We start from the raw sequence: 57,671 nt of genomic DNA, 5'->3' as shown, positions 1-57,671 counted from the left end.
CGCTCGTTGACTAATCTAAACGAGACATTTACTGACCAATTGGAAAGATAAACGAGCTTTTTTATTGCGATAATGTCTTGATCAGCTATTTTACTAGTTAAATAGCTTATAAAACTTTTTGTTCAAATGCTTTGATTGAATCAGACAGCGTATGAATGATCGTCTCAATGTCTTGCTTGTTCACGATGAGAGGCGGAGCAATGGCTACTACGTTCAATCCTCCAAAAATGAGCGGGCGCAAGATGAGATTTCGTTTGGCACACTCTTCTACCACCGCTGGCGCTGCAAATACAGACGGATCAAACGCTGTGTCGCTGTCTGGATCAGCAAGAAGCTCAATTCCTCCCATTAAGCCAAGAGCTCGGGGCTTAGCTGCAATTTTATGAGTGTCCTGCAGATAATGTAATCCGTTAAGCAATTCTTTTTCCATTTGTTTAGCATTGTCAACAAGGCCTTCATTTTCAATAATCTCAATATTTTTTAAAGCGACAGCACAGGCAGTCGGGTGGCCGCTGTAAGTAAAACCATGGAAGAAAACGTTATCAGACAGTTCAGCTAATTCATCTCGCAGCTGTTCGGTCATCATCACAGCCCCGAGCTGGATATAGCCGCTTGTAATTCCTTTAGCAACCGACATTAAATCAGGGACGACATCCCAGTGTTCGACGCCAAACATTTTACCGGTTCTGCCAAAGCCTGTAATGACTTCATCTGTCATCATTAAAATGCCATACTCGTCACATAGCCGGCGCACAGCTTTCAAATAGCCTTCAGGCGGGATTTGTATACCGCCGACACCTTGGACAGGTTCGAGGATAACTCCTGCAATTGTTTCAGGTCCTTCTTTTTCAATCAATCCTCTAATACTGCGTTCATAGCCTGGGGCTGATTTATCACCGCGTTCGCATTCCGTTTGATAAGGCAGTGCATGCAGAAAGTCCGGCGCGATGGCGGTAATCATATTTTTAAATTCTGGCACACCCGTTGCACTTGTTGCTCCCATCGTGACCCCGTGATAACTTCTTTCCAGTGCGATAATTTTCTTGCGCTCCGGCTGTCCTTTCATCTTCCAATAATGTCGGACAATTTTGATGGCGCTTTCATTTGATTCCGAACCGCCTGAGGTAAAAAAGCTGACATTCAAGTTTCCAGATGCCAAACTTGCTAGTTTTTTAGACAAACGGATAACGACATCATGAGAATTATTGAAGAATGACGATCCATAGGCGAGAGTCATCATTTGCTCACTGGCTGCATCAGCAAGTTCCTTGCGCCCATAGCCAATGTTTACGTTCCATAATGATGAAACCCCATCAATAAATTGATTGCCGTGAACATCGGTTACATGAATGCCATGGCCTTTTGTAAAAATGTGCGCAGGTCCATTCGCTTGTTGATCTTTTAGTGGAGTGGTTGGATGGAAGTAATGTTTTTTATCCCATTCAACTAAATTTTCAGCAATTGTTTTGGCTTTTTCTGTTTGAATTGACATCTTCATTTCCTCCTGTAAAGTAGATTGTAAATATAAAAAAAATACTATAGACTGAATATTAAAATATCTTTCTTACTACGTTCTTACAAATAAACTCCTCTTTCTTACAATGATAAAAATTAAAACGGTTACAATTCTGTCTTAAAGGAGAGATAGTAGAATGAAATGGATAGAGACAAAATTAAGAATGCCTGTATACTCTCCGATTGTTCAGCGCGGCCGCTTATTCTCCGAGCTGGAGTGCCTGAAACCAGCATCTCTGATTTCAATTATTGGAGATAGTGGGTATGGGAAGACCACACTTGTAGCTAGTTACATCCATGAAAAAAAGATTCCTGCTGTCTGGTATAACCTTACAGGCTCTGACCGTTATAAGCATGTATTTATAAGCTATTTAAAGGCAGGAATTATGGAAAAGCTGCATAAAAAGAGACCGACAGCCAACACTTCTCCCGAAAGTACAGAAGCCGAGTTTGAAGAGTTGCTTTTACTTTTAACCGCCCAGAAAGAGCCGCTATGCATTGTTTTTGATGATTACCAATCGGTCAATCAGAGTCCGGAAATTAAGGCGGTTATGAAAGAGTTGTTAGCGCACTGTTCTCCCTTTATTCGATTTATTATCATTAGTCGAGTTCGTCCTAATTTGTCTATCTCCAGGTTGAAAACTGAAGGCAAATATAAAGAGTTAACAACCGATGATATTGCGTTTACTCTTGCTGAAACGGAGGAATTCTTTCATTCGGCCCATCAATTAAAGTTAGAGCCCCATGAATTAGAATTGATATACAAGAAAACAGAAGGTTGGATTGCAAGCTATCAGCTCATATTAGGTATTATCAGTAAAATGGCTGCCAAAGAACGAGCTCAATTCTGGACACAATTTCCGCACGTTCAAGACATTTATGACTACCTTTCCTCAGAGGTGTTTGAAGCTCAGTCTGAAGAAATAAAAGAATTCTTATGTGAGACGAGCTTGTTGCCTGAACTCAACCCAGAAATAATTGATGAGCTGTTAGGGAGAAAAGATTCTAAGCATATTTTGCAGCAATTGCAGCGTGAGCATCTATTCATTGCCAGTGAGGGCGAGGGAACGACTAGATATCATGGGCTGTTTCGCGAATTTCTCTATCAAAAATATAAAGAACGTGCTTCTTCCATCACCCTTCAGGAACAGCAGCTGAAGCTGGCAGCTATTTATGAATCAAGATACCAATTTGTTTATGCTTTCGTTTATTCGGTAATCGGCAAAGATTATCCAGCGGCTGCCCGGCTGATGGAATTAATTAGCCATCGCTATAATCCGATTGAATCAATGGTTTTTCTTGACGGCTGGCTGGAGGAAATGACACTAGAGAAAAACATTGCCAACAATACGCTGTTTCTCATTCGCTGTGTACCACTGTCCATCATTCAACAACTGATTGCTCAATTTGAAAAGAACATGGCGCTCTTAAAAGAGAAAAACAATAAATTATGGTTATGCAGTCTTCAGCATCGGCTGGCGACTATTTTTCTTATGCACGGTGACCTGATGAAAGCGAAACAGCTGTTTTTAGAATCCTTGCAGGAATCCGAGCGTTTTCAAGATAGGCCAATGACAGCTTTGAATTTAAATCTGCTCGCTGAAATTCAACGATATTTTGGCGAGTATAAAGAGGCATTGCAAAATGTGAGAAGATCCCTTTTTATTTCAGAAAAATATGGTCATAAACATACCCAGCTTCATGCGCTCGATACGATCGCTACTATTTGTCTGGATGAGGGAAAATTGGATGAAGCAGACCTCCACATTCATCAAGCGTTAACAATTGCTAAGAAGTACGATCGCTCGTCATTATTTTTTATTTATACAACGATGGGGCGGATGCTTCGCATGAGAGGAGACCTCAATGGGGCGATTAAATGGGGAAAGAAAGCAGTGGACATCTCCGAAGAATACAATATTAATTTTGATATTGGCTGGTCCAATAGAGAGTTGGGTCTTAGCTACATAGAGGGGAAGCAATGGCAACAGGCTGAGAATTGTTTGATGGAGGCTTATCGTGCATTTGAATTGTTCGCCTATTATCGTTGTACAGTCATCAAATCACAGATTGAATTGTATCGTCAAAAGAATGACAGGGTGCGAGAAAAACAAAAGACCACAGAGTTTGTACAACTATGCAAAGAGCATAACTTTTATTGGGAAGAAGCTGGGATAAAAGCAGTTGAGGGAGTAATCGTTAAAGAGAAACAGAAGGTTCCGCTTGAAATTCAAACACTTGGTTCACTGAAGATCTTTTATAAAGGACAGCCGGTTATCATTAAGAGAAAATCCAGCCTCCGTTTGCTTCAATTCCTTGTTACCTACCGAAATAAGAAAATAGAAAAAGATATTCTGCTTGATGCTCTTTTTCCGAATGGATCATTAGAGTCTGTTCAAAACCAATTGCATGTAACTGTATCAACTTTAAGAAAGGCGCTTGAGCCCCCGCTAAAAAAAGGAGGCCATTCCCGATTTATTAGTCGTTCGGATAATCATTATCTATTCCATACGACAGAAATAGATTTGGATATTGAACGTTTTTGTCAATTAGCTTCTGCAGGAAGGGAAGCGAATTCTCCAGTGAATATAAAGAAATTGCTTGCAGCAGAAGCATTGTATAGAGGAGACTATCTTGAAGAGTATCCGTATGAGCATTATGTAGAAGCGGAACGAGAGAATATGCGGTCTCTATTTATGAAAATATGCCGCACGCTTGCTCAGTATTATGAACAGCAAGAAGAATACGAGAAGTGTTTTACCTATTTTGAAAAGCTCATTAAAAAAGATCCTTATCAGGAAGAGGTCTATTTTGACTATATAAAATTGCTCCTAAGACAGAATATGACCACGGAAGCAAATCGCCTTGCTCGCCAGCTAGTCATTCATGTAGAGGAAGAAATGGGAATCGATATACGAGGTCGTGTGCATCGATTATTTTCGACATTTAACCGAGTTCCGGTTTTTTAGGCGTGTAAGGCAATCCGATGAATAATGGGCCATTTTAAAGTATGGAAATGAAAGGACTTGTTTTGTCGCTTATCGACAAAAGCTACCTGGTATTGTTTTTATTTTTTGTTCACTTATAACAAAATAACAGTTGATAATTGGAAAATCTGTTTGAAAATTGTAACTGATGGACTTATCATATAATTAATCACTCCTGCTAAAGTAGCCTTAGGAATCGTCTGTTTTTTCTTTATTGAGATATGTAGGCTAAATGGCTGATAGGGAAAGGGAAAGCAATGAAACTTAAAACAAAGCTCTATATCGGATTTGGTTTTCTTTTTGGGCTATTCATCCTTTCGTATTTTATTCTTATGTTTATGATGAATCAACTTAGCCTAAATGCAAATGTCGCTGTTAAAAATTATGAGATGCTTGATTTGGCTAATACGATTCAAGATGAATTAAATGTGTTCAGCAGGGAGTCAAGAGGGCTTATATCCAATCCACCGGAAGAATTAGTAAAAGAACTAGAAAAAAACAGAGATCAAGCGATGGTGAATGTGCATGCAGCGATTACTTCTCTCGAAAAATTGGATAAACGAGAACAGTCCCAACACTTAATCCAAGACTTAAACAGACTGGGCAAACAATATAGTGCTTTAGAGAAAAAAACAGACGCGTCAACAAACATTGGAGAGGATAAAGAGCTTCTAAAAATATTTTGGTATGACAGCCGAAAAATTAGAGAAGAGATGAGTAACATTGCTGAAAAACTGCAAAACATTCAGAAGAAAACAATCGATGCAGAACTGAAAAAGTCTGTGGAAACGTACAAACGGACAAACCAAATCATTTTCATCTATGTGGTGGCTGTTTTCCTTGTCGGCTTAACTATCATGACTTGGATTTTACGAAGCATAACGGGAAGTCTGCAAAAGGTGACTTCTGTTATGACTGAAGTAGCTTTTAATCGTTCAGATCAACTTCCGCGTATAGAAGTAACGACAAAAGATGAAATCGGGGAAATTGCTCTTGCCTTTAACGAAATGGCCCAATCTCTTGAAATTCATGCTCGGCAGGAAAAACAATTAAAAAACGAAGCAGAGGAAAGAAGCTGGTTAAGCACAAAAATTGCCGAAGTTGCCCATATGTATCCTGGAATAGATAATTTGGAAACATTAGCTCAATGGTTCATCAATAAGGTTGCCGCCATTTCGGGAGCTAATTATGGTGTTTTTTACATAAAGGAGTATGAGGGAGGCCTAGAAAAATTACGGAAGATTGCTGCTTATGCAGATCCTCATTCCGTAATAGAAGGAGAATGCTTTTACTTGGGCGAAGGTATTATTGGGCAGTGTGCCGCAGAAAATCGCACAATCTCCCTTGATCAGGTACCTGAAAATTATATAAAAATTAAATCGGGCCTTGGTTCGGCAGCCCCGGCTCATGTGATAGCTATGCCGGCTGAATTTAAGGGTGAAGTATTGGCTGTCATTGAACTTGCTTCTTTCAACACATTCAGCCGGCTTGAACAGCTGTTTCTCCAGGAAGTGATCGGAAATGTGGGCATGAACATCAACAGAACGTTAAATCATACGAAAGTAGAAAAGCTGCTTGAAGAATTTCAAGCATTAAATGAGGAATTGCAAAGCCAATCAGAAGAACTTCAGCTGCAACAGGAAGAGCTGCGGACGGTGAATGAACAGCTTGAAGAGCAATATGAACAATCTGAACAAAAAACGAGGGAGCTAGAAAAAATAAGAAAAAAACTAGAGGAAAAAGCCCAGCAGTTGACTATTAGCTCTCAATATAAATCAGAGTTTCTTGCCAATATGTCCCACGAGCTTCGCACACCTCTAAACAGCCTGCTTATTTTAGCTCAGATGCTAGCTGATAACGCCGAAAATAATCTGACAACTGAACAAATAGAGTATGCAAAGACTATTTTTTCTTCAGGAAAGGACCTGTTGAATTTAATTAATGACATATTGGACATAGCAAAAGTTGAAGCAGGAAAAATGGAAATTATTTTCGAAAATGTAAAGCTAAGCGACATTAAAGATTTTGTAAATGCGCAATTTACACCTGTGGCCCGCAAGAAGAATATTCAATTTTATGTTGAACTCGCTGCTGGTCTTCCCGAGATTATTCGTACGGATAAGCAGCGGTTACAACAGATTTTAAAAAATCTGCTATCGAATGCCTTCAAATTCACTAAGCAAGGAACCGTGTCCCTAACGATTCAAAGCATGAAGGATAACCATTCTAATATGGAGATATGTTTTGCGGTTAAGGATACTGGCATTGGAATCTCAGAGGAAAATTTAGAGTTTATTTTTGAGGCATTTAAACAAGCGGATGGCACAATTAGCCGCAAATATGGAGGAACGGGCTTAGGTCTTTCCATCAGTAGAGAAATTGCCCATTTGTTAGGCGGCTTTATTGAGGTAGAAAGCATAGAACATAAGGGAAGCGTATTTACATTATATTTACCCAATTATCAGGAAGCAAAACATTTAGAGACCTCTATTTATGCAATGGAGGCGGCGGCTGGGAAGAGTGAGAAGGAAGAAAGTGTATTTCCCTCTGAGCCTGCTTTTTCAGTGCCCGTGAGTGAAGGGGAGAGAAAAGAAGATCTTGAAAGACAGGTGCTGCTCAAAGGCAAAAAGATACTTATCGTAGATGACGACATGAGAAATATCTTTGCGTTAACAGCAGCTCTCGAAAACTATCAAGTGGAAGTAATGTTTGCAGAAAACGGTAGAGAAGGGATTGGGATTTTACAAGAAAATCCAGCTGTTGATTTAATCTTTATGGACATTATGATGCCTGAAATGAATGGTTTTGAGGCAATCCAGTCGATAAGAAGAATACCAGAGTTTAAGCATCTGCCGATCATCGCTCTTACAGCAAAAGCGATGAAAGATGATCGAAAGCAATGTATTGATGCAGGGGCCTCAGATTACATCAGCAAGCCAATCGATCTAGAACAGCTCTTTTCTATTATTCAAGTATGGTTATACAGATAGGCGGGGGAATACGGGTGAACAAAGCAATAGAACAAGAAGAGCAAAACGATAGTCTGCCGCATAAAGAACTGGAAAGTATAGAGGTAGATTTATTGCTTGAAGGGATTTACCGCTATTACGGATTCGATTTTAGAAACTATGCGCTTCCCTTTTTAAAACGCAGAATCTGGAATAGGATGCGAACAGAAAAAGTAACAAGTATTTCGGGGTTGCAGGAAAGAGTATTGCATGACTCTTCGGTGATGGAGAAGTTATGTGAAGACTTTTCAATTAATGTCACGGAAATGTTTCGTGATCCAAGCTTTTTTTTATCGTTTCGAACAAAAGTCATTCCGTTTTTAAGAGATTGCTCTTCAATCAAGATTTGGCATGCAGGCTGTTCAACCGGAGAGGAAGTATATTCTATGGCTATTCTTTTGTATGAAGAAGGCCTATATGAGAAAACAAGAATTTATGCGACGGATATGAACAGAACTGTACTAACCTATGCTCAAAATGGAGAATTTCCGTTGCAGAAAATGCAATTATATACAAAAAATTATTTAGCAGCGGGAGGAACGAGTGCTTTTTCAGAGTACTATACGGCTAAACAAAAAAAAGCAGCTTTTCATCCATTTTTAGCAAAAAACATTATTTTTGCCGAGCACAATTTGGCGGCCGATCGTTCATTTAATGAATTTCATATTATTATTTGCCGCAATGTCATGATCTATTTTAATAAATTGCTTCAAAATCGTGTTTATAATCTTTTTCATGAAAGTTTAGTCCAATCAGGCATTCTCGGACTTGGCAGTAAAGAAGGAATTAAATTTACGAGCATTACAAATTTTTATGAGGAAGTGGATCCGTTTGAAAAAATATACAGAAAGATCCAATAGTTCTTTATCTACCCAGGTAATGCCGGCAAGCAGTGAGGAAAAAGAGTGGACAATTGAAGAAGAAGCCCACCAACAAAAGGTGAATATTCTCATGGTTGATGATCATCCTGAAAATTTACTCGTGCTAAAAGCTGTCCTCGCTTCGCCGGACTACCATCTTGTATGTGCAAATTCAGGTGAAGAAGCTTTAAAGTATGTACTCAAACAGGACTTTGCTGTTATTTTGCTCGATGTGCAAATGCCGGGATTAAATGGATTTGAAACGGCTAATCTTATTAAAGCAAGAGAACGATCTAAGTATATTCCCATTATTTTTATTACGGCGATCAATCAAACGATGGAAAATGTGCTTCAAGGATACGGACTCGGTGCAGTAGATTATATATTCAAGCCATTTCATCCAGAAACTTTAAAGCTAAAGGTCGAACAGTTTGTTAAAATCTATCAAAATCATAAAAAACTGAAGCACGAAAGTGAATTGCGGCGTCAAAATGAGCTGAAAAAAGTAAATGAAAAATTAAAACGCACGACATTTGATTTGCGCAAAAATGAAGAATTGGCGAGAGTCATTGGTGAAACATTGCTTGATACGATTATTACGTTTGATGAACAAGGGTGTATTTTATCGGTTAACCCGGCTATTACACGCATGTTTGGCTATTCAATGGATGATCTTCCTGGAAAGCATATGGTTAATCTTTTGCCCGGCTTTTCTCCTCAGCTGATGGATTATGTCAGAGAAATGACTGGCCAGCTGCTTGAGGCTGTTGTCAAAAATAAAGAGGGGAAAGACATACCAGTCGAAATCCAAATTGGCGAGGCTCAGATAGGAGATGAATATCTTTTTGTCTGCTCCATTCGTAATATTGCAGAAAGAAAGAAGATGGAAAAAGAACGAAAACGGCAATATGCCCTTTTAGAAAAGCTAGTGAAGGAAAGAACACAGGAATTATCACAGGCAAATGAACAACTGCGAAAAGAAATCGAAGAACGTAAAAAAATGGCCGAAGCTTTGCGACTATCCAAAGAACATTTTTATAAAATTTTTCAATCAAGTCCTTGTTTAATCGAGCTTCGTACGTTAAGGGACGGAAAGTATATTGATGTAAATGCGAGCTGGTTGAACCATACTGGTTATTCATATGAAGAAATACTTAATCAAACCGTTCCTGTTTTAAATCTCACAGGAAGAGATGACTTGAAAAATGGTGAATGTGTTCGCAATGCAGAAATTCAATATCAAACAAAAGCAGGGATGATCAGGCATGGGCTGTTGTCGACAGAGATCCTTGAGATCCAGGGAGAACAATGTGTGTTAAGTGCTATTACCGATATTACGGAGCGCGTGCGGTTGGAAAGCGAGGTAGCGCGGTTGGACCGCCTATATTTAGTGGGGGAAATGGCCGCTGGCATTGCCCACGAAATTAGAAACCCAATGACAACCGTCAGAGGATTTTTAGAGCTGTCAAAGAGTGATCCAGAGCATTTAATGGTGAAGTATGTTGATTTAATGCTCGGAGAATTAGATAGGGCTAATTCAATCATCACTGAGTTTCTTAATTTAGCCAAGAATAAGGTGAGCGACAAGAAGCTACAGCCTCTTAATCCGGTGATTGAAGGATTACACCCATTAATACAAGCAGAAGCATTAATGAACGACAAGTTCGTTTCTCTTCAGCTAAGCGACTGTCCCGAACTTTATTTGGATGAAAAGGAAATTAGTCAATTAATTTTAAATTTGTCTTTAAACGGACTAGAGGCGATGGACCCTGGAGGGAAACTTACGCTGAAAACATATACAGAAAAGAATACGGTCGTTTTAGAGGTAAAGGACGAAGGCGGCGGCATCAAGCCGGAGTTTCTTGAAACGATTGGCACTCCTTTCTTTACAACGAAAGATACAGGTACAGGACTAGGGCTCGCTATTTGCTATAGTGTAGCTGAACGGCATCATGCGGTTATTGATCTAAAAACGAGTGAGCAAGGAACCACTTTTTTTATCCGGTTTGCCATCACCGGAGGAAACCAAAGCGAGGCAACTCCATAAGTGATAGACACTTTGGGATTGCCTCGCTTTGGTGGCCTGCTATTGAGCGGAAGGGGGCTGGTAAGATGTCCGTAAACGGCGTTTTCTCTTTAAGCTCTGTGCCCATTTCATACAAATGATAAGCGTGATTATAATGATCACTGCTCCAAATATATAAGGAAGAGCCATATTGATATCAAATAAAGCGCCGGCAAGCGCGGGACCCACCATATTGCCGATACTCATATAGGCGTTATTCATTCCGGCCGCAAAGCCTTGTTCACTTCCTGCCATTTTGGAAACCGTTGTATTGATAGCTGGGCGAAGCAAGGAAGCGGCAGTAAAGAAGAAGGCAGATACTGTAAGAACAGAAGCGAATCCAGTAGCAAACAACAAGCCAATCATAGAAGCAGCTGCGACTACAAGCATGATGTTCATAATACGGACTTCTCCAAATACTCGCAGCACTCTATCTAAGACAAAGGCTTGCACAATGACACCAATCAAGCCGCCAACGACCATAAGCATAGAAATATCGGAAGGGCTAAAACCGAATTTGACATTTGTGTATAAGCTAATCGTTGCTTGATAATTGGCAAGACCGAATGATAGGGTAAACATCATCATTAAAAGAATAAAGTAGGGCTTTTTTGCAGAAAGAGCGAGCTGTTTAAATAAAGGATCACGTTTTTTAGATGTCATTGGCATCGCCGCACGTTCAGGCTCTTTTAAAAATAAGATAGAGAGAATAACAGCTAAAGCGGCGGCAGCCCCTGCGATAAAAAACGGAGCCCGCAAGCCTAGTGTGGAAAGAAAGCCACCGATCCCGGGCCCGACAACAAAGCCAAGTGACATGGAGGCTCCGAGCCGTCCCATTCCTTTTGCCCGTGTTTCTACTGTCGTAATATCAGCAACAAAAGCCATCATAGAAGGAATCATAAAAGCCGCTCCGATGCCCCCAAAGATACGCGAAGCGTAAAGCAATATTAGCTGCTGGGAAAAAGCGAACAAAAATTGAGAAAAAGAAAAAAGAATAAGACCGAACACAATCGCTTTTTTGCGACCGAGCCGGTCAGACAAATCTCCTGCGATCGGAGAGAAGATAAACTGTGCAAAGGCAAACGTAGCAATTAACAGGCCAAAGGTTTTCCCCCCTGCTCCAAAATCATGTATGATAGTGGGCATAATTGGAATCACAAGCCCAATGCCTGTCATAACAATGAACATGTTGGCCATTAAAATGAGGAGCGGGAATTGTTGTACATTTTTTTGTGACATAGGATCAACCTGCTTTCTTTTTACTCTCTTTACTTACTAAATCGGTGTTACGATGGATATAAACGAATCATTCTCTCAAGTTCCCCGGCCAATGGGGCCAGTTCTTCATTTTCTTTCAAGTTACGAATCATCCCTGTCAAAAGCGCTGGTCTTGGCTTTAATTCTCTCAATTCCTTTTCCATTATTTCTATAGATTCTGCTATGATTGCTTCTTCTTGAGCTGCAGCCGTTTCTTTTAATTTTCGTAAGATATAGAGCGGATGTACCGTTTCTTCCTTCTGTCTGTCTGTGAGCTCCTGTAAGAGAGGGGTTACGAAAAATGGCTCCGGCCGTTTTTCGATCAGTGCCTGAGCTGCTGCTTCAAGCTGAAAAAATAAAAAATGAGCGAGCTTATGGAAGTCACAAGCGTTCCCCTCTTCCATCACCCCACGCATATATGAAGTGAACATTCCTTTTAAGGTAGCTGTTAAATCAGCTGCATACGGAACGATCTCCTCACCGAATACAGAAACGATTCCTTTTTCTGTTCTGCGCAAAATTTTGGCATTTTCCTGGCGAACATATTGATTCAGCGACTTATCTTCCAATCCACTTAACTCATTCATTTGCATAAGGAAAAACTCCTGGAACTTCCAATAATGTTGGATGCGAATTGCAATTTCATGAATGAAAACTTCCCGCGGCGTGTCACCATCTTTCGAAGAGGCGGCAAGCTGATCGCTTAGAAGCTGGTAATAATAAGAAAAAATGTCTAATAGGAGCTCTTCTTTTGATTTGAAATAAGTATACAGGCTGCCCTTGGATATCCCGCATATATCAGCTACTTGCTGCATCGATGTTTGATGAAAGCTTTTTTGAGAGAAAAGCTTCATGGCAGTAATGAGTATTTTCCGTTTCTTTTCGTTCATCTTCTTTTCCCAACCATTCGGTTTCCAATTTGACCATTTGGTCATGATTGATCAATTTTAACACATCTTCATTTTATTTACACGAAAAAATTTCGATTAGCGAAGCTTTTTTAGGAGAGAGCCCTTTTCCTTTCACGCTGCCTCATGAAAGGAACTTGTTACAAAGAAAGGATGCCAGCAAATCTTAGTTTGCTGGCATCCTTTCTTAGCTGTTGTCTATTCATACTTCTCAACGTTTTAAATGTCGAATGATCCGGTCAAACACATGGTCTGTATCGTCAGTTTTAAAATATACAATGTCATTAGGTTGTAAGAAGGTGTCCAAAAAGCTTTTCATTTCTTCTTCCTCAGAAAAGTGATAAATATTGTCTTTTTTCATTCCTGCGCGAATGGCTGACTTGGCAATATCTTTTGCAAAAAAACCTTTTGTAATGAGCACATCTATTCCTATCTCTTTCAGTAGCTGACCGATTTTTTTATATTCTTCATCCGCATAGATTCCAAGTTCAGCCATTCTTCCTAAAACAGCAATGGTTCTTTGTGAAGAACGAGCCATATCTACTAAAGATAGTAAACCACTTTTTAAGGAAGCGGGATTCGATTTCCATGTATCATCGATAAGAACGGTTTTGTTTCGACCTTCAATAATCTCAAAATGAGAACTCAAATGCTCAAAGGATGCTAATCTTTTTATAGCGGAGGTAACCTTCATTCCCATTTCTCTGGCTGTTGCAATAGAAGCGACAGCATTGTAAACGTTATGTTCTCCTAATCCAGGAACGGATCCCGTATACGATTTCCCCCTATAATTGACCTTGAAATAGGTCTTGTTTTTATGAGAATACATGTCTTTTATCCGCCAATCAGCCTGTTTATCTTTTCCAAAAGTTATTAATTTGCCTCGATATTTAGAGAAATCCATGGATAGAATGTGAGGATCATCGGCATTAATAATAAGCGTTCCTTTATTATTGAGCCCCCTTATCAATTTTTCTTTTTCTCTTACATACTCTCTAAATGAGCGGAAGTGATCTGTATGATCAACATCAATCATGGTCATGACACCCATTGTTGGAAAGAAATATTTACAGGTTTCCATCATATGACCGGGTTCGGCGACGGCTGCTTCTATAATAGCGGCATCCGTTTCTTCATCGATACCCATCAAATAAGGAAGGTTGTAACAGCCGGCGTTTTTATTGGAAACGGTTGCTTGGACCTTGCAGTCTTTTTGTAAAATATGTTTAAGCATTTCTTTCGTTGTTGTTTTTCCACAAGTGCCGGTGATAGCTACAACAGGAATATCAAATAAATGACGGTAGTAAGAAGTGAATGTAAAGAAGGCCTTCATTACATCGTCCACCATTATAATTTGTTCGGGTCTTAATTTGTCCATGTTGGAGAAAGATGAATCGGTTACTATATAAAAACTTGTAAACTTCTTAAACTTTTCCCCATCCAGAAATATCCTTCCGCTTCTCCGAAAATATAACGTGTGGTTTCCTGGATAAAACTTGTTATGGGTAACGTTGGAGATAGACACGCCTTGATGGGCCTTGTCCGGCTTGATTCCCATTGAAGTTAATATCGCCTCTAAGGCTAGAGGTTTCAAACGGGTTACTCCTTTCTTTAATTTTTAGTGATCGTACATTATATAGTATGACTATTCGAGCTGATTGCTTGGACATCTGTGCGTAACTTTGTCTATCTGTATATGAAAAATATTCCTTTTTAATTATCGATGAGCAATAATCTCTATTTATAGTATTTATGACTATTCATTTTAAAAGTAAATTGAATAAGATGCATCATAGACAAGTGTACAATATACGTATTTATTCGGACTTTACATGGAGGCACGTTGGAAAAATGAAAGCGATTATTTTTTTAGATACGAATCAGTCAGGATCGAGCCGAGAGGGGATCAAAGCAGCAAAAGAGATGGGGTTTTTTACCCATCTGTTAACGAATCGGGCGAGCATTCTTGAGAAAAACAAGGAATTTACGGAAGTGGATGAAATGCATGCTGTGAACTTAAAACAGAAGGAAAGCATTGAAGAAGCGATAATGAACATTCGATCTACCTACCAGGTGGTTGGCATTATAAGCTTTATTGATCCTTATGTTCACGTTGCAGCAGAGCTTTCAAATCATCTCTGTCATACAAATTTATCTGTAGAAAGCATAAAAATAATGGAAAACAAAGCACGAATGAGAGCCTGTTTAAAAGAAAAAAAGTATTCCCCCTATTATTTAATTGTTCAAGAAAATGAATCGATTCATCCAGTTACTTGCCTTCTTAAAGGAAGATACCCTCTTGTGGTCAAGATGCCTAACTCCGCTGGATCAAAGGATGTTTTTTTTATTGAAAATGAGTATGAGCTGAGAAATCGCATCAAATATTTGCGTAAGAGGTATCCGGGGGAAGAGATTCTTATTGAGGAGTATCTTGAAGGACCGCAGTTCATTGTTGAAGCGATTGTTTTTGAGGGCACTATTCACATTGCGGCTGTAGTCGAACAGGAGATTACAAGGAGAAAAAGATTTATTGTGACAGGATATAGCGTGGTCTTGAATCGTAATAAAGAAATGTATAACCGCTTGATTGAAACCTCACGGGAAATTATTAGTGAGTTGGATGTAGAAAATGGAAATTGTCATTTAGAATTGAGGTGGGTAGAGGGGGAGTGGAAGCTAATTGAGATCAATCCACGTATTTCCGGAGGAATAATGAATAAGCTCGTGGAAGAAGCATACGGGTTTAGCTACGTGGAACAAATATTGAAAATTTATTTAGGGAATGAGCCCTTATTAGTGCGGAAGCATAAAAATCATGTATATGCCCATTACATGACGGTTCATCTAGTCGGCACACTTTTAAAAGTAACCGGAAGAAATGAGGCTAGGAAAGAACCGGGTGTCATTGAAATTTATATAAAACCTAAAAATGGCCAAACATTAACCCCTCCTTTGTCGATGGGGCATCGGTATGGTTATGTGTTAGCGAAGGGCAGGACGGAGAGCGAGGCAAAGGAAATTGCGTTAAAGGCTGCCAGCCATATTCACTTTCATCTTAAACCTATATAATGGCAAACATTATGGAAAGGAGGAAAAACGTTGAGTAACTACAATTCTTCTGTCTCAAAAAGTTGTATATATGAATTAATGGCAACCTTATTAAAAGAGGAAGAATGGCTTGAAGATGAGAGCTCTTTCTTTACCTTGGATAAAGAAAAAAGTAGCCTTCCTTTTTTATTATATATGAACCGGGGAAACCTGTTTGTAGGAAAGGGCATGGAGGAGGGAGAGGGCGATTGGCTGCTTTCTTCCTTCTTTACCTTAAAGACTTTACATGCCGACGGCGCTTGTGCAACTTTATCTGTTTTGGAACCGATAGGTATCGATGGATGCAGAGTGGCGTCATTTTCAGAAGTATTTTCGTTACTGGAGACTAATTTTTGCTTAACCGTGGACTTGACCTGTTTCTGTGCGATTCAATTCCTGCCTTCTCAATTAATAGAGCGTCCTTTGCCAGACATCGAGCCAAAATGCAAATAGACGCTCTCCGAAAGATTATCTATAAATCAAGAGAAACACCGCCATTTTGGTTATTCGTATGGCGGTGTTCTTATTCTACTACACATTCTTTGCCAAATAAGCGGCATAATGGATAGCGTTTCGGGCTACATCCAATTCTAAATTAAAAATGACTGGGGGACCGGGACGCCAATTCACTTCAAACAGCCACAATTTTCTTTTTTCATCAATGCCGACATCAATCCCTAATTCATCAAAAGAACTGTGGTCATATAAAGAATCGAAGTGGACAGGGAAATTTACGGCGAACCATTCCAGCTCCCGCTTAATATCATACCAGGAATCATTAAACTCGGCCTTTAGAAAATCATCTAAAAAAGCGGTATAGCCGCCACTGCCCATATTTGACGTAATGGTTCCCAATTTGCCTATCCGTGGATAGATAGAGGTAATCACCCATTTTCCTTCTCCATTCTTTTGTACATGCAATCTGAAATCGTATACATGGCCGGTCTTTATTTGGCAAGAAATAAATGGCTGGATGATATAGACTTGCTCCTGTATTTTCGAGTGGACAAGCTTCATCAGTTCTTCTTTAGTATTCATGACAATATGACCTTGGTTATTCACTCTATAACGGTCTTTTCCATGAACTTCAATAAAGATAATTCCGTTGCCCTGATGGCCAGACACTGGTTTAATAATGATCTTTGAATATTGCTCAATCATGTCCATCCATCTAATATCAGTCGTTAAATGATAAGTAGGAATAAGAAAAGAGGCAAAGTCTTTTCCTCGCTCAAGTCGCTTATGCACAGACCATTTATTTCCAATGGAGAGGCTTGTAAATGGAATAGTGTAAGATAACTCATCAACTACCCTCGCAGCTTTATCGTTCATAGGAGAGCTCGAATTAATCACTACATCCGGATAAGGAAATTCCTTATCAACCCAATGGCCATTCTTATAGACTTTTCCTTGTATTCTCTTTCTCTCTACATCTACTTTTCCGGGAGTAAAGTAAAAAAAATCAATGCCTTCCGCTTTAGCCACAACGGCATAAGCATAGGCTCTCCTGACCTTTTCAGGATCTTTCCGATGATGAAGCATTCCGACTAAGACCATTTTTCATTTCATCCCCCCTCCTATCAACTCACCAAAAAATTGCCTATTTTGTCAGTGATGCAGAACCAATTTTCCTATTTTTTATATCCTGTTTATATAAGCACAAAAATGAAGCCTTAATGAAAACCTATGATAGCAGGAAGAGGAATATAACAAATGAGAACTCTTATTTTTATTGGAAGCAATAAGTCCGGATCAAGCAGAGAAGCCATTAAAGCTGCAGAAAGATTGGGATTTTTTAATGTATTATTAACGGACAGGGAACAGTTTTTGCAGCAAAGGCTTGAATTTCCAGATGTTCATCGGATGATCTTAACAAAGTTGGACGATCACGATCAATTAGTAGAGAACATTAAAGAAATACAAAATCAAGGAAAACAAATAGTAGCTATTTTAAGCTTTATCGACCCTTTTGTTCAGGTGGCAGCGGCTTTGACAGAAGAGTTTTGCACGAGCGTTGTTTCTTCTGAACCAATTCGAATGATGGAAGATAAAGTCCTAACCCGGGAACTTCTTAAAGACCATCCCGTATCCCCGTATTTTGCGCGGTATACAACCGATCAATACTTAAGTGACTTTCTCAATGAACAACAGAAACCGTTCCCCCTTATTGTGAAATCACCTACATCCACAGGGTCAAAAGACGTTTTATTGGCAAGGAATAAGAAACAATTAAGAGAGTCTATTAAAAAATTAATAAAAAAAGGCAACGAGGAAATTTTAGTAGAAGAATATTTAGAGGGTCCTCAATATTTAATTGAAGCTCTAGTGCATGATGGAAAATTGCATATTGTGGCTGTGATTGAACAAGAGATTACTTATTTTAAACGGTTTATTGTTACTGGCTACTGCGTGTTAGCTGACATGGAAGAGTCATTTTACAATCATGTGTTTAGAACAGTAAGCTCCGTTTTGGACAGTCTTGGGATGAAGAATGGGGCCTGTCATCTAGAAATGAGGTTAGTCAAAAACGAATGGAAATTAATTGAGATTAACCCTCGAATATCAGGCGGGGCCATGAACCGGATGATTGAGGTAGCTTACGGAATTAACCTGGTTGAAGAAACGATTAAATTATTTGTAGGACAGGAACCGGATTTGGAGAGAAAACATGCCCAATTTGTTTATACTCATTATCTAACTGTTGATTCTAAAGGAGAATTGTTAAAAGTAACGGGAAAGAAGCGTTGCTTGCGAGTTCCGGGGGTAGAAGAAGTGTTTATCAAGCCTAAAAAAGGGAAGATGCTGCAGCCTCCTTTATCAATGGGAGACCGTTATGGGTATGTGATCACCTCTTCAGATACAAAAGAGGAAGCCATAAGAATAGCCGAGGAGGCTGCCAAGGAAATAAGGTTCCATCTTAAATAAATCGATCTCTTTTTGAGGAGGCACCGGTCATTTTATTTTATAGAGAGAGAAATCAGCTGTGCCGTTTGAAAATCAAACGAATGGCACGGCTTTTTTGCTGACATTTATATCCCTTTCTGTGAGCAGCGGCTGGATGATGGAGAGCTTGAAAGGAGATTTGTCAGCTATCGCCCGTAAAAAATATATATGTAAACCTTATTAATTTTAGGTTGACTTTTATTTTTCTATCTAATAAACTGACAGTGTTTTTAGTTTACTAGATAAGGAGAATAAGGAGGAATTTACATGAAGACCCGAGAAATAACCTATGTAGCCTTATTTGTAGCCGTAATGGCGGTACTTGGAATGGTTCCGCCCATTATGCTATCGTTTACTCCCGTACCAATCGTATTGCAAACATTAGGCGTTATTCTCGCTGGGGAGTATTAGGCGCTCGACTTGGGTTTATGAGTCAGGTTACTTTCCTATTGCTTGTAGCTGCCGGCTTGCCGCTTTTATCCGGTGGACGCGGGGCATTGGAGTATTCATCGGGCCAAGCGCCGGTTACTTATTCAGCTATCCAATTGTAGCAGCTTTGCTTGGTTTTTTACTTTCTCGCTTTCAAGCATGGACGTTACGAAAGATTTTGCTCATCAATTTAACTATCGGTGTGTTTACCCTTTATTTATTTGGTATACCTGTTCAAGCTTTCGTTATGGATTTGTCGCTTATTCACACGATTAAAATTAGTCTCGTTTATATCCCGGGAGATTTAATCAAAGCTACAGCCGCTTCTTATTTAGTCTATAAGCTAAGAAAGTCGACAGCAGTTGCCAAACAGTTTGTTAAAGCAGGATAAGCCGCTTTTTGATTTAGAAAGGAAGAATCATTATGGCATCTATTACTTCTATTTATTCCGAGCATGTTCATCGCCATCCTGATCAACTGGCGGTGAAAACACCGGATCGGGAGGTGAGCTGGAGGGAATGGCATCAGCTCGTTCTTCAAACAGCCGGCTGGCTCCATTCAAAAGAGCAGGAAAACAAGACGGTGGGCATTTTTATGAGTAACGGACTGCCGTTTTTACAATTATTTGCCGGATCGGCGGCAGCAGGATGGACAGCTGTCCCGTTAGATCCGAAATGGAGCAGAGATGAACTGGACAAGCGGCTTCGTGTTTGTTCTCCGTCTTTGATTGTGACAACAGAGAGTTTATCTAAAAAGATTGATTTTATTGATACCGCCATTTTCAGTTGGGAGAGCATTTCAAATGAAATTGAACAAATACAGGAACGATCTCAGAGAGAGATAGCTGGTCATACTCCTTTTTATATGGGGTTTACTTCCGGTTCTACAGGAGCACCAAAAGCGTTTGTTCGTTCGCAGCAATCCTGGCTTGCCAGTTTTAAATGCAACAGGCACGATTTTGGATTGAAAGAAAATGAATACACGCTCGTGCCAGGTGCCCTGATCCATTCCCATTTTCTTTACGGAGCGATCAGTACGTTATTTCTAGGCGGCACCGTTTATTTATTAGAAAAGTTTTCGCCGTCTGCTACCTTGCAGGTCATTCAAAATTATCGGATTACGGCTGTTTATCTTGTACCTACAATGATCGAGGCCCTGTTAAGACAGGACCAGATTGTGAGGCAGCCGCTGACTTTTATTTCGTCTGGTGCTAAATGGGAAAAAGATTCTAAAAGCAAAATACGGAGGATGTTTCCGCAACTGAAGATGTTCGAATTTTACGGGGCTGGCGAGTTAAGCTTTGTGACCGTCTTATCCAATGAGGAAAATAGCGAGAGGCCTGATTCGGTTGGCAAGCCCTGTTATAGCGTGGCTATTCAAATTCGCAAAGAAAGCGGGGAAGTAGCTGCTCCTTATGAAACCGGGAAGATATACGTGAAAAGCGAGCTGGTTTGCGACGGGTATGTAACTACAACCGGAGTGCAGCGATTGCAGGACTCACAAGGCTGGAGCACCGTCGATGATATGGGCTACTGTGATGAGGAAGGGTTTCTTTACATAAAAGGACGGGAGAAAAACATGATACTCTATGGAGGCATTAATGTGTTTCCCGAGGAGATTGAAGCGGTGTTATCTTTGCATCCGGAAGTTGAACTGGCAGCTGTTGTCGGGCTGAAGGATCCTTATTGGGGAGAAGTCGTTGCTGCCGTGATTAAAGGCCGTGCGACTAAGCAGCCATTAAAAAGACTTTGCAAGGAACAGTTAGCTTCTTATAAGATCCCGCGAAAATGGTTTTTTATGGAGGATATACCAATGACAGCAGGCGGAAAAATTGCCCGGGCAAAGTTAAAGGAAGAATTGGAAAAAGGAGTGTCTTCCCATTTATAAAGCAGTGATCGTAAATGCTAAACGCACACCGGTTGGAAAAAAGAATGGAATATTTCAATCATGGCAGCCTCATGAACTGGCCGCACCTCTGCTTCAATATCTTGGAAGAGGAATAGAAGCTGAGGTAAACGATGTGATTTTAGGAAACATCGTGGGGCCGGGTGGAAATATTGCCCGTTTGGCTGGTCTGCAGGCTGGTCTGCCGCTTTCTGTGCCGGGCCTGACGATTGACCGTCAATGCAGTGCCGGGCTTGAAGCTATCCGGATGGCCGCCTATTTCATCCAAGGTGGAGCAGGAAAGATCTATTTAGCCGGTGGAACAGAAAGTACAAGCACCACTCCGTTTCCATCCCGTGCCCGTTTTGCACCTGACCATATAGGCGATCCTGACATGGGAGTAGCTGCTGAATATGTAGCTCAGGATTATGTTATTTCTCGAGAAGAACAAGATGAGTGGACAAAAATTAGCTATGAGCGAAGCTGGACAGCTTTTGAACAGGGGATTTACACAGAGGAGATGATCCCAGCTAGTTCCTTGAAAGCTGATGAGGAATTTTGCAAAAAGCGGGATATTGCGAAGCTTGCCAAAAGAGCAAAGGCAGTCTTTCAAAGAGAAGACGGCACAGTGACGGCTGTAAATAGCTGTGGCATCCACGATGGAGCCAGCGTGGTGCTCATTATGGAAGAGCAAGAGGCACTTGTCCGGCAATTCCGGCCGGTGCTGCGGTTTGTTGACAGCGAGGTAGCCGCTGTTCATCCTCATCATCCTGGCATCGCGCCCGTACCAGCTATTCGGCAATTGCTTGCTCGTAATCATTTAAGGATGGATGATATCGATTTAGTTGAAATTAATGAGGCCTTTGCTGTTAAAATAGCAGCCTGTGCTCGAGAACTCGATATCCCTGCCGACAAATTGAATGTCCGAGGAGGAGCTCTTGCTCTAGGACACCCGTATGCAGCTTCCGGCGCTATTTTAGTCACGCGGCTGTTTTATGAAATGCAAAGAAGACCTGAAGCGCGTTATGCACTCGCCGCTTTAGGGAGCGGCGGCGGTGTGGGAACCGCTGTTTTGTTTGAAAAAGTGGAGTGTTAGGCTAGTCAATAGAAGAATCTGGAGAATAACATTCAGAATGGGCTAATAAAATATAGTGGCGGATAAAAGAGCGCACCAATTGACCCGATGAAAAACTAATTGACAATGATTATCATTTTCTTTAAAATGAAAGTATCATTTTGAAGAACGGAGCGAATAAACAAATGATGAACATGCTGCATGGACTAAAAGACATTCATACAGTGATTTCGAACAAGCGTAAAATTGGCGGAGTGGCAGAAGCGAGTATGATTCAGTTGGTGTCGGGGGAAGTGTACGTTCATCCAGTATTCACGAATGTTGATCTTTCAAAAGGGCAGTACGTTTCCCTCTGTTTTATCGATGAAGATGGCATGAACATTATGACGCATGTTGATCAAATAGCGGTGATCAAAGGGTTGCAGCATAAGTTGATTTGTCAGATGGAAAATAGCTACGTAAAGCAAATGCTGCTGCAGGATACGGTACAATATTTACGCAAGCTATGTGAAATTAACGAGGGATTTGTCACGCATACATTTAAAAAAGAAGCATTGCAGCTTGTTCGCGATATTAGCGTCAAAGAACTGAAAAAACACGATGTCTGCTTGCCATTTTCTGTGGAAGACAAACTTGTCCATTTAAATGACAGACTACATGCTTAATAACAAGAAGCTGTCCCGGCCATAGGCGCGGGACAGCTTTTTTAATAGATGACTGCTTGGCAGGCTAACCGATATCCTTCTGTTAAAGACTGTTTTAGCTTCTTTTGTTCCTGTTCATTTGGCAGTGACAGCAAGGAGGCCCCCTCTATCACTTTCACTGTGCAGACGCCGCACGTACCTTTTCGGCATTTAAATTGAAGAGCCTGATTTTGCTTCAATGCTGCTTCTAACAAATTGCCTTTGAAACGCTTCACATGAAAGGTTTGTCCATTTTGCAGCAGACGAATGCTGGTTTTTAATTGCTTTTTCGGAGGCTGCTGCGTTTGCCATGCGACCGTGACCGGTTCGGCAGTCTGCTGATTTGGAATAAGGGAGCCGACAGTAAATTTACGGTTATTCATCGTTACGCAGCCCTTTATTCTTTCGGATCGATTAGAGTGCAAATTGCAGCCGGCCGTTTAATGCGCAGTACGACGGTTTCATATACGCGGAATGGATGATTCATTCCTTCTTCTCCTAAATAAGCCGTTTCAAAGTCTTCGGATACAGCCAAATCCAAATTGTTGCGGCCTGTATTAACAAGAACGCCTGTTTTGCCTTTTAACACAGGGGATTGGAATACACCGTCCGTAATCAGTTCGCGAACATGTTCAATCTCCAGCACATTCGTGTCTTTATGTACACGGTGCAAAAGAGAATATAATTCAGGTGATAACACGAGTGCGTACGGACCATTATGATTCATTTCCAAAAGCTTATTTCGAGCGTCGACGATATCTTGGAAGGCACTCCCGGACTCATACCAGTTCCCCATTAAATGTGTCAGCCGGCCTTTTACATTCATTAAGCCGGGGATATCAAATTCTTTGGAACCATGAAAAATCATTTGGTCTTCTAAGATAGCAACATCGCGGGCAGCATTAGCAGCAGCTGAAAAGTCAATCGGAATGTCTAAAACTTTTGCTTGTTCTAAATCACGCCAGTACAAGACAAAATCTTTATATAGCATTGGAATCGTATAGTTGACGCGCTTACTAGACTCAATATCCGTATCGAAAGAGCCCTGAAAGTCCATTTTAGCTTCATGATTCTCAACAAAAATATCATTAAAGACGCTTTGAATGCCTCTTCCCAGCGGTCCATACAGTTCAATAAAGCGGCGGCCGACAAGCTGTCTGCGTGCAGCTTCAATGACCGTTTGATCGAGCTGGGCAAAGTCTTGATCTGTTAACGGAGAATCCGGGTATAGTTGCGATTTATTCATGTTTTTTCCTCCTCTTTTTAGCGGGGCCTATTGGATTAAGCTGCCAACAGTAAAACCTTTTCGTTTTTGGGCTTGTGGTTTTTGAGTCGAAGCATCAGGAACAACAGCTAAGTGATCATGCTTCTCGTCATGATGAGCATGCGGGTCTTCATAATCATGGTCAAAACGCTTGTTAATTTCGGCTAATTTTTCTTTCACGTATTGATACCCTTCGTAAGCATCCACTCTGAGCTGCTTTAATAAGGTCTGTCGTTCTTCATCTGTGAAGGCAAAGAGGGCAAGATCGACGTGCTCAATAAAATTGTGTAAGCCGAATTTTTCAAGATTTAACTCCTGCAGCAAGCGATTAAATGTGTTGTTACTAGGAGAAAAAGCATTATCATTTTGTTCAGTTTGAAATCTGCTGATGAGTGGAATCAGTACATCAAGCCGGGACAGCCGCTGCTCTTCCTCTTCGTAAATATGGTGATAATACAAACGTTCATGGTCATCCTTAGCATGTTCAATGACTGGATCAAGCATATCCATAAAGCGCTCGATGGCTTCTTTCGTCGTCGTGAAAATTTGGTAAAACGAGGCTAATTCTTCCTTCACGATTGGCACCTCCGATTATAGAATAATTTACAGAATAGACAGGTTATTTTTGGTTTACTACGGAGCTTCTAGCTGTTTGAAAGAGCTGGCCGTTTCATATATCGCTTGCCCTATGATCCAATAAAAGTAGCCGTTCTTGTGAAACTCAATTCTGTGTTCATTATAGCGTATTTTCAGACAAAGAGAATAGCGAAAATCACCAGTATTCGACTGTTTATCCATATTATTCCCCAAAAGTAACTAATTTTATGGAATGAGTTTCTATGCGTGGAGTTGTTTTTCTTTTATTTGTTGATAAGAAGACAGATTAATGAAATAATTTTGAAATAGATGCCGTTTCAAGCAGAGTGCTGTGAGGGATGGAATATTATGGGGGGATGCAAGTGAAACCGATTTTGCTGGATTTTCCAAGTGAGCTTTACTCCAAACGGCTCTTCATTAGAATGCCAAAGCCGGGAGATGGAAAAGTGGTGCATGAAGCAATAAACGCTTCGAGGGAGGAGCTGCAAGCCTGGCTGCCGTTTGCTAAGCACAAACAAAGCTTAGATGAAACGGAGGCTAATGTAAGAGAGGCTCATGCTGAATTTTTAACACGTAAGGATTTGCGCTTTCACATTTTTAATAAAGAAACGGGAGAATTTATCGGCTCAACAGGCTTGCATCGCATGAACTGGAGCGTGCCAAAATTTGAAATCGGTTATTGGATTGATACACGTCAAAGCGGTAACGGCTATATCACGGAAGCGGTTGACGCGCTCACGGATTTTGCCTTTGACGTGTTACAGGCACGCCGGGTGGAGATTCGCTGCGATGAAAAAAATAGCAAGAGCCGGGCGATCCCTGAAAAGCTTGGCTTTCATTTAGAAGGCACTTTGCGTCATGACGACGTATCGGTCGACGGGAAAGAACTGAGGAACACGTGTATTTATTCAAAAATCAAATGAGCAGCGGGACTGCATAATGCTCAGGCAGGCGGGCAAAATAAAGAGCAGCATAAACGAAAGGAGCCCGTGAAAATGAGTGTATACGAACGTTTTCCTGTTGCGGACCTGAACGAAAACCATTTGCAAAAAGTGCAGTCGCTGGAAAAGGAATTAAGGCAGGAAATTGGAGAGAATATTGTATTGATTGCTTATGACGAGGAAGAGGGACAGGAAAATAAATAACAGAAAAAATATTCTTCTTTTTGACAGTTCAATTTCCTTTAAAGGATAAAATGGTTTCGAAACTTGTGAATAAAGAAAGAAACAGCCGTTAGATAAACTAAACGGCTGTTTTTATTTTGTGTTTGATTTGAGCAGAGTGAATAGTCTTCCCTAGATGCTAAAGAAAGAGTAAATAGATTTTATGGTGTTGGCAATCCGCCGCCACCGCCACCGCCTAGAAGACCTCCGCCGGGAGGGGTTGGAAATTGAATTGTTGTAGGAGTAGTTGTTGTTTCACAGCGATGCGGATTTACATCTTGCAAGCAGTCAAAGTTATGATGATTTGATTTTGCGATAAGCGGGCGAGTAACAGTGAGTGTTGTACGCAGAATGATCTTGAATAAAATACCTTCTACAAGAGTTACACCAGTAATTCCAACGACTGGTACGCCTGGTTGAACGAAAATGCCTTCTACTTCAAGTGGAGTTTCTGTCAATGTATCTCCAGGACAAGCACCAGGACAATCTGTATGCTCTTGGAATGGGAGAGAAGTTGTAAGAGTAACAGGGGCAGCAACTCCTGCAATCGTTACCGTAATAGTTGCAGGGATAACCCCAATGTTAACAACTTTGTCTCTAATGACGCTCGCGTTCATTGTCACGCCAGCTAGATTAGGCACAACATCTACAGCAACAAGATCTTCAAGAGCACCTAAACCAGCAAACACAGTAATAGGAAGTACGACTTCAGCTACTTTTTGTACAGTCTTCGTGCACACCACTGAGTTAACCAATACACAGTCGCTGTTTAAGTGGACGGGTTTATTAATCGACTTGAAATGACAGTTGCAATGCGAATGCTTATGTCCACAGGAATCGCAGGAAGAACCTGAGTCATTCCAGTCATCGTGCTTACGATCACATCCCCTCCAATCGTCTTGTTTAACAACAGGCTTACAACGTTTACCAGAAGAGCCCCATTGGTTACCAAATGCCATACGAATACAATCCTTTCCTATAATTTTATTTTTGTAGGCAAATTCAGATGAGATCAATAAAGCATTTAAGACCGTGGAAGGTGTATTGTGAATCTGCTTACATGATATCCTATGAGAAGAGGGAAATAATGGTTTGGACAATTGCACATCTTCATAAAAGATAGGTGAACCATTTTTTCTTACTCAATTTTCAATAAGAGTTCCCGGAAACTTTTTTCTAAGATGAAAAAGCAGCGGGCGACAGGAATCTTCTGCCGGTAAGAAATAATAATCATATAGATGCTTGAATGAGGATGGCAATCAATATCTATTTGAGAAGGCGCAGCTTTTGCGGTGGGATGGGTATGATAAATGGCAATGGGCTTTTCACCATTGCCATTTATTTCATCTAATACAGCAGATACCGTTTGGGCACTAACAAAATAGCTGTTCCTCGCTCTTTTTTCATTTTGAAGCTTCCATAAGGTGCTGACCTGTTTTTCCCGGCCGGATAGAATTCCACACGCTTCATAAGGGAGTTCTTCAAGCCCATGCTGCACCATCTCGTTATAGACAGAGAGAGGGATATTTAATGCATCGTTTTTCATGTGATTTTATCCCATACAAGTTGAAATAGAGATTTTCTTCTTGTCTTACTCGGGTCTTCCTGTTTGTGTCTCACAGTTGACGGACCGGCCTCTGCCTGTTCCGCTTTCATTATTTGCTTATTCGTTTTACTGGCTTCCGTTTGCTCCGCTTTGACCATCTGTTTATTTGCTTTGCTGGCCTCTGTTTGCGCCACTTTGACCATCTGTTTATTCGCTTTGCTGGCGTCTGTTTGTTCTGCTTTGGCCGTTGGCTTACTCGCTTTAGTGGCGTCTGTTTGTTCTGCTTTGGCCGTTGGCTTACTCGCTTTAGTGGCGTCTGTTTGTTCTGCTTTGGCCGTTGGTTTACTCACTTTAGTGGCTTCCATTTGTTCCGCTTTGATCGTTGGTTTATTCGCTTTAGTGGCTTCTTCCTGTTTCAGTTTGATCATTTGTTTGGTTGCTTCATTGTTTTCTGTCTGTTGCGGTTTGCTTGTTTGCTTGCTTATCTCTTGGTTTTCTGTTGCCTTCCCAGCGATTGGATCCAAAGCGGGTTCCTTATCCAGTGTAGGGGCTTTTCTTTCATAGGTTGAAACGATTCGATAGGTTCTGGAAGGCCGCTCTGAATCTAAATGCTCTAAAGCAGCTGAGCTGGCTTCATTATATTTGGCATCTACGGGCTGTGTTTCTTTCTTGTTTTGTTCAGAGCTCTCAAGCTTTTTCTTAGCTGTTGTCTCTTTTCCGGCGGAAAAGTCAGCCTGAAGCTCTAAATGAGAACTACTTTTAGATGGGCCTAATGGTTCGCTTTTAACGGTAGCGAAGTTAGGTGTGTCGGCTGTAGGAACTGGGGAAGGATTTGGTTTTTGGATGGTTCGCTTGTTATTAGTAGGTGTTCTCTCATTTGATGGCGCAGGCGTGCTGATGTCATCAGAATCACTTTCAGATTTCTCGCTGCTTTTGACTTTTGGCAAAGGAGCGGATGAGTTTGCTTGAATAGGAGGGAGGTTAATAACATAAGGTCCCTTGCCGCTCCAATGGTTGGTTTCCTTGTTGTATAATTGATTTTCATGAGTGCTTCCACTCTTTTTAGAATCTAGCCCTAGTTTGTTAACATTCATTAGATTTCTTTGAAATTGTTCCACCTCGCCGCGGTATTTATTTGCTTTATTTCCTATGACAGGTTGCATAACGGAGGCTCCTTGTAAATCTCGGAAGGTGACGGATTTAGATGACGGATTGTTAGAATGATCTTCCTCCAGGAAACCATCTTTTTGTTTTTCTGGTATACTCGTTTTCAACTCTTTTATTTGTTCTTGTAAATTCAATATTAATTCTTTTTGTTCCAATAAAACTTGGATGAAACTTTCTTGGGTAACATCCTGGGCCTGGGCGGGTTTTTCGCTTGTTTGCTGTGCATAGGATGAAATCGTTGGCTGCTCAATGTTCCCGCTTTGTTTAAGCATCTCTATATTTTGATTTACTTCATTCATGTGTACTATTGGTTCCTCCTTTTTTGGTGAATCTTTCTCATGCATAGCTGCTTCTCTCAAAATTTGCTCCTGCATGAGGGTGTTTTCTAATAAGTGTTTGTTGAAGAATAAATAATCTTTAAGATAAGTTTTAAAGAGAAAAGCGTACGGATTGCCTCCGAGATCGATGTGTCCCTTCGATTTCTGCTTTGTCAGCAGGGAAGGGTCTGACTGATCATTCTCCTTTTTATCTGTATTCTCGCTGTTTATCAGCTCCTGTTTTTCTTTGGCTTCAGGGTTGCCGAGGGCTTCTTCATACTCCTTTTCGAGTTTGAGAAAGGATTCTTTAAGTTCGGAACGTTCTTTTTCTAATTTTTCTTTTGTTTTTTCTATCTCGTCTTTCATCCGCTTGATTTCTGCGTGCTCTTCTCGCAAGAAAGCATGCTGAGCTTTTTCTTTAGTTAATTTAGAAGAAAGGTCCTCCAGTTCATTTTTCAAAGCTTCAGCTTTCCTGTTTTGCTTAGATAGCTGGCTGGCCATTTGCTCGTTATCTGTCAGCAAATTCATTTTTTCCAACTTTACCTTGTTAAGGGTGTTTAAAGTTTTTTCTAATTTTTCATAAGGAATATAATTTTCCCGTATATGCTGTAATTCTATCTCCAGCTGTTCTTTTTCATTTAGAATTTCTTCATATAGTTTTTCCTTCTCGGTAAAATCGCTCTGCCATTTTTGAATTTGTTCGCTTAATAAATTGGCTTTATGAGATGTATTGTGTAATTGAAGGGAAAGCTGTTCATTTTGCTGTCTTTCCTCTGCTAGTAACTTCTTTTCTCTCGCTTCTTGCGTTTTCAGCTGGGAAGAAATCATCTCCAACTGCTCTTTATAGGTTTTTGCCTCTATACTTTGTGCGGCCAGCTGATTGGTGATCCGTTGATTCTCAGTTAACAGTTTTTCTTTTTCTTGATTGGCTTTATCAAGAGCGTTTGAAATATCCTCCAGCTCTTCGTAGGGGATGTATTTCTCACGCATATATTCTAGTTCTAATTCCAGATTCTCTTTCTCTTTACGTATTTCATCATATAGTTCTTCTTTTTCTTCTTGTGCCTTCAGCTTGAAAGAAAGCCTCTCCATCTGCTCTTTGTATGTTTTGGTTTCCTTGTCTTGTTCAGCTAGCTGATGAGTCATCCGCTTATTTTCAGCTAACAGGGCTTCTTTCTCTTGCTTTGTCTGATCAAGAGAGTTTAGGGTGTCTGTCAGTTTTTCATAAGGAACATATTCTTCGCGTATATGCTGCAGCTCGACCGCGAGCCGTTCTTTCTCTTTGCATATGTCCCTATATTGTTCCTCTTTTTGAGCGAAATCGGTCTGCCATTTTTGAATCTGCTCATTTAACAAACTTGCTTCATTATATGCGCTGCTTAATTGAAGAGAAAGCTGTTCTCTTCTTTCTGTCTCTTGTGCCAGCAGTTCTTCCTTCTCGACGTTTCTTTCCTCTAACTTTTGGTATTTATCCATTAAATCAATGTATTCCTGCTCTAAATCATTCTCTTTGTAGCTTTGAATCATTTTTTATACGTATTAATTTGATGATGTAAGTGCTGGATATAATCTTCATATACATTATCAGACATACAGCGTCCACCTCCTGCAAGCATAAATATAGGTTATCTTATGAAAGGGCGGATGTACTTGTGCCTGTATAGCAATAGCTGTAACAACAGCTCGTTTTTATAGGCAAGAGCCTCATTGAAAGTAAACGATAAGATTAACCAGTAGCATAGTTAGACTTTTTACATATCTTATTATTGTGTTAGAAAATCCATAAAAAGGAGTAGATGAAATGCAAAGCCAAAATTTACAGGGGGCTCAAGAGCTTTTATGTATTAACGCAGAAAAAGTATATGATTGGGTCATACTTCAGAATACAGTAAATCAAACTGTAGCTGCCGGAGCTCTTGGTTTGCCGCCAGGATTTAATCCATGTGATCCTACGGTGACTAACTTGACTACAAGATGCTTTTTAGTGGATGAGAATGGCGATCCTCTTCCGGTAAATGCAGAGGTCCCAGTGGAGGAAATTGGTGAAAGAGAAGACAGAACTTTCGTAATCGATGGGGCACTTGTTACACTGCAAAGAGTAACATTTGTAAAGCCGTTATGCATAAGAGTGGAGATTAGCGGTGTGGCAGGGACATCTCCTTTTGTAGGACTCTCTGATCCTATTTCAATTGATGTACCAGAATCCATCTTCTTATGTGCACCTGAAGGAACACGGCTCGTTGTCCGTCTCACAGATGTAGAGTGCAACGTGAGAGTCAACTGCACAGGCACTGAATTTGATAGCATCGATATTGCATTAAGCCTTTGCCAAAGCATTCAAACAGTTGCGGATGTGACTTTAGAGATAGAAGCAGACTTCTGTGAACCGCGCGATATCCTCGTTGAACAATGCCCTGCGCCGGTTATTCCGCCTCAATGCCCGGTTTTATTTCCAGGTCTTGCAGGCGAATAGAATGAATGCTGCCGCATAGTATTAAAGAGAGGATACAATTCCTCTCTTTAATACTTTAAGCGGGTGATATCAATGACAAATAAATTGCTAGCAGAGCTGGCTCAGTCGATCAGCCAACTGGAGTCAGAAGCGAAGGAATTTTTGGAAGAAATAAATACAAGTATAACTTCGGAGAAAAGCAAACTGCCGGATAAGGTAAGTTGCTTTTTTACTCATTCTTTTCTTCTGAATAAAGATCTCAAGGATAACCAAATAATGATAGGCAGCTTTTCAGTGAAAAATAACAGTCGTCATGTGATCACGTCTCCTATTGTTTTAATTAAGGTGAAAAGTGACCAGGCAATCGATTTTTCAGGGAAATTTACGCGTGCTAAGCAGATAGAGAAGCATCAGAAGTTTGGCTGGGAACGGATAGAAAGGGAGGAGGAAGAGGACGGAGAAACAAGCTATTGGTTAAAACCGATCTATACAGACAAAATTCTTCCTGGAGAAGTGCTTGCTTTTAAAAACTTTCAAATCGGCTTTTCTCTTTTAAAACCCAATAATATCTTAATAGAAGGCTTCGTTTATTGTGCAGAACAAACATCTGGTGTGTCATCTTTAAATACTATTAATATTAATTGCTGAAGGAGATACCAAATGATTTCATCTAAAAATAAGGATATAAACGAGTTGATTGAGAAGCTTGTGACAAAAAAGTTGGAAGAGCATCTGAAAAAAAGAGAAGAGGATTCAACAGACAATAAAGCTGATACAATTGTAAATGTAGATAACAGCAGTTTGCTATTTGTTATCTTATATATGATTCTGTCAAAAGACAATGATAGCTATAGTGTAGCAGACACTGAGGTGGAAAAATTAATCAAACAAGTGGAAAACATAAGGAAGCACAATAACAAAATTTACGAGAAAATACTGGACACTTTAAATAATAATTTAATTAATTGACAAAAGCCAACTATTTAACATAGCTAGTTACAGCAATGCACTGCATTTTATTCTGCGATGAAAAGCAGAAAAATAATTTTTTATATCTTTGAATAGAAATAGGTAATACTTGAAGCAAGAGTTTATTCCTCCTTGTCATCATCTATAGTAGACTTTCGACCTACCATACTCTAACAGAAAACGGATTTTTAGTACTAGGATAATTGTTTAATGTTTTTCTCCTCTCTCTCATAGCTTAATAAAGAAAGGGGAGAGGAATGTGCCAAAAGATCATGACAAAGAAAATAAGAATCAAGAAGAAAAGGAACAAAAACACGATCGGCAGCATGACAGAAATGGAGATCAAGACCGAGGTAGAGACCGAGACCGAGGAAGAAACAGACTGGAGGATTTAGAAGATGCTATTAGGGACCTCCAGAGGCAGGTAGAGCGTTTACAAAGAGAAATTGAGCAGTTAGAAAGAGAAAATGCTCGCCAGCAAAGACAAATTGACCGGCTTGAAAATGAGGTGGACCGCCTTAGCAACAAGTGCAAGTAACAATTGTTTAACGAAGTGCATTCATTTAGGATGGTGAATCAATAGTAAGCAGCGGGGGAATTCCCCCAGCTGCTTTTTTGCCATTTTATTTAGCAATGACTTTGTGCATTTATAACATAGAGACAAACACATAATTTAAAAAGCTGGTTCACTGCCTAGCTCGTATTTTATAGAACGGAATATAGATAAAAGTAAGAGAAAAAGGAGGGGCTTTGTAGGCGAATTTATTTTAATGAAAAGGAAGAATTAATGATGAGTTTGGAAATAGCAATTCCGGTATTTGTCTTTTTCATAACGATGTTAGTTATATTTTGGAGGCCTGGAGGGATGAATGAAGCATGGCCAGCTTCCATTGGTGCGGTGATCATTTTACTGACGGGGACGGTGTCCCGGGAAGATGTCACAGACATCATTCATAAGATTGGCGGCGCCTCTATCGCCATCATTGCTACAATTGTTATGGCTGTAATATTAGAAAGCTTCGGCTTCTTTCACTGGGCAGCTGCAAAACTTGCAAGTTTAGCTAAAGGCTCAGGTTATCGGTTATACTGGTATATTCAGCTTCTATGTTTTTTAATGACCCTTTTATTTAACAACGATGGAAGTATTTTGATTACCACTCCAATTTTAATATTGCTCTTAAAAAATCTTCGTTTAAAACCTCATCAGCAGATTCCTTATCTATTGAGCGGAGCGCTTATTGCCACAGCTTCAAGTGCACCGATCGGCGTAAGCAATATTGTGAATTTAATAGCTTTGAAAATCGTAGATATGTCACTTTATATGCATACAGCTATGATGTTTGTTCCAGCTACTCTAGGATTATTGTTTATGTCTTGGCTGATGTTTATATTGCTCAGGAAAAAGCTCCCAAAAAAATTACCGAATTCTTTGTATGATATAGAAGAAGTCTTTTTTGAAAAAAATTTTCACCCTTTAAAAACCACCCTTTCATTTGAGACCAAACATAAACGTACAAAATTTATGATGAAACTGTTGTTGTTTGTCTTTGTCATTCGCTGTCTCTTATTCGCTGCCTCTTATTTTTCTATTCCGATTGAAATAGTCGCCGTACTCGGTTCAGTCATCCTGTTGTTGTGGAGATGGTATCACTTGCGTACGACACCGTTCGATATCTTGAAGAAAACTCCATGGCACATTCTGATATTTGCTTTCTCGATGTATGTAATTATATATGGATTGCACAACGCTGGTTTAACAGCAATGCTTGTGAAAATCTGTGAGCCTGTTGTCAATGAAGGACTGTTTTATTCGACTTTCATTATGGGAGGGATCGTATCCATTTTATCTAACCTCTTTAATAACCATCCTGCTTTGATGATCGGAACCATTACTTTAACAGAAATGGGGCTCGACCCAATTACTTTAAAAACCATTTATCTCGCTAACATAATTGGAAGTGACATAGGATCATTATTATTGCCTATCGGAACTCTCGCTTCTCTTATTTGGATGCATCTCTTAAAAGAAAATAAAATTAAAATTCAATGGAAGGATTATCTGAGTGTCTCACTAATCGTTATCCCGTTAACAACGATCGTCACCTTGTTTTTATTATTTTACTGGGTGCATATAGTCTTCTTTTAGTAGCCCTTCATTCTTTAGTTTGTTTATATGACAATCGGCTTTGAAGGGGTGTGATTCATCGTTTCTAAGACCAAGAGAAAAAAGCAGAAAGCTCAATCTCTTTCCACCTTTAATCGAAAGCAGCGAAATCCCTTATGTGCAGGTTATTGTTTTAATATGATGGATATTTACGTGAATCTGTTTTTCTTTTACTGTTAGCAAACTGATAAAGTGATCTTCCTTATGAAGGAGTTTGCCGCTGATGCTTTTTTTGTCTCCAATATTGCAAGTAGCAAATGTACCTATCATATCTTCTAGCTGGTTATCAAAGGTTGTGGCAAAAGGTTTAGCAGTAGAAGCCAGCGGAGATACGGAGCTGTTAAACCCGTAAGGACGAGAGGCCGCTGGATAAGGAGTAAGTCGTTTGATGTGTTGAAATGGAATGAGCATGGTTTGATAAATGGGAGAGGAAAATACGATATAGTCATCCAGTATATTGGTAATATGGCCATGAAGCGGCTGAGCCGCTGTTACATCTATTTCAACAAACGTCCCTTTTGCTGCTAACAATATTTTTTCTAATGACAGCATTTCAGTAACTGCAAGTGTTGGTATTGCATCAGGCTGTGCCAATGTACTTGCTTCTTTGTTTGACAAGAGCTCTATTTCACGAATGTGAAAAAAAGGAATATAAAAAAACTCATCTTGTTTAAAGAGAACAAGCATATCAGCGCCCCAATCAACAAGCGTGCCTGACAATTCTGTTTTCCCAAGAAGCTCCAAAGTAATTGGCTCTCCGACATAGTGTTTGATGAATTTCTCCATACAAAGCCCTCCTCAAGTGCTTAAAAGCTATACAGTCCTAAAGGTATAAAGAGTCAGCCAATAAATCTCTTTTCCAGGAAAATTTTCATTTTATCTTAGGTTTTCTCGTGCTAACCGTTTCTTTTTCAAATTCATATAATTTTTTTCTGCCTGCTTCATGAGTGAGTAATATTGAGATTCGAGTACCTTGTCTCTTTCTTCTGGGGTTAGGATAGGCTTTATATGAACGCGGCTCTCCTTTCCAGCAGGCAATAATGTTGTTTGCTTGCCTATTTGTTGTTCTTCTGTAGGTGATGATTTCATTTCTCTTCTATTTATTTTTAACTTTTTCTTGCTTCCTTTTTTCTGAAGAAACGCTTCTTTGAATGAGAAGATATCGTTGAATCGTTGTTAAGTATTTTATTATTTTCAGTCCGCTCATTTTTCTCTTCGTATTCATGAGAGGCAGATAAAGATCCGCTGCCAGTGGATGGACGTGATTGGCGTTTCTGATCAAAAAGATTGTAGTCTATCGGTTCGGCTGTCTTTTCAACGATTGGATGATCATCTTGTTGTGTTTTTTCTAAAGAATTATTTTCATTATAAGTCATCTGTTTTTCAACAGGTCTTTCTTTATTTTTTGCTTGTTGTATATCTTGCCGGCTTGTTAATAGAAACTCCGCATCTTCGTGAAGTTGTAGTTGTGTGTCACTCTCGCTAGGCAACGAGAGATTAGAATGTGTCTCGGAATCCGCCAGTTGATTTTCAATTGTTTTTTCTTCATGAAATTGTGACTGCATTTCACTTTCATTAGGCAGGGAAGGACTAGAATGTGTCTCGGAATCCGCCAGTTGATTTTCAAGTATTTTTTCTTCATGGAATTGTGGCTGTGTTCCACTTTCATTAGGCAGGGAAGGACTAGAATGTGTCTCGGGATTCGTCAGTTGATTTTCATATGGTTTCTCTTCGTGAAATTCCTGCTGAATATTATTTACATACTCGGTTTGGTTTGGGGAGGCTGCTTCCTTCTCATTTAAATCATTAGCGGCGGTTGAATCGGAATCTTCGTAGAAGCCCGGAAAAATATTGGAAATGTAAGAAGTTTGCATAATAATCTTTTCTTCAGAGCTAATCAAAATGATGTGATCTTCAAAGACTTTACTTAAGTATCCTCTGACAAGTTGATCGTTATGGCAATTAATGGTGATCCATTTATACTTACAATGCTCTAAAATTTCTTGTAGCTTTTCCGCGTTTAAATAATCGTCCTGTATCGGTTTTTTATCCAAGTGTTTTGTGTTTTTTGAAATAGATTTAATCTGATTAAGATGGTAATAAAAATATTCTCCTTTTTTGTTTTGTAGCACAAGGTAATCTTTTTTTACATTCACCAAGCTTCCTTTAACTAACGTCCCGTCACTAGAAAAAATCCCTATAGAATAGCCTATAAGTGATTTAAGTGTATCGGAAAAATAAGGGCTCGACATTTCTAACCCTCCTCGCAGGTTATTAACTTTTTTCAATAGCAAGGACCACTTTGAATGAATGGAAGCTTGTAAAAAATCCATGTCCACCTACACTTATTCAAAAGTGGTTCCTTTGCAGTTAGGCTTGAAAATCATTAAGGAGGACTACTCGCTTTGCTCCTGTGATTGTTTATCCTTATTTTGATCTTCATTTTTATTTTTATCTTCGTTTTTGTTTTTATCTTTATTTTCTTTTTCTTTTTCTTTTTCTTTTTCTTTTTCTTTATTTTCTTTGCCCGGTTCTTCTATTCTTAGATCATAACTAATATTGCGGATATGAAACATAGCTACACGAATAACTTCTTCATGAAAGACGACAGTGATGTAATCGTCATTAATATCATCCAATACCCCTTGATATTTCTCATGTCCTCCACGATTAATCGTTACCCAGTGATATTTTAAGCCTTGCAATATATCTTTAAAATTTTTGCCTTGTATATAAGAAAAATCTTCAGGAATAACAAAATCTACATCTATGCCTTTTCTAGTGTTGTCCGTCAAACTCTTCACATGATGGCCTTTATAATAAAGAACGCCGTCTTCTTTTGTAAGTAATACAAAGTAATCTTCTTCCACTGCCATCAGCATGCCAATTCTGGAATCATGGCCGCCGCGGTTTACTTTCACAGCTTTCCCCACTAAAGAACTTAATATTTCTCTGTTCATTTCTGCTCTTCTCCTCCTATTTGAAAAGTTCTCTTTATATATATGTTTTGCAAGAATAGAAGGTGCGGCAGCATTTACCTTTTACAGCAGTTCTTCTTAGAAACTAAAAGAACATGCACAAAATATCTTACGACAAAAATAAACAATCATTGCTTTTCCGTTCGTTTGAGATGACCCGTTTCTCTCTTCGTTTAGCTTGGTATTTAAGTTTCTAAAGCGATAAAGATGGCAGACTCCGGTCCGATGCTTTCTAATAATTGAACATTAGTATTTAAGCAGGTGAAAAGTTGCTGAAAGGACCGTTTAAAAGTGTGCAGGCTCTGTTGTGATTTTGAAAAAGATGAAAACCTGTGTAACTGCAAGGCGGAAAGCGCAATGAAATATAAATGCTGAGTGGATAGTAGAGGGTGGGGAAAATATAACAAGATAACGAATCGAGAGATACGTAAACGATGAAAGCGAAAGTATAGAGCAAATTTATTTAAATTTCATTGGTATTCATCCAATCCGGCTTACACAAAGAAACATATATATAAGATACCTTCTATTGAAAGAGGTGAGGATTATGTCATATGGAAACTTTCATGGATCTGCCCGAAAGGCTAAAAAATCAGGCTGTGGCTGCGGTTGGAATAATTATTCACCCAAAAATGCCACATCTAAAAATCAAAAAGGAAAGAAAGTAATAAAAGCTTATCCGAAAAAATAATTATGAATGAGTGTAACAGCTATATAATCTTCTCTTAAGCTAGCCAGACTTTTATGGGGATTAATTAGAGCATTCTGCATTATCTTATTATTCATTTTGTTCAGTGTGCTCATGATCCCCAAAATCTAACTTTTTATACATACATAGCATTCATGAGTGTATGGTCTCTATGCTCATATGTACGACCCGGACGGCAAGCGGCAATAAACATTTAAAACGGTTCCTGGTAGGGAGGAAGAAGGCTGCCGAGGGTTTCCCGGCAGTCTAGATGCCCGATTGCTGCCGGGTTAATACATAGTTCAAACCAGCGTGTGCTGTATTGAAAATGGGGATATGAATATGCAGCTCACCAATGGACATAGCTAACTCAGGGGTAATGCCAACGATAATACACTGCGTTCCAATTAAGTTTAGACAATCGTTTAATTTTTGTATGTGTTCCCTGATTTCCTCTCCGTGACTATACAAACCACTTAAATCAATTAAAGCAAATTGGATATCGTGAGCGGCGCATTCCTTTAGGACAGAATTGAGAAGCCAGTCTGCCCGGACAGCATCAATTTCCCCGATAAGAGGGAGAGCAATGGTTTTTTCCCATATTTTTAAAATGGGAACAGATAGTGCCTGGATCAGCTTTTCGTTTCTTTCTTCTTCTTCCGCCTTCGTTGTTACATCCATAAGGATAACCACATATCCGGTTATTTCGTCAGTATCATTTTTAATAGCAGTAATGATAATGTCCGCAACATAGCGGTCGCGAATGGTAATACGGGCTCTATGGCTTTCTGTCATCTTTTCCATCATCTCCCGTTGAGTTTCTGGACGGGTGTGAAATACATCCATTTTTTTTCCGATCATCTTTTCCGCATCTGATAAACCATACAAAGGCGCTATGGTGGATAGCAGACTAGCTGCTTTCTTATTCATCCAGCATATTGTGTAATCGGTGTCAGCGATGATGAGGTTTTCTCCCAAACTATCCAAAGCGTGAAGAAGGGAAATATTGATTGGTATTTGACCAATTGCATTCATAAGTATCCACCTTTCCTGCAAGTTGTTGCCTTATTATAGCATATCCCATTTATTTCAAGAGTGTATGAGCAGATGACCCTATTTTTAAAAAGGACGGACACATCTCACGGATGGGCAGCATAAGGTAAAGGGCAGAAGCAAATAAAGGGGGCCATGATTGTGCATTTCCAAAACTACAATTTTGAAGATGAACCGTTTATTGAACAAGAGGAATTGACCGATATGGAACTGGAGGAAGAAAGACAGCAATCATATCATATGCAGCCGTATCCGCCATACCCATCGTATCAGCCGTATCCATATTATCCACAACCGTATCCTTATGCGTATCAATACCCATATTATCCATATCCAAGACCTCGTCCACGTCCAAGACCAAGACCGATGAGTTATTATCCGTATTATCCACAGCCATACCCGTACTATTCAGGAGGATGGGATCAATAAATTTTAGAAGAAGCTGCCATATTACTTAGGCAGCTTTTCTCCATGCAACAAGGTTTTATATAATGGCCCCTCGGCTTATAGATGCCAATTGGCTGTTAGAGGGGACGGGGCTTCTTACATAAAGGAAGTGAACAAACTTCTATGCTTAGAATGGCTACTTATACAGCAGGACCTTTAACTGCTCGTTTTGATCAATTGTGGCTAATAGCACCTCATTGACTGCTACGCACTGGTCTTTTTTTAGCTTCGTTTCAAGCCAGTTTGGATCTTTCCCTATTTTTTTCAGCTCCGAGTGATCAATTTTCCCATCTTTAACAACGGCATGAGGAAAAGAAAAAGGTAACGGATGCAACTGCATGTCTGATCGGGTGACCGGTTGGTACTTTGGATCTAAAAATACAGAAATATTGCCATCTGGCTCCCATAAGGCAAGTGCTACCTTTTGTATATCGGTAATCTTTTCCTTTCGTAACTGGGATAGTAAAAAGTCCAAGGATATTTTTGATTTAGATAAATTTTTATAAATAATCTTCCCATTATTAATAAGAGCAAAAGGAGCCGGATCAAGCCAATTTCTTAGCTTATGCCATTTTAAAGTTAAGAAGACACCGACTGTATACAGAATGACTAAAACACTAATCGTAATCATTGAGCCTTTCATCCCTAAATGTTCATCAGAAAGAGGGTGGGCAATAATGTTGCCGAGCAACAAAGCCATAATAAAATCAAGCATTCTTAATTGGGCAATGGAGTGTCGCCCCATCAGTTTAGCAACAAGTAATAAAAAGAAAAAAGCAACCACTGCCCGTAATATCCATTGAACAGATGTTAAGGATTCCTGGGAATGAAAGAAGTCCATTATATACTCACATCCTTCGTAAAAAGAAGATTCATTTGCTTGTCATATGAAAGAAGTGACCCAAAATAATTTTGGATCACTTCACTTTTTTATTTCAGTCCTGCTTCCAATGTCTGCAGCATATGCTGTTTTTCCTGTTCATCGGCATTCTGCCAGAACACTTCGAACAGGACGCCAAGACCTGGCAGCATTTTCTCTTCATTGCGCTGAATAGCATCGACAATGGTATGTTCCAGCTGCTCTTGAGAACTTCCTGATACATTGGCTAATACGGCGTTGCGTAAGTTAAAATTCATGTAGATCGCTCCTTTTCAAAGTGATCTTTTCTATTTTCACCTGTCTGCCCATTCATTATGCGGAAGAATTAAGCTATAATGAAGCGGCGAAAACAGGAAAAGGAGTGAACGGCGTGAAATTTATCCAATCCATGAAAAATCCACAGGTAAAACAGTGGAAAAAGCTATTAACGAAGAAAGAACGTGAAAGAACGGGACAATATATGGTCGAAGGCTTTCATTTAGTTGAAGAGGCACTGAATCACAAAGAGGAAGTGATTGAATTAATTGTCTCAGAAGAAGCCGTACTGCCGGCAAACTGGAGTGTAGACGGCTTAGAGATAACGATGGTCACGCCTGAAATAGCCAAGACTCTTTCTGATACAGAATCAGGACAAGGCGTATTTGCTATTTGTCACAAACAGGAGCTGTCAAAAACGCTTCAGGGACGCACATATTTACTCATTGATGCCGTTCAGGACCCAGGCAATATCGGTACAATGATTCGGACAGCAGATGCAGTCGGATTGGATGGCATCATTCTCGGAATGGGCTGTGCCGATCCATATAATTCGAAAGTGCTCCGCTCGGCGCAAGGAAGCCATTTTCACTTGCCGATCGTTCAGATGCCGTTGCTTGAAGCGATTCAGCAGTTAAAGGAACAAGGAATTCGGATGTTTGGTACATCGCTCCATCGGGCATCTGACTATCGAGAAGCACAAGTGAATAATTCCTTTGCCTTGCTCGTTGGCAATGAGGGGAGTGGGGTGGAAGAGGCCTTACTGAAGGAGACAGATAGCAACGTGTATATTCCGATTTATGGGAAGAGCGAATCGCTTAATGTAGCCGTTGCTGCGGGCATCTTACTGTATCATTTTAAACATTCTTTGAAAAACGTTTGAATTTTCTATGAGCGTTGACTATAATAACGGTAATTACATAATAAAAAAGGCAATGACAGAGAAGAGTAACTCATTAAATTTCTTTCAGGGAGAAAGTGCCGCGGACTGGAAGCACTTTTATGAAATGGTGAGTGAAGTTCACCTCTCGAGCCGGCATCAGGACCGCTTGCTGCGTAAAGGTGCTCCGGTGAAGAACCGTTACCTCAATGAAGTGAACATGCTTGGCATGTTAAAAAGGGTGGTACCGCGACCAAAGCCTCGTCCCTTTCCGGGAGACGGGGCTTTTTTTATTGGTTAAAAACATGAAAATAAGGAACTTTTCCCAAAGAGCTGGCAAACAGTCAACCTTAGGGCACTTGTTCTACAAAATAAAGGAGGACTTTCAAGTGGAGCAGCAATTAAAAGAGTTACAAATTGAAGCACTCGCAAAGGTGGAAGCAGCAGAAGAGCTCAAGCAGCTGAATGACATCCGGGTCGCTTACTTAGGAAAGAAGGGGCCAATTACAGAAGTGTTAAAAGGCATGGGGAAACTATCGGCGGAAGAACGCCCGAAAATGGGGGCCCTTGCGAATGAAGTACGTGCTGCTGTAGCGTCAGCTATTGAAGGCAAACAGTCTGATTTGGAGCAAAAAGCCATTCAGGAACAGCTGGAAAAAGAAACCATCGACATCTCACTTCCGGGCCGTCCAGTAAAAACAGGCAATGTTCATCCGCTCACAAAAGTTGTGGAAGAAATTGAAGATTTATTTATCAGCATGGGATATTCCATTGCTGAAGGGCCGGAAGTAGAAACGGATTATTACAACTTTGAAGCCTTGAACTTGCCAAAAGGACATCCAGCACGTGATATGCAGGATTCTTTCTACATCACTGAAGATATCTTGCTGCGTACGCATACTTCCCCTGTGCAGGCACGTACGATGGAGAAGCATGAAGGCAAAGGTCCAGTGAAAATTATTTGTCCAGGCAAAGTATATCGCCGTGACAATGATGATGCGACACATTCCCATCAATTTACACAAATTGAAGGGCTGGCTGTCGATGAAAACATCAGCATGGGGGACTTAAAAGGAACGCTTGAAGTATTTGCCAAAAAATTGTTCGGTGAAGACCGGGAAATCCGCTTACGTCCGAGCTTCTTTCCATTTACAGAGCCGTCTGTTGAAGTGGACGTCAGCTGCATGTGTGGCGGGAAAGGCTGCCGGATTTGTAAAGGAACCGGCTGGATTGAGATTTTAGGTGCGGGTATGGTACATCCGAATGTATTAGAGATGGCTGGCTTTGATTCGAAAAAGTATACCGGATTTGCATTTGGAATGGGGCCTGACCGAATTGCTATGCTGAAATATGGAATTGATGATATCCGTCATTTTTACACAAATGATGTTCGTTTCTTAAAGCAATTTGCAGAACATGAATAACTGGAGGGGTAACTAATGTTTGTTTCATATAAATGGCTAAGCGAGTATGTCGACTTAGACGGCATGCCGGCAAAGGAATTAGCAGAAAAAATCACACGCAGCGGGATTGAAGTGGAAGGTGTAGAGGTGCTGGGTGAAGGCATTAAAGGTGTTGTCATCGGCCATGTTCTCGAAAAAGAACAGCATCCGAATGCCGACAAGCTGAATGTATGCCAAGTAGATATCGGTGAAGAAGAGCCGGTGCAAATTGTCTGTGGGGCGCCGAATGTAGATAAAGGGCAAAGAGTAGCTGTTGCCAAAGTAGGCGCTGTACTTCCGGGCAACTTTAAGATTAAAAAAGCAAAACTGCGCGGCGAAGCATCCAATGGAATGATCTGTTCTTTGCAAGAGCTAGGCATTGAAAGCAAGCTCGTTGCCAAAGAATATGCGGAAGGCATCTTTGTTTTTCCAAACGATGTGACACCAGGTGAAGATGCATTGCAGCAATTGAATCTAGATGATGAGGTGCTGGAGCTTGGCCTCACACCGAACCGTTCGGACTGCTTGAGTATGATTGGAGTGGCCTATGAAGTTGCCGCTATTCTTGATAAAGAAGTGAAGCTTCCAGAGATCAAAGTAGAAGAAGCGGCTGAGCGTACAGAGGATTGGATTAAAGTAAACATCGACGCGAAAGAAGATAATCCAATCTATATCGCCCGTATCGTGAAAGACGTGAAAATCGGCCCGTCACCGCTTTGGATGCAGGCACGTTTAATGGCAGAGGGCATCCGTCCGCACAATAATGTCGTTGATATTACGAACTATATTTTACTTGAATACGGCCAGCCGTTACATGCATTTGATTATGACCGGTTAGGCTCAAAAGAAATTGTCGTTCGTCGTGCACAAGACGGTGAACAGCTCGTTACGCTTGATAGTGCAGAACGGACATTATCATCTGAACATTTGCTAATTACCAATGGCGAAAAAGGGATTGCTCTAGCTGGTGTTATGGGGGAGCTAACTCAGAAGTAGAAGCTGATACAACGACTGTGTTAATTGAATCTGCTTATTTCAATGGGCAGCGCGTACGCCAGGCATCGAAGGATCACGGCCTTCGTTCTGAAGCGAGTGCCCGTTTTGAAAAGGGCGTTGACCCAAATCGTCTGCAGGCGGCAGCTGACCGTGCGGCGCAATTAATGGCTCTGTATGCTGGCGGCCAAGTGCTGGCAGGCAGCGTAGTAGCCGGTGAAATGGACCTTGAACCGAAAGTGGTATCAGTGACACTTGAAAAATTAAATCGTGTGCTTGGAACGCATTTACAAACGACAGAGGTAGAGGATATTTTCCGACGTTTAAAATTTGGGGTCACCCTTGATAATGATGAGTTTATCGTCACAGTACCAACTCGTCGCGGCGATATTACGATTTCAGAAGATCTAGTGGAAGAGGTAGCCCGTTTATACGGATATGATCATTTGCCGACAACCGTCCCGGTCGGCGCAACTTATCCAGGCGGCTTGACAGATTACCAGGAAAAACGTCGAGCGGTCCGCCGTTTCTTGGAAGGAGCCGGCTTAAATCAAGCGATCACTTATACGTTGACAAGTGAGAAAAAAGCGAAAGAATATGCATTGGATTCACGCGAGCCAATTAAGTTGGCGATGCCGATGAGCGAAGAGCATGCATATTTGCGCTTAAGCATTGTTCCTCAACTGTTGAGTGCTGTCGCTTATAATAATGCGCGTCAAATCGACTCACTCGCCCTTTACGAAATCGGCAGCGTCTTCTTGAAAGAGACGGATGCCGAGCTGCCAACAGAAGAAGAACATTTGTCCGGAGCGATTACCGGCTTATGGGAAGAACACTTATGGCAAGGTGAAAAGAAGGCCGTCGATTTCTTTGTAGCAAAAGGTGTGTTGGAAGGATTGTTTGCCAAGCTCGGCCTCTTGGAGCGAATCACATTCAAAAAAGCGGAAATCTCCGGCATGCACCCAGGGCGGACCGCTGTAGTCGAGCTCGATGGACAAGAGATTGGATTTGTTGGCCAGGTACATCCGCAACAGGCGAAAGCCCTTGATATAAAAGAAACATATGTGTTTGAATTGAAACTGAGCCCGCTCTTTACAGCAAAAACAGAGGCGGTTGCTTACGAGCCAATTCCGCGTTTCCCATCTATCACCCGTGATATTGCTCTCGTTGTCGATAGCAAGGTAGAGGCTGGCAAGCTTAAAGAGGTGATTGAAGGAGCCGGTGGAAAGCTGTTAAAAGATGTCCATGTATTTGATTTGTACGAAGGTGAGCATGTAGAGGCGGGTAAGAAGTCGATTGCCTTCTCACTTAAATACTTTGATCCAGAGAAAACCTTAACGGATGAAGAAGTTGTCAAGGTGCATAACGGCGTATTGGAAGCATTGAAAGAAAAAGCCGGGGCCGAATTAAGAAGCTAATATTTCTTTAAGCACTCCTATCTAATGAAGGGGTGCTTTTCTCATTTCTAAAAGGCTGTGCGCCTACAGCCCATAAAGCAGAAAAATGCTTATATAAATGAACAACTTGTCCTTCATAATCTAGAGACAGCCATGTAAGAAAAGCCGGCCCGATTGATCGGGTCCGGCTTTATTCCTTCAGCGCTTGCTCACAAGATTTAATGCTTTTTGTGTGTTAGCAAAATGCTTTTTTGTAAAGTGCGTCAGTGCCCCTTCTCCTTTTTCACGGATCAATCGGGCGGCAGCGACATCCACTTGGCTGCCAGCGCCTTTGGGAATCGGGAAGCCAGCTTCATTGCTTAATTCATCCATTTGTTTAACAAAGGCATAGCGAGCAATGATTGAGGCAGCAGCTACCGACAAGTGGATCCCTTCTCCTTTTGTGCTGAAAAACACATTTTCCCGGAATACGTCTTTTTGGTCTTGTAAATAACGATAATAGGTGTTCCTTTCGGCGAATTGATCAATTAGGACGGCATCGGGACGCTCTGGCGAGATTTTTTGATGCAAATTGATCAGCGCTTGATTATGAAGCAAAGCTTTTATTTTTCCTTGTGACATGCCTTTTTGCTGAAGAGCATTATATTTCTCGTTTCTTAAAATAAGCAGGCTGTACGGCACAACCTTAGCAATCTTCTTGGCAATGCTAATGATTTGCTTATCGGTTAGATCCTTGGAATCACGGACCCCTATTGCTCGCAGTTCATCTAGCTGTTCTTTTCTTACCAATGCGCTAACAACGGTAATGGGGCCAAAATAATCACCGGTTCCGACTTCATCACTGCCAATAACCGACATTTCAGAGAATCCGGGCGGCAATAGGGCAGGCGCTGGTTTTTTTTTCTTAGCAGGAGCAGCTTTTGCTTGTTCCCCTTGCCATTTTTCCGCTTCCAATAGAGCATCTTTCCCTTGAAACAAAACTTTTCCTGAGCGATAGCCAGTAATCGTGCAGGCAGCCGTTTTAGCTGTGAAGATGGCTCCCGCTGGCAACTTGCCAGTGGCCTGAGAAGCATAATGGGTTTTCATTTCCGAAAGGGTCGTGCTTGATACGTTCAAAACAGTGTGACTCATCTAGAATCTCTCCTTTATACTTGCGGCTTTTCATGGCTTCCTGCTCATGGTATGATAACAGATAGGATTCTTTACGAATGGGGGCATTCCATTGTCGAATGAAGAGAAAAACCGGACTACGGTTGACATATACGGACATCATTATACAATTGTCGGCACGGAATCGAAAAGTCATATCCGGCATGTCGCCCGTTTGGTCGATGAAAAAATGCGGGAAATCAAAATGAAGAATCCTGTGCTTGATTTGAATAAAATAGCAGTATTAGCTGCTGTAAATACAGTTCATGATTATGTGAAATTACAGGAAGAAATGGAACTATTAAAAGAAGAATTAAGAGAATTAAAGGGATGACCAATATGATTGATATTATTTTAATTGTTTTATTGCTTGCCGGTATTGTCATTGGCTTAAAGCGAGGATTTATTTTGCAATTTTTTCATATAGCAGGATCGATTATTGCTATCATCGCCGCTCTTGCACTTCGGGAACAAGTGGCACCCGTGTTAAAAGCGTGGATTCCTATGCCACCGGTTGATCAAAGTCTGTCGTTTAGTTTAGTAGCCTCTGGCTTTGAATCTTTTTATTATGGAGCGATTGCTTTTATTCTTGTTTTTATTCTAGTAAAAATTGTTTTATCTATGCTAGGCTCTTTCTTGGATGCCATTGCCCATATCCCGATTTTGAGGGAAGTGAATAAAGTGGGCGGAGGCGTTCTCGGCTTTGTGGAAATTTATCTTGTCTTATTTGTGATCGTGTATCTTGGCATGCTGCTACCTACTGAAGTCTCTTCCATGATTGCTAACTCATCCATTGCCGGCTATATGATCCATCATACACCTTATTTGTCAGATGCGCTCAAAAATTTTGAGTCGCTTGCCCAATTGAACCGCTTCTCTTTTTGAAAGAGAAGTTTTTGTTTTGTCTGGCTTTTCTGTTACTATTAAAATGGAGAAAATGATCGATTTTGAAAGCATGGTGACGACAATGATCAATAAAAAAGATATTATTCGTTTGTTGGAAAAAATCGCGATATATATGGAATTAAAAGGGGAAAATCCGTTTAAAATTTCGGCTTTTCGAAAGGCGGCGGCTGCTTTAGAAACAGATGATCGCAGCCTGGCTGAAATTGATGATATGACAAAAATCCCCGGGATTGGCAAGGGTACAAGCGCCGTTATTAAAGAATATTTGGAGACCGGCGAATCTGCTACGTTAAAAGAATTGCAGGAAGAAGTACCTGCCGGACTTGTTCCTTTACTACAGCTGCCGGGACTCGGCGGCAAAAAAATTGCTAAGTTATATAAAGAGCTAAATGTAAAAAATATAGAAGACTTGCAAGAAGTTTGCGAACTGAAAAAAGTGCGTGAGCTGCCTGGGTTTGGAGCGAAAACAGAAGAAAAGATTCTTGCTGCCATCGAAGAGGCCGGAAAGCGCCCAGAAAGATTGCCGATCTCATACATGCTGCCGCTTGCTGAATCGATTGAGCGACATCTTGCTGATATGTCAGGGATTCAGCGGTTCTCACGGGCAGGAAGTTTACGCCGTCTCCGAGAAACGATTAAAGATCTGGATTTCATTATCGCTGCTGACAAAGCCGCTGCAGTCAAGGAGCAATTACTAGCGCTTCCAGGAATTAAAGAAGTGATTGCAGCAGGAGAGACAAAAGTTTCGGTCGTTATTGCCGGAGATTGGGACGTATCAGTTGATTTCCGTATCGTCACAGTGGAAGAATTTGCTTCTACTCTGCATCATTTCACGGGCTCGAAAGACCATAATGTCCGCATGCGCCAGCTGGCAAAAGAACGCGGGGAGAAAATTAGCGAATATGGTGTTGAATCGAATGAGACGGGAGAAATAACTACATTTGAAACGGAAGAAGCTTTCTATCATCATTTTCAACTGCCATGGATTCCTCCAGAGATTCGGGAGGATGGAACAGAAGTGGAACAGTTTCCTGGATTTGGGCGTCTCATCCACCTAGACGACATCAAAGGGGATGTCCATATGCATACGACTTGGTCAGATGGGGCCTATTCGCTCGAAGAAATGGTAGAGGCCTGCCGGGCTAAGGGATATGAGTATATGGCCATTACTGATCACTCGCGCTTTTTAAAGGTAGCCAACGGTTTGTCGATTGAGCGACTGCTAAAGCAAAATGAAGAAATTCGCCAGCTAAACGCGCAATACGAAGATATTGAAATTTTGTCGGGGATTGAAATGGACATCCTTCCAGATGGCACATTGGATTACGATGATGAAATATTGAGCCAGCTCGATTTTGTTATCGCTTCAATCCACTCAAGTTTTTCACAACCATGTGAAACGATTATGGAACGGTTGAAAACAGCTTTGTTGAATCCACATGTTGATTTGATTGCCCATCCAACCGGCCGGCTGATTGGGCGGCGTGACGGTTACGATGTAGATATGGAGAGGCTTATCCAACTGGCAAAAGAAACAAATACGGCTCTTGAATTGAATGCTAATCCACATCGATTAGATCTATCTGCAGAACATTTGAAGCAGGCTCAGGCTGCCGGCGTGAAAATATTTATTAATACAGATGCCCATGCCATTGAACATCTTGACTTCATGGAAGTTGGGGCTAAGGCTGCAAGAAAAGGATGGCTCCGTTCAGAAACGGTTGTCAACACTTACAGCAAAGAAGAATTTTTAGCATTTATTAATCGAAACAAATAGGGAGGAATCCTGTTACGTGAATAAGAAGGTATTAAAAACTCTTGAGTTTGACAAAATTAAGCAGCAGCTTGCTGAACATGCGGCTTCCAGCTTAGGGAGAGAGCAGGCAGAAGGATTGAAGCCATCTGTCTCTTACGATGAAGTGGTCCGTCTCCAGGAAGAAACCGATGAGGCGGCGCGCGTGCTTCGTCTTAAGGGGCATGCACCGCTCGGCGGTATCTATAATGTCCGGCCGCAAGTAAAACGGGCACAAATCGGCGGTATGTTGAATGGAATGGAATTTGTCCAAGTAGCAAGCACCATTTATGCTGGCCGTATGATGAAGCAATTTATTCATGATTTAGTGGAAGAAGGGGAAGACTTACCGATCCTTTCTGAAAAAGCAGAGCAGCTGCCGGTGTTGACACCGCTTGAACACCGGATTAAACATACAGTTGATGAGCATGGCGGCGTTCTTGACTCGGCCAGTGAAACTCTTCGTCATATCCGCCAGCAGCTTCGTGCGAATGAAAGCCGAATTCGCGGAAAGCTTGAGAGTTTGATTCGCGGAAGCAATGCTCAAAAGATGCTCTCCGATACCATTATTACAATTAGAAACGACCGCTACGTAATTCCTGTAAAGCAGGAGTACAGAGGACACTACGGCGGCATTGTTCATGACCAGTCTTCATCCGGACAAACGCTATTTATTGAACCCGAGTCTATTGTGCAAATGAATAACCAAATCCGGGAGTTTAAATTGAAGGAACAATTGGAGATTGAACGGATTTTCACTGAATTAACGGTGGAAGTTGAACAGCATGGAGAAGAGCTCTATTATTTAACCGGCTTGCTTGGCGAACTTGATTTTATGTTTATGAAAGCAAAGTTCGGCCGGGTAATTAAAGGGTCAAAACCGTTAGTGAATGAAAACGGCTATATTCGTCTGAATAAAGCTCGTCACCCGCTTTTGCCTATCGATGAGGCAGTAGCAAATGATATTGAATTTGGAAAAGAATATACGACGATCTTAATTACTGGACCGAACACCGGAGGAAAAACAGTAACATTAAAAACTGTCGGTCTTACAACACTCATGGCTCAGGCCGGCCTGCCTATTCCGGCCCTTGATGGATCAGAAACAGCTGTGTTTGGCTCCATTTTTGCTGATATTGGGGATGAGCAATCTATTGAACAAAGCTTGAGTACCTTTTCATCTCATATGGTGAACATTGTTGACATTTTAGAGCAGGTAGACCATGACAGCCTGGTGTTGTTTGATGAGCTTGGCGCCGGTACTGATCCTCAGGAAGGGGCGGCTCTTGCGATGGCTATCCTCGACGATGTGCATAATCGTGGCGCTCGTGTCATCGCGACTACCCATTATCCGGAACTGAAGGCGTATGGTTACAACCGTGAAGGGGTTGTCAATGCAAGTGTTGAATTTAACGTGGAAACGCTCAGTCCTACGTACCGGCTGTTAATTGGTGTGCCGGGACGAAGCAATGCCTTTGAAATTTCCAGCCGTCTAGGCCTTAATGACAATGTTATTCAGCAGGCGCGAAGCTTGATTGGTGCGGATACAAATGAAGTAGATCAGATGATTGCTTCGCTCGAGCAAGCGCGCAGAAAAGCGGAAGAGGAAGAACGAGAAGCTCGTGAATATTTGAAAATGGCTGAACAGTTCCATAAAGAAATGCAAAAGCAAATGCAAGAATATTATGCCCATAAAGAGGAGCTTGCTGAAAAGGCGCGCAAGCAAGCGGCAGATATTGTGGAGAAAGCGAAAGCAGAAGCCGAAGAGGTGATTCGTGACCTGCGCACGATGAGGCTTGAGAAGCAGGCAGATGTGAAGGAACATGAATTGATTGAAGCCAAGCGACGTTTGACAGAAGCGGTACCAGAGACGAAGAAAGCACCGAAGAAGAAGGTAGCATCTACGGAACGAGTGCTAAAGCCGGGAGATGAAGTAAAAGTTCTTAGTTTTGATCAAAAGGGGACGCTTCTTGAAAAGGCCGGGGACAAAGAATGGAATGTGCAAATCGGCATCATGAAAATGAAGGTGAAAGAAAGCGATCTGCAATTTATGAAGTCAGAGAAAAAAGCAGAGCCGAAACCGCTTGCCACGGTGCGTGGAAAAGATTATCATGTCAGCCTCGAACTTGACTTGCGCGGCGAGCGTTATGAAGATGCATTAGCAAGGTTGGAGAAATATATTGATGACGCTTTGCTTGCCGGATATCCGCGTGTTTCTATCATTCACGGCAAAGGAACAGGAGCGCTCAGAAAAGGCGTTCAGGATTATTTGAAAAATCATCGCTCGGTAAAACGCACGCGCTTTGGTGAAGCTGGAGAAGGTGGCAGCGGCGTGACTGTCGTCGAATTAAAATAAGAGGGGCTTTATATGTATGAACCAGTTTTGGGAAAATGAATTTATACAGCTTGCCGGTTATTACAGTGTCGTTGTTGTCTGTATTATACTAGCGTTAGCCTTGTTTGAACTGGTAACTAAATACCGCAACTGGGAAGAAATAAAAAAAGGAAATATGGCTGTTGCAATGGCAACTGGCGGAAAAATATTTGGACTGGCAAACATTTTCCGCCACTCTATTGCCCATAACGATACGGTGTTGACAATGATTGGATGGGGAGCATTTGGCTTTGTTTTATTGCTAGCGGGTTATTTTATTTTTGAGTTTTTAACTCCCCGTTTTAAAATTGATGAAGAAATTGAAAATGACAATCGTGCTGTCGGCTTTATCTCTATGGTTATTTCTGTCGGGTTGTCTTATGTCATCGGTGCAGCTTTAGATTAATAAGGAGCATAAGAACTATGGAAACATTAGCGAAAGTATTGCTGGCCCTGTGTGGCGTTTTTCTTATCATCGGTATAATTTATTTAACATTTATCGCCTAAAACGAAAAAACCTTTTCTAGTATATTCAGAAAAGGTTTTTTCATTTAGATAATAAGTGGATCCTGTTTATGGGTGAAGGGTGAAGGGCGTGTAATCATCTCGTTCTGCTCTTTTACTTGCGAGATGACAAAAAGGGCATCTGTTAAAAATGAAAGTGTTTCTTTCATAAAGGGTCCTTTATTTAACATTAAACAATCAAATTCACTTCCAAAGGACAAATCGGCCAATTCGGAACGAGAAGGGATTCCTTTTTTAGCTAATGATTCTAACACTTGTGTGGCAAGGATAACCGGCACATGAGAGGCACGGCATAGCGATAAAATTTCTTCTTGGACCACTGGCAATTGCTGAAAACCTATCTCGATTGCTAAATCGCCTCTTGCTATCATAATGCCAAATTTTGAAAAAGTCAGCCCTTCCAGCAGAATGGATGAGAAGTTATGAATCGCTTCTTTCGTTTCAATTTTGGCAACGACAGCTAATTCTTTTTTTGGATATCTTTGAAGAAGTTCCTGCAGCTTTCTCAGGTCTTCGGGGCCATGTACAAATGAGATGCCTGCTATATCTGCGTGCTCACAGATAAATGCAAGATCTTTCTCATCTTTTTCTGTTAAGGCCGGAACCGTTAGATGAACCTTGCAGTCAGGAAGGTTGATTCCTTTGTTTTCTTTAATGGTTAGGCTCATGTCTGGCGATAAGATCTCTGCCACAATAAATTCATCGTTGTGCTCTCTTACTACAGACTGTATTTTGCCATCATCAATAAAGATTCTGTCCCCTTCCCGGACAGATGCAAACGCTTCGGGGAGACTAACTGAAAGGCAGGCAGCTATTGGACCGGCGACAGGAAAGCCCTCCATTTCGCTATTTAAATAAATTTTTAAAAAGTCCCCCTTTTTGACTTTAATTTGAATCGGTGATTTCTCCAAGTTAGTTACGAGTAATTCTATTTGGCCGTCCGTGCTGCTAAGTTTTGTATTCTCATAAATATAAGCAGTTTCTTCAAGACTTACAACTAAACCGCTGGGGAGATCTCAGTAATTAAGAATTTTCTCCTTTTGTTCCGGAGATCAATAAAGTAGAGAAAATCTCCTTCGCTGAAATGCCGGAATTGTTCACAAGGACAGGTGTGAAGAATAAAATCATATTCCTCGTCATATAATCGTTTTGTCGTCGTTGGCTGCCAGCTTATAAGGCCTTTTTTCTTTTCAAGAGGACGGCCGAATCGATCTTTTTTTATTCCTAATTTTAAAGGATAGGTTGTTTTTTGTAGCGGGCCAATTCTAATTTTCGGGCCTGAAAGATCCATATAAATTTGGCACTTCTTCTCCTCATATTCTCCTTTCCTTCTTAATTGATCTTCCGCGCAACGAATCGCATCGATCACCTTTTTCCATGCTGATGCCTCGCCGTAAGCACAGTTAATTCGGGCAATGGACATCCCATTCAGCAAAAACCGCTTGATAGCGGAGGGAGAGGCCATTTGGCTGTCTAACGTGACCATCACATGAGGCAAATTTGGGTAGCGTCTTTTTCCGAATACGTCTTCACTGCGCTCTCTTGATAGCGCATGCACCTCTTGGGAAGGAGGAGACGGGGGAGGAAAGCTGTCTAAATGGGAACAAAGGGTACGTAGGCTTTGGATGACATACTGCTCTGAGCTCAAACAGAGCCCTCTATTACGAAGAGTGGTTGCAAATTTAGAATGTATATTGTTTTTATAGGCGAGGTAGGCCAGTAAGTTCTGTGCGCTGAACGGATGGAGGACACGTGGGTGCATAAACGGGGCAAGTGCTGCCTGATTCACCGCTTTTTCATATAGTGTCCACGCCAGCTTAACTAATTCATCATGGGAAAAGTCGCACATTTATCTATCCACCCCAGTGTAAAAGTGATTCATCCTTTATTTTATTCAGGAGATATGGAATTTTTTCTTACCGTCTGGTAGGAAAAATAGCAACTCCAACCCCTTTGATTTCTGCTATAAAAATACAAAACTCCTTGAACATCAAGGAGTTTATTCAATATTAAGAAGTCGTTTGCAATGATATTGTTTTGGAGTGATAATTCTTAACAGGCCATTTTTATAAGTGGCTCTAGTCTCTTTTTCTGAAATAAGAAAAGGCAGTGTGATGAATTTCTCCATTCTTTGCAAGGTTTGTTTTTTATGAAAGTAGGCCTTTTTATCATCATGTTCTTCGATCGTCCCTGAACTTTCCGCTGAAATGCGTAACCGGTCTCCGAGTATTTCGACTTGAATCTGCGCCCGTTCATACCCTGGCAGGTCCGCCTCGATAATGATATCGGAATCTGTTTCATACGAGTCAACAGAGAACAACATATTATGATGGATAAACGTGTCTAGATATTTAAATGATTCACCGAAAAAAGAGTCAATAGACTTTACCAAATGATGAAGTGAACCATCGAATAATCCTGGAAGGTTGCTTTTCTTAAATGACATCATACATCTGCCCCTTTCCTATTAGCTATCAATAACAAAATATGTTGAAAAGGGCGAAATGCGACTATTTATTGGTCAGCTTTAAACATTTCTTGTTATGCAAACCCATTCAATTGAAAAAACAGGGATCTGTTTATCGGTTGAGCTTTACCTCTTTATTTATCAAATTTGGAGGAAGCTTTCCGCTCAAACCTGCTTGAAGATTGTTAGCGGCTACTACAGACATCTTATGTTCGGTTTCAGCTGTAGATGAGCCAATATGCGGCAATGTAACTAGGTTCTTGCATGTTAAAAGTTTATGGCCGGCAGGAAGAGGCTCTTCTGTAAATACATCGGTGCCTGCCGCCCAAATTGTTCCGTTTTCAAGCGCATGATAAAGGGCGTCTTCATCTACGTTTTGTCCTCGTGAGCCGTTAATAAAGATAGCCGTTTGTTTCATCTTTTTAAATTCCTCATGGCTAATGAGCTGTTTGGTTTCAGGAGAGGCTGGCACCATTAAACAGACAAAATCGGACTCTGCAAGCAGCTCATCCATCGAAACATAGGAAGCGTTTAACCAATTTTCTGCCTCAAGCTTTCTTGAACGGTTATGATAGAGAATCTCCATATCGAATCCAAAGTGACCCCGTTTGGCAATTGCCTGTCCAATCCGGCCCATCCCGATAATGCCGAGCTTTTTATGGTGAACATCTATTCCGAAAAGGTGAGGAGGCAAAAGTTCGTTCCACTGTTCGCTTTTTACATAATGATCCAGTTCAGCGATTCGGCGGGCTGCCGCAAGGAGAAGCCCAAAGATTGCATCTGCTGTTGTATCAGTCAGCACATCCGGCGTATTCGTTGCCATAATGCCGCGCTGTGATAGCTCGTCTACTGGCAGGTTGTCATAGCCAACAGAAACGTTAGAAATAATTTTTAATTCAGGAGCTAGATCAAGCAGCTCCTTTGTCACTTTTAGATCAAGCCCAATCACGCCAGAAGCTTTCTTCAGCGTTTGGACAAAAAAAGGATCATCCAGGTATTCGTTTTTTTCAAAGTATATGACTTCATAGTCTTCTTTCAGTTGTGTAATTACTTCAGGAGATACGCGATTATAAGCAAGAATAACCTTCTTCATAGTTACACCCCTCTTATTGTTTACTATAAATCTTTCCAACTTTCTCTATGGTGTTCGTCCAAATGCCGCCTGTGTAATTCTGCGGAAGTCTCTTTAAATCTTCTTCAGAATCAAAGCCCGAGGAGAAATCGCTGCCGTTGCCGCCGACAATAATTGTACGGACGTTGGCCTTGTCCATTCTGTTAAGGAATTTATCCGGCCATCCCCAAAGGAAGGGGGCAATCTTCTCTGGAACATGAATTTCAGTATTCTGACAGTCTTTAGAGACATAACCACTCCACCCAGAAGCAATATAAGGAATGAGACAGGCCTTCATTGTTTGTTTTGACATCACTCTCAATTCCGGCATTTGTTTCTGCAATTCTGCTATCGGTTCATCGCCGCCATACACAGTCAGCTGTTTTAAACGCTCTTTAGAAAAATCGGACAAATATTTGGCAAGCAGAGCCCCTTCCTTAGGGTCATTACTCTTTATATGAATGAGAAATGGCTTGTTGGGAAATTGATTCATCACTTCAGTAAGGGAAGGCATAAGGTTGACACCTTTTCCTCTAAAAGGGTAAGTTTTTCCGCCATCCGCTGTGTAACCGTAGCCGATGTCTAATTTTTTCAATTCAGCCATCGTGTAGTCACGGGTTACGCCGGTACCGTTTGTTCGGCAATCTAGTGTCCAATCATGAAAAACAGCAAACTGATTATCTTTCGTTATATGTACATCCAATTCGACAATGTCTGCTCCTGCTTGAAAAGCTGCTTTCATTGAAGGAATAGTGTTTTCGAGAAACTCATGTTCAGGCGGGTGAATTCTTTCCGCTGTACATGTATCATTTTCCACGCCTGCAAGATCGAAGGTTTGTGCCACTCCCCGATGTGCGATCAGCAACGGCTTGCCTTCCCTTTCTGTTACGAACAGTGAGCTGTTGTTGACATACACAAAAATTACTAATAAGACAAGAACTAGACTAATCTTGCTCTTTATTATTCTTCTAAAAAGTTTCACAAGTCTCCCCCCGTACACAATGTTTTTCTTTCCTACTTGTGAATCATATACAAATATAAGCTTTTAAACAATATTTAATGAGATCGCTGAATCAAAAAGCCGAAATTACATATTTCCAAGCTTTTCTTTCTCAAGTTCTAATAAAGGTCCACTTATGGTTATTGTAAGAAATTATTATTTTTATTACCATTGTTTAAAAGAAAAATCAGAATATTTTTTCTTTTTGCAAACGCATACAAGATGAGTCATACCTTGATTTGAATAAAAAAGGAGAGGGATGAGCAAATGAAACAAAAGAAGGTGGTTTATGATGATTAAACCGGATGTTTTATTGACAAATGCTAATGTGATTACTTTAGATAAGGAAGGACGACGCGGGGGCTCTGTGTCTGTAACGAACGGCCGTATTAGCGGGATTTGGCCGGAAGCTGAACCGCCAAAGAGCGATGTTGAATTGACAAGACATACGCAAGTCATCAATTTAAAGGGCGGCACGCTGCTTCCAGGTTTTATTGATACGCATAATCACTTGCTAATGTATGCCCAATTTCGCCAGCAAGCGAATTGCAGCAGTCCGCTCAATAAAAGCATTAGTGATATCCAAGGTCAGCTTTTGCAATTAGCGCAGAAAACTAAAAGGAACCAATGGGTCTTGGGCTATGGATACGATGATACTCTCCTGAAAGAGAAGCGTCACCCGACCCGTGAGGAATTGGACGCTGTTGTTCCTCATCATCCTGTTTTAATTAGGCACATCTCTGCCCATTTTGCTGTTGTCAATTCTGCTGCGCTAAGGCTCGCTGGAATAGATGAGCAAATAACCGATCCGCCAGGAGGCCACTTTGGAAGAGATGGAGCAGGAAAATTAAATGGTGTATTGTACGAGCTTCCAGCTATGAGTCTGATTGAGTCAAAAATCCCTGTTCCTTCCGTAGAGGAGTTAGTTTCCTTATTAGGAGAAGCATCCACAGATTATCTAGCTCAGGGAATCACGACAAATACAGATGCCGGT

The 57,671-nt window shown here is 40.8% G+C and carries 50 protein-coding genes, 2 pseudogenes and 1 other annotated feature (1 of these 53 running past the window's edge); of the genes and pseudogenes, 28 read left to right on the top strand and 24 right to left on the bottom strand.

Annotation, left to right across the window (positions count from 1 at the left end; all coding sequences use genetic code 11):
- Positions 1-106: 106 nt before the first annotated feature.
- Entirely contained in the window at positions 107-1,492 is a 1,386-nt protein-coding gene (locus CJ483_RS07480) for an aminotransferase family protein (RefSeq protein WP_120033638.1), read from the bottom strand.
- 160 nt (positions 1,493-1,652) lie between these two features.
- Here CJ483_RS07480 and CJ483_RS07475 point away from each other — a divergent pair, with 160 nt between their 5' ends.
- The 4 genes from CJ483_RS07475 (at position 1,653) to CJ483_RS07460 (ending at position 10,417) form a co-directional block, all read left to right on the top strand.
- Complete coding sequence (locus tag CJ483_RS07475; RefSeq protein WP_120033635.1) at positions 1,653-4,484, top strand: AfsR/SARP family transcriptional regulator; 2,832 nt, start codon at positions 1,653-1,655, stop codon at positions 4,482-4,484.
- 275 nt (positions 4,485-4,759) lie between these two features.
- Entirely contained in the window at positions 4,760-7,492 is a 2,733-nt protein-coding gene (locus CJ483_RS07470; RefSeq protein WP_120033633.1) for a response regulator, read from the top strand.
- A 14-nt stretch (positions 7,493-7,506) separates the two neighbouring features.
- Positions 7,507-8,370 (top strand): CheR family methyltransferase, encoded by an 864-nt coding sequence (locus tag CJ483_RS07465; RefSeq protein WP_259455586.1) that lies wholly within the window; start codon positions 7,507-7,509, stop codon positions 8,368-8,370.
- A gap of 19 nt (positions 8,371-8,389) precedes the next feature.
- On the top strand, positions 8,390-10,417 hold the full coding sequence (locus tag CJ483_RS07460) for a PAS domain S-box protein (protein WP_182917148.1): 2,028 nt from the start codon (positions 8,390-8,392) through the stop codon (positions 10,415-10,417).
- 39 nt (positions 10,418-10,456) lie between these two features.
- On the opposite strand, the gene CJ483_RS07455 is transcribed toward CJ483_RS07460, so the two are convergent.
- From CJ483_RS07455 to CJ483_RS07445, 3 genes are all read right to left on the bottom strand, one after another.
- Positions 10,457-11,674 (bottom strand): MFS transporter, encoded by a 1,218-nt coding sequence (locus tag CJ483_RS07455; protein ID WP_120033627.1) that lies wholly within the window; start codon positions 11,672-11,674, stop codon positions 10,457-10,459.
- A gap of 47 nt (positions 11,675-11,721) precedes the next feature.
- A complete protein-coding gene (locus CJ483_RS07450; protein WP_182916993.1) occupies positions 11,722-12,582 on the bottom strand; it encodes a TetR/AcrR family transcriptional regulator in 861 nt (286 codons plus the stop codon).
- 229 nt (positions 12,583-12,811) lie between these two features.
- Positions 12,812-14,194 carry a Mur ligase family protein gene (locus tag CJ483_RS07445; protein WP_120033623.1) on the bottom strand — a complete coding sequence of 461 codons (1,383 nt, stop codon included), beginning with the start codon at positions 14,192-14,194 and terminating at the stop codon, positions 12,812-12,814.
- 257 nt (positions 14,195-14,451) lie between these two features.
- Between CJ483_RS07445 and CJ483_RS07440 the strand changes: the two genes are divergently transcribed.
- Positions 14,452-15,669 (top strand): ATP-grasp domain-containing protein, encoded by a 1,218-nt coding sequence (locus tag CJ483_RS07440; protein WP_182916992.1) that lies wholly within the window; start codon positions 14,452-14,454, stop codon positions 15,667-15,669.
- Between the two features lie 30 nt (positions 15,670-15,699).
- The gene (locus CJ483_RS07435) at positions 15,700-16,140 is read left to right on the top strand and encodes a CotY/CotZ family spore coat protein (RefSeq protein ID WP_120033619.1); all 441 of its coding nucleotides are present in this window, start codon (positions 15,700-15,702) and stop codon (positions 16,138-16,140) included.
- A gap of 78 nt (positions 16,141-16,218) precedes the next feature.
- On the opposite strand, the gene CJ483_RS07430 is transcribed toward CJ483_RS07435, so the two are convergent.
- On the bottom strand, positions 16,219-17,244 hold the full coding sequence (locus CJ483_RS07430) for a YheC/YheD family endospore coat-associated protein (protein ID WP_120033617.1): 1,026 nt from the start codon (positions 17,242-17,244) through the stop codon (positions 16,219-16,221).
- A gap of 156 nt (positions 17,245-17,400) precedes the next feature.
- Between CJ483_RS07430 and CJ483_RS07425 the strand changes: the two genes are divergently transcribed.
- The 6 genes and pseudogenes from CJ483_RS07425 to CJ483_RS07405 all read left to right on the top strand — a co-directional run bounded on the left by CJ483_RS07425 (position 17,401) and on the right by CJ483_RS07405 (position 22,683).
- On the top strand, positions 17,401-18,612 hold the full coding sequence (locus tag CJ483_RS07425; protein WP_120033615.1) for an ATP-grasp domain-containing protein: 1,212 nt from the start codon (positions 17,401-17,403) through the stop codon (positions 18,610-18,612).
- Positions 18,613-18,670: 58 nt separating this feature from the next.
- Entirely contained in the window at positions 18,671-18,814 is a 144-nt protein-coding gene (locus CJ483_RS24445) for a hypothetical protein (protein ID WP_182916991.1), read from the top strand.
- Positions 18,815-18,897: 83 nt separating this feature from the next.
- Positions 18,898-19,450: pseudogene (locus CJ483_RS07420) on the top strand (biotin transporter BioY).
- A 32-nt stretch (positions 19,451-19,482) separates the two neighbouring features.
- Positions 19,483-20,946 (top strand): AMP-binding protein, encoded by a 1,464-nt coding sequence (locus CJ483_RS07415; protein ID WP_120033613.1) that lies wholly within the window; start codon positions 19,483-19,485, stop codon positions 20,944-20,946.
- 4 nt (positions 20,947-20,950) lie between these two features.
- The gene (locus CJ483_RS07410; protein WP_120033611.1) at positions 20,951-22,039 is read left to right on the top strand and encodes an acetyl-CoA C-acyltransferase; all 1,089 of its coding nucleotides are present in this window, start codon (positions 20,951-20,953) and stop codon (positions 22,037-22,039) included.
- A gap of 164 nt (positions 22,040-22,203) precedes the next feature.
- Entirely contained in the window at positions 22,204-22,683 is a 480-nt protein-coding gene (locus tag CJ483_RS07405; RefSeq protein ID WP_120033608.1) for a hypothetical protein, read from the top strand.
- Between the two features lie 41 nt (positions 22,684-22,724).
- On the opposite strand, the gene CJ483_RS07400 is transcribed toward CJ483_RS07405, so the two are convergent.
- Genes CJ483_RS07400 through CJ483_RS07390 form a run of 3 tightly spaced genes read right to left on the bottom strand, consistent with a single transcriptional unit; the run spans position 22,725 to position 24,541 of the window.
- Positions 22,725-23,084, bottom strand: a complete 360-nt coding sequence (locus tag CJ483_RS07400) for a 2Fe-2S iron-sulfur cluster-binding protein (protein ID WP_120033606.1) — start codon at positions 23,082-23,084, stop codon at positions 22,725-22,727.
- A gap of 14 nt (positions 23,085-23,098) precedes the next feature.
- Positions 23,099-23,947, bottom strand: a complete 849-nt coding sequence (locus CJ483_RS07395) for a family 1 encapsulin nanocompartment shell protein (protein WP_120033604.1) — start codon at positions 23,945-23,947, stop codon at positions 23,099-23,101.
- Between the two features lie 27 nt (positions 23,948-23,974).
- Positions 23,975-24,541 (bottom strand): IMEF encapsulin system ferritin-like cargo protein, encoded by a 567-nt coding sequence (locus CJ483_RS07390; protein ID WP_120033602.1) that lies wholly within the window; start codon positions 24,539-24,541, stop codon positions 23,975-23,977.
- Positions 24,542-24,924: 383 nt separating this feature from the next.
- Here CJ483_RS07390 and CJ483_RS07385 point away from each other — a divergent pair, with 383 nt between their 5' ends.
- On the top strand, positions 24,925-25,485 hold the full coding sequence (locus tag CJ483_RS07385; protein ID WP_120033600.1) for a GNAT family N-acetyltransferase: 561 nt from the start codon (positions 24,925-24,927) through the stop codon (positions 25,483-25,485).
- A gap of 72 nt (positions 25,486-25,557) precedes the next feature.
- Positions 25,558-25,707: a hypothetical protein gene (locus CJ483_RS24440; protein ID WP_182916990.1), complete on the top strand. Its 150-nt coding sequence runs from the start codon at positions 25,558-25,560 to the stop codon at positions 25,705-25,707.
- A 179-nt stretch (positions 25,708-25,886) separates the two neighbouring features.
- Here CJ483_RS24440 and CJ483_RS07380 read toward each other — a convergent pair whose 3' ends face one another.
- The 3 genes from CJ483_RS07380 to CJ483_RS07370 all read right to left on the bottom strand — a co-directional run bounded on the left by CJ483_RS07380 (position 25,887) and on the right by CJ483_RS07370 (position 30,231).
- A complete protein-coding gene (locus CJ483_RS07380) occupies positions 25,887-26,684 on the bottom strand; it encodes a hypothetical protein (protein WP_142927216.1) in 798 nt (265 codons plus the stop codon).
- A 179-nt stretch (positions 26,685-26,863) separates the two neighbouring features.
- Complete coding sequence (locus CJ483_RS07375; protein WP_120033596.1) at positions 26,864-27,271, bottom strand: M67 family metallopeptidase; 408 nt, start codon at positions 27,269-27,271, stop codon at positions 26,864-26,866.
- Positions 27,268-30,231 carry a hypothetical protein gene (locus CJ483_RS07370; protein ID WP_120033594.1) on the bottom strand — a complete coding sequence of 988 codons (2,964 nt, stop codon included), beginning with the start codon at positions 30,229-30,231 and terminating at the stop codon, positions 27,268-27,270. Before CJ483_RS07370 ends, CJ483_RS07375 begins: the two co-directional genes overlap by 4 nt.
- A gap of 325 nt (positions 30,232-30,556) precedes the next feature.
- Between CJ483_RS07370 and CJ483_RS07365 the strand changes: the two genes are divergently transcribed.
- The 5 genes from CJ483_RS07365 (at position 30,557) to CJ483_RS07345 (ending at position 34,322) form a co-directional block, all read left to right on the top strand.
- The gene (locus CJ483_RS07365; RefSeq protein WP_120033592.1) at positions 30,557-31,228 is read left to right on the top strand and encodes a BMQ_0737 family morphogenetic spore coat protein; all 672 of its coding nucleotides are present in this window, start codon (positions 30,557-30,559) and stop codon (positions 31,226-31,228) included.
- Positions 31,229-31,300: 72 nt separating this feature from the next.
- The gene (locus CJ483_RS07360; protein WP_120033590.1) at positions 31,301-31,855 is read left to right on the top strand and encodes a hypothetical protein; all 555 of its coding nucleotides are present in this window, start codon (positions 31,301-31,303) and stop codon (positions 31,853-31,855) included.
- Between the two features lie 12 nt (positions 31,856-31,867).
- Entirely contained in the window at positions 31,868-32,176 is a 309-nt protein-coding gene (locus CJ483_RS07355) for a hypothetical protein (protein ID WP_120033588.1), read from the top strand.
- Positions 32,177-32,435: 259 nt separating this feature from the next.
- Entirely contained in the window at positions 32,436-32,714 is a 279-nt protein-coding gene (locus CJ483_RS07350; protein ID WP_120033586.1) for an MbeD/MobD family mobilization/exclusion family protein, read from the top strand.
- Positions 32,715-32,966: 252 nt separating this feature from the next.
- Positions 32,967-34,322 carry an arsenic transporter gene (locus tag CJ483_RS07345; RefSeq protein WP_120033584.1) on the top strand — a complete coding sequence of 452 codons (1,356 nt, stop codon included), beginning with the start codon at positions 32,967-32,969 and terminating at the stop codon, positions 34,320-34,322.
- A 132-nt stretch (positions 34,323-34,454) separates the two neighbouring features.
- Here CJ483_RS07345 and CJ483_RS07340 read toward each other — a convergent pair whose 3' ends face one another.
- From CJ483_RS07340 to sspI, 7 genes are all read right to left on the bottom strand, one after another.
- The gene (locus CJ483_RS07340) at positions 34,455-35,126 is read right to left on the bottom strand and encodes a DUF2642 domain-containing protein (protein WP_120033582.1); all 672 of its coding nucleotides are present in this window, start codon (positions 35,124-35,126) and stop codon (positions 34,455-34,457) included.
- A gap of 320 nt (positions 35,127-35,446) precedes the next feature.
- Positions 35,447-36,673, bottom strand: a complete 1,227-nt coding sequence (locus CJ483_RS07330; protein ID WP_120033578.1) for a DUF2642 domain-containing protein — start codon at positions 36,671-36,673, stop codon at positions 35,447-35,449.
- A 63-nt stretch (positions 36,674-36,736) separates the two neighbouring features.
- Positions 36,737-37,300: a hypothetical protein gene (locus tag CJ483_RS07325; protein ID WP_182916989.1), complete on the bottom strand. Its 564-nt coding sequence runs from the start codon at positions 37,298-37,300 to the stop codon at positions 36,737-36,739.
- Positions 37,301-38,273: 973 nt separating this feature from the next.
- The gene (locus CJ483_RS07320) at positions 38,274-39,041 is read right to left on the bottom strand and encodes a PAS domain-containing protein (RefSeq protein ID WP_120033576.1); all 768 of its coding nucleotides are present in this window, start codon (positions 39,039-39,041) and stop codon (positions 38,274-38,276) included.
- Between the two features lie 196 nt (positions 39,042-39,237).
- Entirely contained in the window at positions 39,238-39,390 is a 153-nt protein-coding gene (locus CJ483_RS24435; RefSeq protein ID WP_182916988.1) for a hypothetical protein, read from the bottom strand.
- Positions 39,391-39,642: 252 nt separating this feature from the next.
- Positions 39,643-40,347: a YetF domain-containing protein gene (locus CJ483_RS07310; protein ID WP_120033574.1), complete on the bottom strand. Its 705-nt coding sequence runs from the start codon at positions 40,345-40,347 to the stop codon at positions 39,643-39,645.
- An 89-nt stretch (positions 40,348-40,436) separates the two neighbouring features.
- The gene (gene sspI / locus CJ483_RS07305; RefSeq protein WP_120033571.1) at positions 40,437-40,643 is read right to left on the bottom strand and encodes a small acid-soluble spore protein SspI; all 207 of its coding nucleotides are present in this window, start codon (positions 40,641-40,643) and stop codon (positions 40,437-40,439) included.
- 113 nt (positions 40,644-40,756) lie between these two features.
- Between sspI and CJ483_RS07300 the strand changes: the two genes are divergently transcribed.
- The 3 genes and pseudogenes from CJ483_RS07300 to pheT all read left to right on the top strand — a co-directional run bounded on the left by CJ483_RS07300 (position 40,757) and on the right by pheT (position 45,374).
- Positions 40,757-41,524 carry a TrmH family RNA methyltransferase gene (locus tag CJ483_RS07300; RefSeq protein WP_120033569.1) on the top strand — a complete coding sequence of 256 codons (768 nt, stop codon included), beginning with the start codon at positions 40,757-40,759 and terminating at the stop codon, positions 41,522-41,524.
- A gap of 43 nt (positions 41,525-41,567) precedes the next feature.
- Positions 41,568-41,793 (top strand) — a binding site (T-box leader).
- Between the two features lie 117 nt (positions 41,794-41,910).
- Complete coding sequence (gene pheS / locus CJ483_RS07290; RefSeq protein ID WP_120033565.1) at positions 41,911-42,945, top strand: phenylalanine--tRNA ligase subunit alpha; 1,035 nt, start codon at positions 41,911-41,913, stop codon at positions 42,943-42,945.
- A gap of 15 nt (positions 42,946-42,960) precedes the next feature.
- Positions 42,961-45,374 (top strand): annotated as a pseudogene (gene pheT / locus CJ483_RS07285) (phenylalanine--tRNA ligase subunit beta).
- Between the two features lie 177 nt (positions 45,375-45,551).
- On the opposite strand, the gene rnhC reads toward pheT, so the two are convergent.
- Positions 45,552-46,484, bottom strand: coding sequence for a ribonuclease HIII (rnhC, locus tag CJ483_RS07280; RefSeq protein ID WP_120033563.1), 933 nt, complete (start codon positions 46,482-46,484; stop codon positions 45,552-45,554).
- Positions 46,485-46,575: 91 nt separating this feature from the next.
- Here rnhC and zapA point away from each other — a divergent pair, with 91 nt between their 5' ends.
- From zapA to CJ483_RS07255, 5 genes are all read left to right on the top strand, one after another.
- Complete coding sequence (gene zapA / locus CJ483_RS07275; protein ID WP_120033561.1) at positions 46,576-46,836, top strand: cell division protein ZapA; 261 nt, start codon at positions 46,576-46,578, stop codon at positions 46,834-46,836.
- Positions 46,833-47,387, top strand: a complete 555-nt coding sequence (locus CJ483_RS07270; RefSeq protein WP_120033559.1) for a CvpA family protein — start codon at positions 46,833-46,835, stop codon at positions 47,385-47,387. The genes zapA and CJ483_RS07270 overlap by 4 nt, the downstream gene beginning before the upstream one ends.
- Positions 47,388-47,469: 82 nt before the next feature.
- Positions 47,470-49,185, top strand: coding sequence for a DNA polymerase/3'-5' exonuclease PolX (gene polX, locus CJ483_RS07265; RefSeq protein ID WP_120037847.1), 1,716 nt, complete (start codon positions 47,470-47,472; stop codon positions 49,183-49,185).
- A gap of 16 nt (positions 49,186-49,201) precedes the next feature.
- Entirely contained in the window at positions 49,202-51,556 is a 2,355-nt protein-coding gene (locus CJ483_RS07260; RefSeq protein WP_120033557.1) for an endonuclease MutS2, read from the top strand.
- 16 nt (positions 51,557-51,572) lie between these two features.
- Positions 51,573-51,980 (top strand): DUF350 domain-containing protein, encoded by a 408-nt coding sequence (locus CJ483_RS07255; protein ID WP_120033555.1) that lies wholly within the window; start codon positions 51,573-51,575, stop codon positions 51,978-51,980.
- A gap of 145 nt (positions 51,981-52,125) precedes the next feature.
- On the opposite strand, the gene CJ483_RS07250 is transcribed toward CJ483_RS07255, so the two are convergent.
- The 5 genes from CJ483_RS07250 to CJ483_RS07230 all read right to left on the bottom strand — a co-directional run bounded on the left by CJ483_RS07250 (position 52,126) and on the right by CJ483_RS07230 (position 56,659).
- Positions 52,126-53,031: a pyruvate kinase gene (locus CJ483_RS07250; RefSeq protein ID WP_259455788.1), complete on the bottom strand. Its 906-nt coding sequence runs from the start codon at positions 53,029-53,031 to the stop codon at positions 52,126-52,128.
- A 65-nt stretch (positions 53,032-53,096) separates the two neighbouring features.
- Entirely contained in the window at positions 53,097-53,948 is an 852-nt protein-coding gene (locus CJ483_RS07245) for a pyruvate kinase (RefSeq protein WP_120033551.1), read from the bottom strand.
- A gap of 150 nt (positions 53,949-54,098) precedes the next feature.
- Positions 54,099-54,548, bottom strand: coding sequence for an Hsp20/alpha crystallin family protein (locus tag CJ483_RS07240; RefSeq protein WP_120033549.1), 450 nt, complete (start codon positions 54,546-54,548; stop codon positions 54,099-54,101).
- Between the two features lie 130 nt (positions 54,549-54,678).
- Positions 54,679-55,659, bottom strand: a complete 981-nt coding sequence (locus CJ483_RS07235) for a 2-hydroxyacid dehydrogenase (RefSeq protein WP_120033547.1) — start codon at positions 55,657-55,659, stop codon at positions 54,679-54,681.
- Between the two features lie 13 nt (positions 55,660-55,672).
- Positions 55,673-56,659, bottom strand: coding sequence for a glycerophosphodiester phosphodiesterase family protein (locus CJ483_RS07230; protein WP_120033545.1), 987 nt, complete (start codon positions 56,657-56,659; stop codon positions 55,673-55,675).
- A 307-nt stretch (positions 56,660-56,966) separates the two neighbouring features.
- On the opposite strand from CJ483_RS07230, the gene CJ483_RS07225 reads away from it, so the two are divergent.
- Positions 56,967-57,671: the beginning of an amidohydrolase gene (locus CJ483_RS07225; RefSeq protein ID WP_342753830.1), read on the top strand. Its footprint extends 960 nt past the window's final position; the window shows 705 of its 1,665 coding nt (coding positions 1-705); the start codon lies at positions 56,967-56,969; the stop codon falls past the right edge of the window.

The organism is Bacillus sp. PK3_68, from assembly GCF_003600835.1.
GTDB lineage: Bacteria > Bacillota > Bacilli > Bacillales > Domibacillaceae > Pseudobacillus.
The sequence above is the reverse complement of the archived record's forward strand: the minus strand, read 5'-3'. Positions and strand labels throughout refer to the sequence as shown.

Excerpts from the sequence above, each read along its gene's own strand:
- CJ483_RS07240 (WP_120033549.1), bottom strand. The coding sequence starts at position 54,548 with ATGATGTCATTTAAGAAAAGCAACCTTCCAGGATTATTCGATGGTTCA.
- CJ483_RS07365 (WP_120033592.1), top strand. The coding sequence starts at position 30,557 with ATGCAAAGCCAAAATTTACAGGGGGCTCAAGAGCTTTTATGTATTAAC.
- CJ483_RS07460 (WP_182917148.1), top strand. The coding sequence starts at position 8,390 with ATGCCGGCAAGCAGTGAGGAAAAAGAGTGGACAATTGAAGAAGAAGCC.
- CJ483_RS07255 (WP_120033555.1), top strand. The coding sequence starts at position 51,573 with ATGAACCAGTTTTGGGAAAATGAATTTATACAGCTTGCCGGTTATTAC.
- rnhC (WP_120033563.1), bottom strand. The coding sequence starts at position 46,484 with ATGAGTCACACTGTTTTGAACGTATCAAGCACGACCCTTTCGGAAATG.
- CJ483_RS07270 (WP_120033559.1), top strand. The coding sequence starts at position 46,833 with ATGACCAATATGATTGATATTATTTTAATTGTTTTATTGCTTGCCGGT.
- CJ483_RS07325 (WP_182916989.1), bottom strand. The coding sequence starts at position 37,300 with ATGAACAGAGAAATATTAAGTTCTTTAGTGGGGAAAGCTGTGAAAGTA.
- CJ483_RS07450 (WP_182916993.1), bottom strand. The coding sequence starts at position 12,582 with ATGAACGAAAAGAAACGGAAAATACTCATTACTGCCATGAAGCTTTTC.
- CJ483_RS07430 (WP_120033617.1), bottom strand. The coding sequence starts at position 17,244 with ATGGTCTTAGTCGGAATGCTTCATCATCGGAAAGATCCTGAAAAGGTC.
- CJ483_RS07395 (WP_120033604.1), bottom strand. The coding sequence starts at position 23,947 with ATGAATAAATCGCAACTATACCCGGATTCTCCGTTAACAGATCAAGAC.
- CJ483_RS07480 (WP_120033638.1), bottom strand. The coding sequence starts at position 1,492 with ATGTCAATTCAAACAGAAAAAGCCAAAACAATTGCTGAAAATTTAGTT.
- CJ483_RS07235 (WP_120033547.1), bottom strand. The coding sequence starts at position 55,659 with ATGAAGAAGGTTATTCTTGCTTATAATCGCGTATCTCCTGAAGTAATT.
- CJ483_RS07455 (WP_120033627.1), bottom strand. The coding sequence starts at position 11,674 with ATGTCACAAAAAAATGTACAACAATTCCCGCTCCTCATTTTAATGGCC.
- CJ483_RS07370 (WP_120033594.1), bottom strand. The coding sequence starts at position 30,231 with ATGGATAAATACCAAAAGTTAGAGGAAAGAAACGTCGAGAAGGAAGAA.
- CJ483_RS07470 (WP_120033633.1), top strand. The coding sequence starts at position 4,760 with ATGAAACTTAAAACAAAGCTCTATATCGGATTTGGTTTTCTTTTTGGG.
- CJ483_RS07375 (WP_120033596.1), bottom strand. The coding sequence starts at position 27,271 with ATGAAAAACGATGCATTAAATATCCCTCTCTCTGTCTATAACGAGATG.
- CJ483_RS07355 (WP_120033588.1), top strand. The coding sequence starts at position 31,868 with ATGATTTCATCTAAAAATAAGGATATAAACGAGTTGATTGAGAAGCTT.
- CJ483_RS07475 (WP_120033635.1), top strand. The coding sequence starts at position 1,653 with ATGAAATGGATAGAGACAAAATTAAGAATGCCTGTATACTCTCCGATT.
- sspI (WP_120033571.1), bottom strand. The coding sequence starts at position 40,643 with ATGAATTTTAACTTACGCAACGCCGTATTAGCCAATGTATCAGGAAGT.
- CJ483_RS24440 (WP_182916990.1), top strand. The coding sequence starts at position 25,558 with ATGAGTGTATACGAACGTTTTCCTGTTGCGGACCTGAACGAAAACCAT.
- CJ483_RS07400 (WP_120033606.1), bottom strand. The coding sequence starts at position 23,084 with ATGAATAACCGTAAATTTACTGTCGGCTCCCTTATTCCAAATCAGCAG.
- CJ483_RS07440 (WP_182916992.1), top strand. The coding sequence starts at position 14,452 with ATGAAAGCGATTATTTTTTTAGATACGAATCAGTCAGGATCGAGCCGA.
- CJ483_RS07320 (WP_120033576.1), bottom strand. The coding sequence starts at position 39,041 with ATGAATGCAATTGGTCAAATACCAATCAATATTTCCCTTCTTCACGCT.
- CJ483_RS07425 (WP_120033615.1), top strand. The coding sequence starts at position 17,401 with ATGAGAACTCTTATTTTTATTGGAAGCAATAAGTCCGGATCAAGCAGA.
- CJ483_RS07245 (WP_120033551.1), bottom strand. The coding sequence starts at position 53,948 with ATGTGCGACTTTTCCCATGATGAATTAGTTAAGCTGGCGTGGACACTA.
- CJ483_RS07360 (WP_120033590.1), top strand. The coding sequence starts at position 31,301 with ATGACAAATAAATTGCTAGCAGAGCTGGCTCAGTCGATCAGCCAACTG.
- CJ483_RS07345 (WP_120033584.1), top strand. The coding sequence starts at position 32,967 with ATGAGTTTGGAAATAGCAATTCCGGTATTTGTCTTTTTCATAACGATG.
- CJ483_RS07415 (WP_120033613.1), top strand. The coding sequence starts at position 19,483 with ATGGCATCTATTACTTCTATTTATTCCGAGCATGTTCATCGCCATCCT.
- CJ483_RS07310 (WP_120033574.1), bottom strand. The coding sequence starts at position 40,347 with ATGGACTTCTTTCATTCCCAGGAATCCTTAACATCTGTTCAATGGATA.
- CJ483_RS24435 (WP_182916988.1), bottom strand. The coding sequence starts at position 39,390 with ATGGATAATATGGGTATTGATACGCATAAGGATACGGTTGTGGATAAT.
- CJ483_RS07380 (WP_142927216.1), bottom strand. The coding sequence starts at position 26,684 with ATGGCATTTGGTAACCAATGGGGCTCTTCTGGTAAACGTTGTAAGCCT.
- CJ483_RS07405 (WP_120033608.1), top strand. The coding sequence starts at position 22,204 with ATGATGAACATGCTGCATGGACTAAAAGACATTCATACAGTGATTTCG.
- polX (WP_120037847.1), top strand. The coding sequence starts at position 47,470 with ATGATCAATAAAAAAGATATTATTCGTTTGTTGGAAAAAATCGCGATA.
- CJ483_RS07340 (WP_120033582.1), bottom strand. The coding sequence starts at position 35,126 with ATGGAGAAATTCATCAAACACTATGTCGGAGAGCCAATTACTTTGGAG.
- CJ483_RS07330 (WP_120033578.1), bottom strand. The coding sequence starts at position 36,673 with ATGGATTTTTTACAAGCTTCCATTCATTCAAAGTGGTCCTTGCTATTG.